Source organism: Propioniciclava tarda (assembly GCF_900182665.1).
In the GTDB taxonomy this organism is placed as follows: domain Bacteria; phylum Actinomycetota; class Actinomycetes; order Propionibacteriales; family Propionibacteriaceae; genus Propioniciclava; species Propioniciclava tarda.
The window spans coordinates 57,672-106,756 of the sequence record NZ_FXTL01000010.1; the positions used below are offsets into that span (position 1 = coordinate 57,672).

Consider the following 49,085-nt stretch of genomic DNA (forward strand, 5'->3'; position numbering starts at 1 on the left):
GCCTCCGCATGGTCACGCTGATCAAGCGGCTCGTGAATCTGCCGCTGTCCGACGGGCCCACCCAGCTGCTAACCACGGTCAAGGGCAACGTCCTCAAGCTGGACGCCTCCGCCCTCGACCGCATCCGCACCTCGGTCGCCGCGCACGGCAAGCTCAACGCGTCCCGGGACGCCGCCGAGCGCGCGGTGCTCGCTGCCTTGCGGCCGCAGGTCCCCGAGGAACTCGGGTTGGACGCCGACGCGATCGACGACCTGATCACGAGTTCGAGCGCCTACCGGACGTTCCTCAGCACCTGGTGGCCGCCGCTGGTCCCGACCGAGGTGCTGCGCCGCCTCGCGGACGCCGGCGTCGTCGACCGCATCGCCACCGACCTACTGACCGAGGCCGAACGCGCCGCGCTCACGGCGTCCTATGCCACCCACGACGACTGGTCGGTCGCCGACACCGCGCTGCTGGACGAGCTCGCCGCCATCCTCGGACCCCTCCCGCGCGACGCCGGCGACAGCGACCCCACGCTCTTCCTCACCTCCGGCGCCGAGGTGTCGGAGCTGGTCACCATGGCCGACCGCTACACGCGCTCCATCGAGGCCGACCCCGACGACGACAGCGTCGAGAACTACGCCCACCTGCTCATCGACGAGTCCCAGGACGTGACCCCCATGCAGTGGCGGATGCTCCGCCGCCGCGGGCCGCAGGCGTCCTGGACGATCGTCGGCGACCTGGCGCAGAGTTCGTGGCCAGATCTGGACGAGGTCGGACGCGCCGTGCGCGAACTGATCGGCTCCGCGCCGCACCGCGAGTTCCGGCTCTCGGTGAACTATCGCTCCCCCAAGGAGGTCTTCGACCTCGCCGCCGAGATCGTCAAGCGCGCCTACCCCAAGGCCGATCTGCCGACGGCCGTCCGGTCGACGGGCAACGAGCCCGAGCTGGCGCGGGTCTCCGAGGCCGCCCTGGTCAGCGATCTCGCCGCCCGGATCGACACCCTCACCGACCAAGTCCCAGGCACCGTGGGCGTCATCGTCCCGCCGTCCCGCATCGAAGCCCTGCAGGCGGCGGTGCTGCGCCGGCTGGCGTCCGAGATGAACTCGGTCGACATCGACCGGGTCTGGTTCGTCACGCCGCTGGAGGCGAAGGGCCTCGAGTACGACGCCGTGGTGGTCGTGTCGCCGGACGAGGTCGTGGCCGAGTCGCCCGGCGGCGTCCGCGTGCTCTACGTGGCGCTGACGCGTCCGACGCAGCTGCTCGTCACGCTCGATGTGGGGGAATCTGCCGGAGCCTGGCGACGATCTCGTTCGTAGCCGTCGAGCGGTTCAGCGTGAAGAACTGGAGCCCCGGCGCCCCGCCGGCCAGCAGTTGATCGCACAGGCGCGTGATCCGCTCGAGCCCGATCTCGCGGAACCGCGCCTTGTCGTCGGCGGCCGTCATCAGCTCGGCGACAAGGTCGTCGGGCATGACGTCCCCGGCCATCGCCTTGAACCGCGCGATCTGACCCAGGTTCGTGACCGGCATGATGCCGGCCACGATCGGGATCGTCCCGCCCAGCGCCCGGAAGCGCTCGACCAGCGCGAGGTAGGAGTCCGCCCGGAACACCATCTGCGTCACCGCGAAGGACGCCCCCGCCTCCTGCTTGTCGAGCAGGATGCGCGCGTCCAGGTCCAGATCGAACTGGGCAGGGTGCCCGTCGGCGAACGCCGCGACCCCGACCTCGAAGTCGCCGGACGCCTTGACCAGCCGCACCAGCTCGGTCGCGTTGCCGAGCCCGTCCGGATGCGCCTCGAACGGCGTCAGCGGACCCGCCGGCATGTCGCCCCGGATCGCCAGGATGTGCTTGACCCCCAGCTCCGCATAGGACGCCAGCGCCGCGGCCACTTCGTCGCGCGTCTGGCCCGACACCGTCAGGTGACCCATCGTCTGGACGCCGCCGTGCCGCTGGATCGCCCGCACGGCGTCGAACGTGCGCTCCCGCGTCGCACCGGTCGCGCCGTAGGTGACCGACACCCAGTCCGGACGCAGCTCGCGCAGGTTGACCACCGTGTCCAGCAGAACGAACGCGCCGGCGGCGTCCGAGGGAGGAAAGAACTCGAAGCTGAACGTGGGCCGGTCGGGCTCGCCCAGTCGCTGGGCGATCGTCTGGCTGGTCATGGGGCCCAACCCTACGGCGATCGGACGCCGCCGCTGCGGCTAGGCTCGCCTCGTGGTCACCCTGGACGCCTCGCATCCCGTCTCCCCCGGCTTCAAGTCGGCCGTGGGCGATGCCATCGACGCCTTCCTCGTGGGCCAGCGTTCGAAGCTGTCCGCGATCGGCCCCGAGGTGTCGACGCTCGTCGACCGCGGAGCGGCCTTCACCGCAGGCGGCAAGCGGCTGCGTCCGGCCTTCTGCGCGTGGGGCTGGGCGGCGGCCGCGGGCTCGCTGCACCTGCCGGACGCCGTCGTCGCGGCGGCGGCGTCCCTCGACGTGCTGCACGTCTCGGCCTTGATCCACGACGACGTGATGGACGCCTCCGAGGCGCGCCGCGGCGTCCCAGCGGCCCACCGGCAGTTCGAGGCCGATCATCGCGAGGCGTCCGGACGCGGCGACGCCGAGGCGTTCGGACGCGCCGGCGCGATCCTGCTCGGCGACCTGCTGCTGGTCTGGTCGGCCGAGATGCTCGACAACGCGGGGCTGGATTCCGACGCGCTCGCCCGCGTCCGGCCGTGGGTGCAGGCAGTCCGGACCGAGGTCACCGCCGGGCAATACCTGGACGTGCTGGCCCAGTCGGTCGACCCGTACGCCCGCACCCGGACGCCCGCGGGCGTCGCCGAACTCGAAACGCTCGTCTCGCGCGTCGTCACCTACAAGTCCGCGTGCTACACCGTCGAGCGACCCCTGCACATCGGCGGCGCGATCGCCGGGGCGTCCGACGCGCAGCAGGCGACGTTCAGCGCCTTCGGCCGCCCGCTCGGACGCGCCTTCCAGTACCGCGACGACCTCCTGGGCGTGTTCGGCGACGAGGCGCTGACCGGCAAGGACTCCGGCGAGGACTTGCGCGAGGGCAAGCTCACCCTGGTGGTCGTCCGCACGTTCGCTGGCGCCTCGGACGCCGCGGCCCGCCGCTTCGCCGACCTCTTCGGGCGTCCGGACCTGTCGGCCGACGACATCGAGACCGCCAAGACGATCATCGTCGACTCCGGCGCGCAGGCCTTCGTCGAGCAGGCCATCGAGCGCGAGTTCGCCGCCGCGATCAGTGCGCTGGACCACGCTCCGTGGCTCGGGGCGGCGTCCGACGGTCTGGCCAACCTGGCGCGGGCCGCGGTCCGCAGGACGTTCTAGGAGCCGGGCATGGGTGTGTACGCGGGCCCGACCCTGATCATCATCCCCGGACTCGTCACGATGCTCTGGGCGATCCTCGCCATCCGGAAGGTGACGGCGGCGAAGCGCTGGACGATCGTCGCGGGCACGATCATCGGACGCGACCGGGACGCCCACGGGCCGATCGACGTCGTCGAGTACCCCCTGCCCGAGGGCGGCACGCGACGCCTACACCCGGAGCCCCACGGCCAGTACGTATCGGGACGCCCCCTCGGCACGCAGGTCACGGTGTGGCGGGACCCCCAGGACGCGCTCGAGGCCGTCTTGGAGCTGCCGCGGCTGGAACGCTTCGCCGGCCAGTTCGTGGTCGGCGTCCTCGGAGCGTTCTTCTTCTTCGGCGGGCTGATCTGGGCGGGCCTGATCTGGGCCCTGGTCAGCCGCTAGTTCGAGATCGGGTCGTCGATCGTCGGCCCATCGGCCGGCGGTGGCGTCGACTTTGCCCTCGCGAACGGGTTCGACAGCGAGCCGAAGCCATCACCCGCGTCCGGGGCCTCCGGATGTTCCGTGCCGGACGCCTCCGCGCCGGCTGCCCGGGGGCGGCGTCCGAAGGCCGCGAAGACCACCTTCTCCATCGCCGGGTCGGCGTCCCAGGCGGCCTTCATCGCCGTCGAGAACTCGGACGCCTTCGCCTGGGGATCCTTGGCCTTGGTCAGGGCCCGACCCACGACGACGCGGCGGCAGCCCGCCTTGATCAGCAAGTCGAGGTAGTCGACCGTGATGCCGCCGGCCGCGAACCACGGCTTCGAGGCCGGGTCGCCCTGGGGGGCCTTCGCAGCGGCGTACTCGACCGAGGACAGGTCCGCGGTGACGATCAGGACGTCGATGCCGGGGTCGGCCAGGGCGGCGTCGATGTCGGCGCGCGAGTGGCACGACCGGCCGATCAGCGCGTACTCGTGGATCCGGCGCCGGGCGCGGGCAGCCGACACGCCGTCGTCGGGCAGGACGAGCATGTCGGCCAGGAACTCCCCGGCCAGGTCGGCGTCCGACCAGACGGACACGATCGCCTGCCGCGGCGCGGCGGCCTTGCGCAGGGTGGCCAGGGCCGCGAGGGCGTCCTTGGTGCTGAGCGACGGGTCGGCCAACTGGACGATGTCGACCCCGCCGCCGCAGAGTCCGTTGACGAATCCTGCGAGGTCTTTCGAGCGGACGCGGGCGTCGGTCACGCACAGGAGTCGGGCGGTCTTGAGGCGGGTGTCCAGACCCAGCAGCGCAGTCACGGAGCACAGCATATTGGCCCCCCGCGGCGGGTCGCGTTCGGTGATGAATGACCTCGTCACCTAGAGTTGCCGCCAGGTTCGACCATGCACCACTTCCCCGACCCATGGCCGAAAGATTGCTTTGAACGTGCGCCGCGGTGACCCCATCTTGGGCTCCACTCTCGACGATCGCTATCAGATCGTCCGTCGCATCGCGCGCGGAGGCATGGCGACCGTGTTCGAGGCCACCGACCTGCGCCTGTCCCGGACCGTGGCCGTCAAGATCATGCACCCCGGCCTGGACGAGGACGGGGACATCGCCTCGCGCTTCGACACCGAGGCGCGGGCCGCGGCGCTGCTCTCCCACCCCAACGTGGTCGCGGTCTTCGACCAGGGGCACGACGAGGGGCGTCCCTACATCGTGATGGAGTACGTCCGTGGCATCACGCTGCGGCAGCTCATCACGCTCGAGGCACCGTTCCCGACGGTGCAGGCACTCGAACTCTTCGAGCCGGTCGTGGCCGCGCTGGCGGCCGCCCACGCCGCCGGGATCATCCACCGTGACGTCAAGCCCGAGAACGTCCTGATCTCGACCGACGGCCACATCAAGGTCGCCGACTTCGGGCTGGCGCGAAACGTGACCGCCGCCTCCGTGGCCGAGGGTGGCGTCGTCATCGGCACGGTCAGTTACATCGCGCCCGAGTTGGTCTCGCGCGGACAGGCGAGCACGCGCTCCGACGTCTACTCGCTCGGCATCCTGCTCTACGAGCTGCTCACCGGCGTGAAGCCGCATCGGGGCGCCACGCCGCTCGAGATCGCGTACGCGCACGTCCACCGCCCGGTCCCCGTGCCGTCCGCGGCGCCGCGCACGGCCGAGCCGGTGCCGGACTACCTGGACGCCCTCGTCCGCACGACCACCATCCGGACGCCCGCGCGCCGCCAGACCGACGCCGGCGTCCTGCTGGATCAGGTCCGGGGAGCGCGGACGGCCGCTACCCACGGGGTGCCGGACTCCGGAGCGCTCCTCGCGCTGATGACGGCCTCGACGCGTCACGGTGTCGACCAGGCGAGGGAGTCCCTCCCTGAGCTCGTCACCGCCGCCCCCCGCTCGGCCGTCTCGGCGTCCTCGGTCGACTCCCGCGAGGCCGCGTCGATGCCGGAAGCCGCCCGCTGGCTGCCGCGTCTGCGTGAGCTGCGCCTCGCTCGCCTCGGGTCCCCGTCGTCGCCGGGCATTCCGGACGCCGACGCGTCCGCCAGGCCCGCGCCGATCTCCCCCTACTCGCCGCCGTCGCGCCCGCAGGTCATCACCCCGAGCCAGTGGGTCCAGAGCCCCATGCACCGGCGCCGTCGCCTCGTCGCCGCGGTGGCGTCCCTGATCGTGGTCGGGACGCTGCTGCTGGGCACCTGGTGGGCGACGGCCGGACGCCTCCCCGCCGTCCCCGCGGTGAAGGGCCTCGAACAGCCGGGCGCGAGGACGGCGCTCGCCGAGGCGGGCCTAGCCGCCACGTTCGTCCGGGAGTACTCCGAGACCGTGCCCCCGGGCATCGTGCTGCGGACGGATCCCGCGAGCGGCGCCCACCTCGCGCCGGACTCGGTCGTCATCGTCTACCTCTCCCAGGGCGCCCAGCTGTACGACGTCCCGCTGCTCAAGGGCAAGACCCGAGATCAGGCGCTCGGGGCCCTGGCGGACGCGAGCCTCGTCGCCGGGGCGATCACGGAGGCTTACGACCCCAAGGTCCCCGCGGGGACGGTCCTCAGCCAGGCCACCCCCGCTGGCACCGCCCTGCACCGCGGCTCGGGCGTCGACTTCGTGCTCTCCAAGGGCATCGAGCCCGTGGACCTCGCGGACTGGTCCGGCAAGCCCGCAGCGGACGCCAAGGCGGCCCTCATCGGAGCCGGGCTGAAGGTCAAGAGCACCGAGGCCATCTCGCCGACCGTGGCGAAGGGCGGTGTGGTCTCGCAGTCCCCCGCGCCCGGTCAGGTGCACAAGGGCGACACGGTGACGCTCGTGATCTCCAAGGGTCCGGCGCAGGTCGTGGTCCCGGACGTCCGCAAGCTCGACGCCGCCGCCGCGACCGCGAAGTTGGAGGCCGCCGGTTTCACGGTCACGACCGCCCCGTCCCCGACGAAGGCAGGCGTCCCGGGCACGGTCGTGTCCACGGACCCGGCCTCGGGACGCCGCGTCGACGCCGGCTCGCCGGTCACGATCTTCATCGGCTGAGCAGCACTTCGTCGCTACCCTGGGCCCCATGCGCCAGGACACCCCCTTCGGCTCCGCCTTCTCGCCCGTGGAGTTCTTCGTGGTGATCGCCGGCGTTGTGGCCGTCGTCGTGATCGGCATCTTCGTCGCCCGGGCGGTGATCCGCGCGATGTACCGGGCGAAGGTCGGCGCGTTCGGCTGGGACTACGAGCCGAGCCCCGGACTCGAGACCGTGTACGGCCTGAACTGCCCACCCTTCGGCCTCGGACGCCAGCGCAGGGTCGAGGACCGGATCACCGGACGGACGGCGTCCGGTGTGGACTTCGTCGCCGTCCGCTACCGCAGCGACGTCAGCGGCTGGCAGTTCGTCGCGGCACTGGACCTGGGCGCCGCCTACCCCGAGGCCCAGCTGGCGCCGGCCGGTCGGGAACGCAGGGGCGTCGCTGGCCAGCGTCTCGATGTCGACGGCTGGTCCGTCGTCGGCGCGGACGCCACCTGGACCCAGGCCGTCGCCGCGAGCGTGCCGCCCGCAGCCCACCTGCTGCGCAAGCTGCTGCCGAGCGCGACCCTCAGCGTCGACGGCCGCCGGCTCACCGTCGCGCCCGTTCCCAGCGACCCTGAGCTGTTGCTCCCGGTGCTGAACTGCGCGGCAGAGATCGTCGCGATCATCCGGTCGCTGCCCGCCGGAGCCCCGGGTCCGGTGCCGGCGGAGCTGAGCTTCTACGGCCGACCCACCTGGATCTACCGTCCCCAGGACGACGCCTGGCTGGCCAGCGTCCCCTTCTCCGGCGCGGGCCACGCCCACGAGGCCAAAGAGGTCATCATCGGACGCCGCGGCGCCCTGCAGTTGGTCGCCTTCACCCACCACTGGGACACGACCGAGACCCGCACCACCACCGACGCCAACGGCAACAGCCACACCGAGACGTACACCGCGCATCACACCGAGCCCGCCGCCGCGATCTTCCTCGACTTTCCGTTCCGCGACCTCAGCCTGAACTGGGGCATGTTCGGCGGACGCCTCGGGCGCAAGATCGCCTTCGAGAGCGAGGACTTCAACCGCCGCTATCGCGTGAACGCCGACGACGACCGCTTCGCGTACGACGTCATCCATCCGCAGCAGATGGAGTGGCTGCTGGCCATCGACGCGCCCGCCTTCTCGATCGACTCAGGGCGCATGGACCTGGTGGTCCCGGACACCGACTTCCCCACGCTGGACGACCGGCTCAATTTTGCGGCCGCCTTCTTCGGACGCCTCCGGCCCTACACCTGGGAGTCGCTGGGCCTGCGCACCCCGCCCGCCCTCAGTTAGCGAGCAGGTCGCCGACGATCGCCCCGGCCCGGGCGCAGTCCTCGACCGACACGTCCAGGTGCGTCACCGCGCGGATCATCTTCGGCCCGAGGGCCGAGATCCGGACGCCGCGGGCGGCGGCCGCCTCCACCACCGCAGCCGGCTTGGTGCGCTCGGTCGAGGCCACCACGATGTTCGTCTCGGGATACTTCACGGCGTGCGGCGCCCTCGCCTCCACAGCCTCCGCGAAGGCCTGAGCGGCGGCGTGGTCGTCGGCGAGGCGTCCGATGTTGTGCTCCAGGGCGTACAGGCCGGCGGCGGCCAGCAGCCCCGCTTGGCGCCAGCCGGCGCCCAGCCTCTTGCGCAGGACGCGGGCTCGCGCGATCTCGGACGCCGTCCCGACGAGCACCGAGCCGACGGGCGCGCCGAGCCCCTTGGACAGGCAGACCGAGACGGTGTCGAAGAGGCGTCCGTAGGTGTCGAGCGGGACGCCGGTCGCGACGTGCGCGTTCCACAGCCGGGCGCCGTCGAGGTGCACCTTGACGCCGAGGTCGTGGCAGATCCGCGTCACGCGCTGCAGCCCGGGCAGCGGCTGGATCGTGCCGCCACCGAAGTTGTGCGTGTTCTCCAGCGCGACGCAGCGCGTCGAGACCAGGTACGGGCCGGCGTCCGGCTCGAGCAGGTTCGTGATCTGGGCGGCGTCCGCGACGCCGTCGTTGGTCACCCAGGTGCGCATCGTCACGCCGTGCAGGGCTCCGTGCGCGCCCATTTCGGCGCGGGCGATGTGCGCGCGTGCGTCGCAGAGCACCTCCTCGCCCGGACCGACGTGGAGCGCGACCCCGAGCTGGTTGGCCAACGATCCCGTCGCGGTGAAGAGCCCCGCCTCGTGCCCCAGCAGGGCCGCGACACGCGCCTCCAGCTCGTGGACGGTCGGGTCCTCGTCGTAGACGTCGTCCCCCACGGACGCCGACGTCATGGCCGCGCGCATGCCCGCGCTGGGCTGGGTGAGGGTGTCGCTCCTCAGGTCGATGACGGACGCGACGCTCATGCCAGTTCGTGCGGCTCGAAGGCCTGCACCGGGTTCTCGCCGCGGGCGATCATGTCGTCGTTGAGCCGCTGGGCCAGGTAGAACGCCAGCTCCAGCGACTGGTTGCGGTTCAGCCGGGGGTCGCACGCCGACTCGTACGCCTGCGCGAGGTTCTCTTCCGACAGCTCCTGCGCGCCGCCGACGCATTCGGTGACGTCGTTGCCGGTGAGCTCGACGTGAACGCCGCCGGGCCAGGTGCCCAGCGCGGCATGCACGTCGAAGAAGCCGTCGACCTCGGCCCAGACCCGGTCGAACGAGCGCGTCTTGTAGCCGTTGGACGTGCTGAAGGTGTTGCCGTGCATCGGATCGCAGACCCAGGCGACCTTGCGGCCGGTGGCCTCGACCGCCTCCACGATGGGCGGCAGCACGTCGCGGACCTTGTCGGCCCCCATCCGCGAGATCAGCGTGAGGCGTCCGGGCTCGTGCTGGGCGTCCAGTCGCTCGACGAGCGCGACGGCGTCCGACGGCGAGACGGTGGGGCCCACCTTGACCCCGATCGGGTTGCGCAGGCGCGACAGCAACTCGACGTGCGCGCCGTCCAGCTGCCGCGTCCGCTCGCCGATCCACAGCATGTGGCCCGACGTGCCGTACGGCGTTCCGGTGCGCGAGTCGATGCGGGTCAGGGCGTGCTCGTACTCCATCAGCAGCGCCTCGTGCGAGGCGTAGTAGTGGATCGTGCGCAGCTCGTCGCCACCGATGCCACACGTGATCATGAAGGCCAGAGCGCGCTCGATCTCGGCCGCCAGCGCCTCGTAGCGGGCCTCGATCGCCGAGGAGCGGACGAACTCGGAGTTCCACGAGTGGACCGTCCGCAGGTCGGCGAAGCCGCCGTTGACGAACGCGCGCACCAGGTTGAGCGTCGCCGCCGAGGCGTTGTAGACCTCCACCAGCCGCTGCGGATCGTTGCGCCGGGACGCCTCGTCGAAGTCGAGGCCGTTGACGGCGTCCCCGCGGTACGACGGCAGCGTGACGCCCTCGCGGGTCTCCGAGTCGCTGCTGCGGGGCTTGGCGTACTGGCCCGCGATGCGTCCGACCTTGACCACCGGCACCTGGGCCGCGTACTGCAGGACCAGCGCCATCGACAGCTGGACGCGCAGCGAGTTCTTGATGTTGACGGCCGTCACGTTGTCGAACGTCTCGGCGCAGTCCCCCGCCTGCAGGATGAACGCGCGGCCCGCGGCGGCTTCGGCGATCCGCCCGCGGAGCTCATCCACCTCGCCCGCGAACACCAAGGGCGGACGCCGCCGCAGCGCCTCCACGACGCGCCCGACCTCGGACGCGTCCGGGTACTGGGGCTGCTGGGCAGCCCCGAGCGCGTGGAGGTCAGACAACGACGGGTAGGGCGAAGACACGCCGGTCATGGTAGCCCGCGGCCGGAGCCCGGGCGTCGCTGTCCGCTGCCCGCGAATCAGTCGGACGCCGTCGCGCACGGCTCAGGGACGGCCAGCCCCAGGCCGGGACGGGCCGCGACGCGGGCGTCCGCCTCCTCGACGGTCATGCCGCCGTACTTGATCGACGTGCCGTAGGCGTCCACGTAGGTCTGCCCGGACAGCTCCATGATCGCGTTCATGATCTCGTCGGTGACCCACCGGATGACGGCGCGGTCGTCCTGGCAGCCGGCGTAGCGGCTGAAGTCGAGGGGGCGTCCGAAGGTGACGACGGGGTGATCGGCCATCGGGATCGCGCCGAACAGCTTGCCCGTGATCTCGTTGTGGGTGATGGCGCACGGCACGACCGGCACGTTGGCCGCCAGCGCGAGGCGGGCGACGCCGGTCTTGCCCTTGTAGAGGCGTCCGTCGACCGAGCGGGTGCCCTCGGGATAGATGCCGGCGATTCCACCGTCCTTGAGCACCTGCAGCACCGGGCCCAGCCCGTCGAGCGCGGCGCGTCCGCCGGTGCGGTCCAGCGGAACCTGCCCCACGGCCTTGACCGCCCACGCGATCACGGTCTGGGGGATGCCCTTGAGGCCTTTGCCGGGGATGAACAGCTCACGCTTGGCGGGGTAGGTCACCGGACGCTTGATGAGCGCCGGCATCATGTAGGTCTCGGTCGCCGAGGTGTGATTGCAGGCGATGATGGCGCCCCCGGACGACGGGATGTTCTCGGTGCCGACCGCCTTGGCCTTGTAGGCGAGCTTCACGAACGGGCGGACGAGGGAGTACTTGAAGAACGAGTACCACGACATGGGCGACCTCCTTGGACCGCCATAGCGTAGCCAGTGCGGCTGGGAGCCTACGATGCGCTCATGGCACAGCGTCCCTCCACCGAGTCCTACGCCGCCGGCGACGGACGCATCGGCGTCCTCTTCGTCCACGGCTTCACCGGCAGCCCCGCGTCCCTGCGCACCTGGGCCGAGCGGACGGCCGCGGCGGGCTACCGAGTCTCGCTCCCCCGGCTGCCCGGCCACGGCACTCGCTGGGAGGACCTCGCCGTCACGTCCTGGCAGGACTGGTACGCCTGCGTCGAGCGGGCCTTCGCTGAACTCAAGGCGTCCTGCGATCAGGTCTTCGTGGCGTCCCTGTCGATGGGCGGGGCTCTGTCGCTGATGCTCGCCGAGAAGCGTCCGTCGGAGGTCGCAGGGCTGATGCTGGTGAACCCGGCCGTCACGGTCGCGAGCCCGCTCGTGCCGCTGTCCGGCGTTCTCAAGCACGTGGTCAAGTCGGTCAAGGGCATCGCCAACGACGCCGTCCTCGACATCGACGAGGGCGCCTACGAGCGGACGCCAATCGCGTCCGTCCACGCCATGTACAAGCTGTGGGGCGAGTTGCGTCCGTACCTGGATCTGGTGGAGTGCCCGCTGGTGATCTTCCGCTCCGCCGTCGACCACGTCGTGCCGCCGGCGTCCGTCGAGATCATCACCCGGCAGGTCTCCTCAGCCGAGGTGACCGAGCACGTGCTGGCCAACAGCTACCACGTGGCCACCATGGACAACGACGCCGACTTCATCATCGACACCAGCCTGGAGTTCCTGGCCGCGCACTCCTAGGGCAGGCTCGCCAGGTAGGTGGCGGTGAGTTCGGCCTCGGTCGGGCGTTCCGGCGCCGTCCAGTCGAGCAGCCAGTCCAGCACCGCCGGACGCCCCCAGCGCGCGGTTGCCGCGTCCACGGCATGGGCGCTCAAGGCGTAGGCGCGGGCTGCGTCCGGACCGTTCAGCTCCGCTGCCGTGGGCAGGGCGGTCGGCCGCGGCGAGGATCTGAAGAGGCCGTCGTTTCTCAGCTTCGTCGCCCGATCGGACGCCGCCGCGACCGACTCGGCGAGGCCCTCGCTGAGCCACAAGGGAGCCCGCAACGTCGGCGTGCGCAGCACGACATGGACGCCTTCGTGGACGAGCACGGTGGTGAGTTCGTCGGTGCTCAGTCCGGCGATCGCCAGCCGGTTGAGGACGATCCGCGGCGCGGAGTCGGCCGAGGCCATCACCGTGACGGCCTGCGTGCGTGCGGCCACGTCGGCGCCCAGACCGGTGACCGCAGCGAAGGCGTCCAGGGTGGACGGGACGCCGACGACCAGGCTGCCGTCCCAGGAGGTCACGGCGGCTCGCAGCTCTGACGTGGCCAGCAGGTGGACGGCTCGCTCCGCGGCGGTGAGCAAGCCCCGCGCGTCGCTGCCCGCGCTGGAGCCGCCCACGATGACTCCCACCTGATCGCCGGGCAGCATGGTGATGGGTTCAGCGAGCCACAACGGCCGGGCGGGGCCGCGGGGCGCGAGCCGGACGATGCGCCCGTCGACCAGCCACGGCACGACCTGCTCGACGGCGCCCAGGATCTCTCCGGGACCGCACCACTCGACGACCAGGGCGTCGCCCTGCGCGGTGAGGTCGATCACGCCGAGCGCGATCAGGTTGCGCCACAGCAGACCCGACAGCCTCAGGCCCTCGGCGTCCGGCGTGAAGATCCCGGCGAACCGGGCGGCATTGGCCGTGCGGAGCGCATTGCTCAGGTCGGACGCCAGCTCGGGGGTGCTGGAACGCTCACGTGGCCCGGCCGGTGGAGCGCAACCGGCCAGAGACGCGGAAGCCGCCGCAGCTAGGAGGAGGCTGCGGCGGCGGAGTCCGGGCTGTGTCGCGATAGGCGTCAGCTTACGCGGCGTGCTCCGGCGAAGTAGATCCCGTAGCCGAGCCACTGGCTGACGGGCGTGATCACCACGCCGACTCGCGGGTTCTGCGCGTGGATCATCATGCCGTCGCCGACGTAGAGCGCGACGTGGTGGATCGGGCTGTACCAGAACAGGAGATCGCCCGGCTGCAGGTCGGAGCGGGACACCGAGCGTCCGATCCCCGACTGAGCGGACGACGAGTGGGGCAGCGAGATGCCGGCCGCGCGGTAGGCGGACAACGTGAACCCCGAGCAGTCGAACGCGTTGGGACCCTCCGCCGCCCACACGTACCGGTCGCCGAGGTGGGCTCGGGCGAACGCGACGGCCTTGGCGGCAGCCGATGACGGCGCCCCCGCATCGGCCACCGGAGTCGCAGCCGGGGCCGGGGCGACGGCCTTCGCGGCCGGGGCCGAGGGAGCGGCCGCGGCCGGTGCAGCCGCGGCCGCAGGAGCTGCAGCTGCGGGGGCTGCAGCCTGGGCTGCAGCGGCAGCTGCGGCCTGAGCAGACTGAATCTGGTCGAGGGCGGCGCGCTGCTCGGCAGACAAGCTGGACACCAAGTCCTGGGCCTCGGCGAGGCTGCGCTCGGCTTCGGCTTCGGCCTGGGCCATCTGCGTGGCCGCCGCCGTGGTCCGGGCAGCCTCGGCGTCCGCAGCGCGCTTGAGGTCGCCGAGGTTGGCCTGCTCGGCCTGGTACCGCTGCAGGACGTCGTTCATGTTCTCGTCGACCTTGGACGCCGTCGAGATCTGCTGCAGGAACGATTCGGGATCGCCCGACACGAACAGCTGGGCCGTCTGATCGACGCCGGCGTTCTGGAAGGCGGCGCGGGCGAAGCCGGCCGCCTGCTTGTGCAGCGCCTCGACCTTGGCCGCCTGGGCTGTCACGTCGGCCTGCAGAGCCGCGGCCCGCTGCGCGGAGGCCTCCTGCTCGATCTTGGCCTGGCCGTACTTCTCCTCGAGATCGCCGACGAGAGCATCGAGGCGATCGAGCTCGGCCTGGGCCGAAGCCAGAGAGCGGTTCGCGGCGGCGGCAGCCGATCGCGCCTGCGCCAAGTCAGAGGCCGGATCCGCGTTGGCCATGCTCGCCCCCCCAGTGAGCACCAACGACGTCGCCAGCAAGCCGGACAAGGCGGCTAGGACGGGCTTGCGAAACATCATGATGGCTGAAGGCTCCTTCTGGTCCAGGACAGCCTTGGCTTGCCAGGGGAAGCGAAGCGGCCAAAGTTCCTGAACGAAACCTTAACTCACCTGAGAGAATCTGCCAAGCTCTCAGGAAATATTCAGCCGGTGACGCGCACCGCGCCCGAGTACGGGGCGCCGTAGGAGTCCAGCGACTGCATGACGACGCCGACGCGCGGGTTGCGCGCGTGGACGACCATGCCGTTGCCCACGTACATGCCAACGTGGTGGATCGGGCGGTACCAGAAGACCAGGTCGCCGGTCTGCAGGTCGCCCCGAGCGACGGGACGGTAGCTGCGCGAGAGGCCGATCGCCGAGTGCTCGATGGAGATTCCCGCGGTGGCGTACGCGGCCAGCATCAGACCGGAGCAGTCGAAGGCGCTCGGCCCGGCCGCGCCCCACACGTAGCGAGAGCCGACGTGAGCGATCGCGTAGGCGGCCGCCTTCTGCCCGGCCGCCGTGCCGCCCGACATGGTCGAGGTGGACGCCGCACCGGCGGGCGCCGCGGCCGCTGCGGCGGCGGCATTGGTGGTCACGGCAGTGTCCGCCTCAACGGCGGCGCGTTGCTCGGCGCTCAGTTGGCTCAGCAGGGCCTGCTGGTCCGCCAACTTCGCCTTGGCCTGCTCGGTCGCCTTCGCCATGGCCTGGACGGCCTCGGTCGCCTTCGCGGCTTCGGCGTCCGCCGCACGCTTGAGGTCGACCAGGTTGGCCTGCTCGGACTGGTAGCGCACGAGGAGGTCGTTCATGTTCTCGTCGACCTTGGACGCCGTCGAGATCTGCTTCATGAAGGATTCGGGATCGCCCGACACGAACAGCTGGGTGGTCTGGTCGACGCCGGCGCTCTGGAAGGCGGCCCGGGCGAAGCCGGCGGCCTGCTTGTGCAGCGCGTCCACGCGAGCCGTCTGGGCGGTCACGTCCGCCTGCAGCGCCGCAGCGCGCTTCGCGGACGCCTCCTGGACGACCTGAGCCTGCTTGTACTGCTCTTCGAGCTGGCCGACCTGCTCGTCCAGGGCATCGAGGGTGGCGCGGGCCGAGGCAACCGTCTGGCCGGCAGCGGCACCGGCCGCAGCGGTCACGGGATCGGCGCTGGCGATCGCGGAGTTGCCGACGAGGGCCAGCGAGGTCGCCAACGTGCACGCAGCAGCGGACAACAAGAACTTACGACCACGTGACAGCACGGATTGATTCTCCTCAGAAGGCAAGTTTCAGGTCCTCGCCAGCCGGGGAAGGGTCATGCAGCCAGGTTCCTGAGAAGTAGCTTAAGCGAACTGGGCCGGAATTGACGAATCCCTCAGGAAACCTGTGGAAAGCGCCCGGCTCTGAGACCTCCGAGGTTCAGCCCAGCGCCTCCCACGCGGGGGGCGCCAACGGCGCCACCAGCCTGAGCGGCGGCAGCAGGCCGGAGTCGGCGAACAGGCCCAGGACCCGTTGCTCCTCGTCGCTCAAGATGGGCGGCGCCGTCGCGTCCGGCACCCCCAACAGCGCAGAGATCACGCAGTCTCCGCACGACCGCCCACGCACCTCGCAGGTGTCGCAATCAACGATCATCATGTCCATGACCCCATGGTGGCCACCCCCTCCGACAGTTTCTGAAAGGCGGTGGTCAGACGGGTCGGGAGCGGCCTCTTCCATCCGCTAGATCTGACGGACGAAAGAATCGCGGAGCGCCTGAGCGGCCGCGACCGTCGACTGGTGATGTCCCCCACGAAATCACGGCCCAGATCGGAAGCCGCAGTCCGCCAGACCTACCAAGACGGAAGCCCGAGCCCCGAGCCCACCGAGAAGCGCGCGCGGAAACTGTCGGTGGCCCCTCCTAGGTTGCGGGACGTGAGCCTCTTCGCCCAGCCGCAGATCTTCGACACCGGTCGCGCGCTGGTTGACGTGCAGTTCTGCGTGGTCGACCTGGAGACCACGGGCAGCACCGCGTCCGACGCCATCACCGAGATCGGCGCGGTGCGCGTCCGCGGAGGCGACGTGACCGGCGAGTTCCAGACCTTGGTGAACCCCCGCGTCGGCATCCCGCCCCTGATCTCAGTGCTCACCGGCATCACGAACTCCATGGTCGCCGGAGCGCCCGGCTTGGCCGAGGCGCTCCCCTCGTTCCTGGAGTTCGCCCGCGGCTGCGTCCTCGTAGCCCACAACGCGCGCTTCGACGTCGGCTTTCTCAAGCGGGCCTGCGAGCAACACGGCTACCCCTGGCCACACCACGAAGTGATCGACACCGTCGGCCTAGCGCGCGGAGCCCTCCTGCGGGACGAGGTGCCCAACGTGAAGCTCTCCACCCTCGCGCGCCACTTCAAGGTGTCGGTCGAGCCCAACCACCGCGCGCTGACCGATGCACGAGCGACGGTGGAAGTGCTTCATCATCTGCTCGAGCGGGTCGGCAACCTGAGGGTCGAAACGCTCGACGACCTCGCCGAGTTCCTGCGCGGAGTCTCCCCTGAGCGTCGGGCCAAGCGCGGGTGGGCGTCCGATCTGCCGGACGCGCCGGGCGTCTACCGCTTCTATGCCGATCTACCGGACGCCGCGGGCATGGTGCGTAGGCAGGTGCTCTATGTCGGCAAGAGCGTGAACATCCGGAACCGAGTACGCACCTACTTCACGGCTGCCGAGAAGCGCCCCCGCATGGCGGAGATGGTCCGGGTCGCTTCAGGCGTGGAAGCCGACGTCTGCCGCACGCCCCTTGAGGCCGAGGTCCTCGAGCTGCGGCTGATCGACGCCCATCGGCCCCGCTACAACCGCAAGTCGAAGTACCCGGAGCGCCAGGTCTGGCTGAAGCTGACCAACGAGGCATTCCCGCGCCTGTCCGTCGTGCGACGCGTCGCGGACGACGGCGCGGACTACTTCGGCCCCCTGGGTGGGCGGCTGGCTGCCGAACAGGTGGTGTTGGCCGTGTACGACGCGTTTCCGATCCGGCAGTGCACCGACCGGCTGTCGTTGGCCAAGCCAACGGCGTCCTGCGCTCTGGGCGAGATGGGCCGCTGCGCCTCCCCCTGCGACCGCCGGGTTTCGAGGGACGACTATGGCCAGATCGCCGACGGCGTGCGGGCCGCATTGGGCCGCGACGTCCGGCCGATCTTGGACGCGGGCGGCAGCCGCCTCCGCGTCCTCGTCGATCAGCGACGCTTCGAAGAGGCGGGGCTCGTGCGAGATCGCGTCCGGGCTACGCTGCGGGCGGCGCTCCGCTACCAGCGGCTGCGGGCCATCGCGGCCTGTCCCCAGATCGTCGCCGCGCTTCAGGTCGCCGGAGCCTGGGAGATCCATGTGATTCGTCATGGACGCCTCGCGGCGGCCGCGCTGGCACGGCCCGGCGAGGTGCCTCAGGCCGTTGCCAGGGCTGCCGTGGCCGCCGCTGAGGCGGTCCGGCCCGCCGTCGGGCCGCAGCCTGCCGCCCTCGTCGAAGAGAGCGAACGGATCGCCGCCTGGCTCGAACGCCCCGGCGTCCGTCTGATCGATATCCAAGGCGAGTGGGCCTGGCCCATCTTCAGCGGCATCAACGACACGGCTCTCGCCTCCCACCTCCTAGGATGAGCGCGTCGACCGTCCAGCAGCAGGGAGCACCATGATCACCGCCCTCGTCTTCATCGACGCCGATGTCGCGCTGATTCCCGAGGTCGCCGAGCAGATCGCCGCGCTCGACGGCGTGACCGAGGTGTACTCGGTTACCGGACGCATCGATCTGATCGCGGTGGTCCGCGTCCGCGATCATGACGCGGTCGCCGAGGTCGTCACCTTACGCCTCAACAAAGTCCCCGGCGTCAAGAGCACCGAGACCCACATCGCCTTCCGCGCCTACTCGAGTCACGACCTCGAGGCGGCCTTCTCGCTGGGCGGCTAACCCCGACGCCGCCGCCAGCGAACGCGCGCGTCGGCGTCCGATCTGCCATGGCGTCCACGGTCAAGCGCTGGCTGCGTTCGTCGAAGCAGCATCACAAGAGGCTTCGACAAGCTCAGCCAGCGAAGCCATTCATCCGACGGCTACCGATTGAGCAGCGCTCGCTTAACACGAACGGCGCCCCGACCCGCCTGGGTCGGAGCGCCGCGGCTCGCGGGAGGGTTACGCCTCGCTGACCTCGACCGACGTGATGACGACGGGCTCGACCGGACGGTCCATGCGGCCGGTCGGCACCTTCGCGATCGTCGACACGACGTCGCGGCTGGCCTGATCAGCCACCTCGCCGAAGATCGTGTGGCGGAAGTTGAGGTGCGGCGTGGGCGTCACGGTGATGAAGAACTGGGAGCCGTTCGTCGCCGGGCCGGCGTTCGCCATGGCGAGCAGGAACGGCCGGTTGAACGACAGGTCGGGGTGGAACTCGTCGCCGAACTTGTAGCCCGGGCCGCCGGTCCCGTTACCGACCGGGTCGCCGCCCTGGATCATGAAGCCGTCGATGATGCGGTGAAAGACGAGTCCGTCGTAGAACTTGCCGGTCTTCTGCTCACCGGAGACCGGGTCGCGGTACTCCTTGGTGCCCGTGGCGAGACCCACGAAGTTGGCCACGGTGGTGGGGGCCTGGTCACCGAACAGATTGATCACGATGTCGCCGTGATTGGTGTGCAGGGTTGCTGTCTGAGCCACGCGGGCGTCCTTTCTGCAAACGTACTTGAGTGCTGACACCCACCATCTTGGCAGACGTCCCCCAGTCGTCCCTCTGCCCCCTTCCCGCGGGACGGGCGACGGGTACGGTGGGGGCACGCGATCACGCGTAGCCCATTCGCGATCACGCGACGAACCCGGGAGGACCCCGTGAAGAAGAAGGACATCGCAGCCGTCGGCGACACCGCCCACGACCTGGCCCAAGACATCAAGGCCGATCTGGCCAACCTCGGAGCTGACGCCCTCAAGGTGGTGGACGAGTACATCGCCCCCCGCGCCCGGGATCTGGCCGATTACCTCGCCCCCCGCGCCCAAGACCTCGGACGCCGCGGCGTCCAGTTCGCCTCGGAGGCTCGCGACACCGTGCAGCCCAAGGTGGTCCAGTTCGCGACCGACGCCCGCGACGCGCTCCAGCCGAAGGTCGCACAGTTCGCGTCCGATGCCCGTGACACCCTGCAGCCCAAGCTGGCGTATCTGGCCTCCGAGGCGCGCGACAACCTGCAGCCGAAGGTCGTGCAGTTCGCGTCCGACGCCCGCGACACCCTGCAGCCCAAGCTCTCCCGTTTCGCGGACGACACGCGCGACAACCTGCAGCCCTACGTCGACGAGGCGATGGAGCGACTGCAGCCGCACCTGGACGACGCCTACGCGCGCGTCCAGCCGTTGGTGGACGCCGGCCGCGACCGGTTCAACGCCGACGTGCTTCCGCGCATCAACGAGGTTGTCGACTCGGTGGCAGCGATGCCCCAGACCCAGGACGCCAAAGACCGCCTCGTGGCGGCTCGCGCGGCCCTGGCCGGGGAGCTCAAACTGCCGGAGCCCGAGCCCACGCGTTCGATCGGCAAGACGTTCCTCCAACTGATCCTCGCCACCGGCTTGCTGGCCGGCATCGCCTACGCCATCAAGCGCTTCCTGGCCCCCGAGGACAGCGGCTGGCAGGCGCACGAGCCCAGCGAGGCCTACCGTCGCGACGCCGCGTTCGCCACCGAGGATGCCCTTGCTGACGTCGCCCCCGACGCCACTGCAGAACTCGTCACCGAGGAGGCGCCCATGGTGGCCGACGAGGCCGTGGCGTCCGCTGGGCGCACCTACGGGGCAGGCTCCTACGTGGGCGAGAACCCGCCCGAGGAGTTCTTCATCAAGGGCAACGAGCGGTCCATGAAGTACCACCTGCCCGGTTCGGGCGGCCACACCCGCACGATCGCCGACGTGTGGTTCAACTCCGAGGCTGCCGCGGAGGCGGCCGGCTTCACCAAGGCGCAGCGCTGAACTGACGCTCACCCGACAGGGGGCACGGTCTCGGACCGTGCCCCCTGTTTCGTCCTCAGAGGCGGGATGAACCCGACCCGGCTACGCGTGACACGCCGCAGCCGGACGCCAAAGTGCCCGACCGCGTCGGGTTCGGCCCGCACGGTCCGAACCACGCTGGGTCGGAACTGGGGGAATCGACGACGTGAACCGCATGGGGAGTTCTCCCCATTCCGCTCGGCGCGTGATCCCGCTTTGCTGGTGCCCACGAAGTCGAGCCCCAGGAGAAACAGCATGGATGCACCGAGCCGGGTGGTAGCCGCCCCCTTCCGAGCCCACCTGAACCACATCAGCGCGTCCACCGCCTTGCACTGGTCAGTCATCGCCCTGCACGCGGGCCTGCCGCTGGGTCTGGCCCGTGCCTTGCTGGATGTCAGGCCCGGACGCCGCGTGCAGAGCATCGCCCCCACGCTCGCGCGCCAGGTCCTCGCCATCACCCCCGAGTCACTGGACGCCGCCCGGCGCCAGCTGGTGCCCGCCCGCGCCAGCCGTCAGGTCCTGCGGCGGCTCGCCAGCCTCGGGTGGTCGAGTCGTTCTGTCGCCTCCCGGCTCCACGTCGCCCAGGGCATGCTGGACGCCCTCGCGACGGGGCTCACGACCGAGGTCCCCCAGCTGGTCGAGCTCCAACTCTGTTCGCTGCTGGCGGCCACTGAGGCAACCCCGCGGGCCCGCTCTGGACGCCTCGTCGCCGCTGCGTGACGTTAGGCTGCGAGCGTGACGACGCCGGGGTTGATCCTCACCGCGGGGCTGGCGCTGGTCATCGCCATCGCCACCCGCCCCATCCTCGGGCACCTGCCCGAGCCGCTGGACGACCCCGACATCGCCGACAAGCGTCCCTACGCCTCGCTTGGCAGCCCTGGCTTCCTGGCTGCGGTCTTCGTCATTGCGGTTGTCGCCAGCGGTCTCGTCGCCTGGATCGTCCCGCCTACCGGCTGGCTGGCCTGGGCGGCGCTGATCGTGCCCGGCGCCCTGGCGATCGCGATCGACGGGGCCACCACCTGGCTCCCGCGCGTGCTGACGACCGCAATGGCCCTCATCGCCGGCGTCGGTATCGCGCTGTGGGCGATCCTGGACGCCGACGCGTCGATCGCCCTCCGCGGCCTGCTCGGCGCGCTGGCTGTGGGCGGCTTCTTCTACCTGTTTTGGCGGTTCACCGGCGGGATCGGCTTCGGCGACGTCCGGCTGATGGCCGTCGTGGGGGCTGTGGCAGCCGCCCATTCGGCGCAGACCGCCAGCTGGGGCGTCCTGATCGGGACCCTTCTCGGCGCGATCTGGGGGGTCACCACGCGCCTCGTTCGAGGGCCGGGCCCCTTCCCGTATGGCCCCGCGCTGTGGTCAGGGCCGTTCGTGGCCCTGGCGATCAGCGCCCTCACGCAGGCCTGACCGCCACGTTCTGGCTTAGGCCCGAGCGGCCGCGTTTCTCGTCGCCTCGACCCAGCGGTCGAGCGTCTCGGACGCCGCGCCCGAGTCGATGGCGGCGGCGGCTCGGCCGACCGCCGCGTCGAGTTGGTCCGTGATGGGCCGGTCGAGATTCGGTCCGTCAAAAGCCAACAGCGCGGCCCCGGCGTTCAGCGTGACGATGTCGCGGACCGGGCCTAGCCGCCCCGCGAAGGTCTCGCGGACCACCCCCGCGTTGTGCTGCGGGTCGCCACCGACCAGGGCCGTCCGGTCCGCCGGCGCGATGCCGAGATCGGCGGGGTTGAATCGCGTGGCCTGGACGCGCCCCGCGTCGATCACCCAGACGTCGCTGCACGTCGTCGTCGTCAGCTCGTCAAGCCCGTCGTCGCCGTGGAAAACCAGCCCCCGGTTGCCGCGATCAGCCAGCACCCCCGCCATCAGGGCAGCCATGCGCGCGTCGGCGACGCCAACGGCCTGGGCCCGTGGCCGGGCCGGGTTGGCCAGCGGTCCGAGGAAGTTGAACGTCGTCGAGATCCCCAGCTCACGTCGGGGCACCGCGGCGTGGCGCAGCGAAGGGTGGTAGTACGAGGCGAACAGAAAGACGATACCGGCGCGCTCGAAGACGGCGCCCTGCCGATCCGGCGGGAGGTCGAGCACCAGGCCGAGCGCCTCGAGCACGTCGGCCGTGCCGCACGCCGAGGACGCGGCGCGGTTGCCGTGTTTGACCACCTTGGCGCCAGCGGCCGCGGCGACGATCGCGGCCATCGTTGAGACGTTCACCGTGTTGGCCCGATCACCTCCAGTGCCCACGATGTCCACCGCCTCGCGGGTCAAGTCGATCGGGCGGGCGTTGTCCAGCATGGCGCTGGCCAGGCCGGTGAGCTCCTCGACCGTTTCACCCTTGGCGCGCAGGGCCACCATGAGGCCAGCGATCTGAACGGCGGTCACGTTGCCGGACAGGATCTCGTTCATCGCCCAGGCTGTTGCCCCCCGGTCGAGGTCGCGTCCGGCTACCAGGCCGGTCAGCAGATCGGGCCAGGTCAGGCTCACGAAACGGTGGCGGCCCGTGACCGCAGCAGGTCGGCGGCCGCTGCTGGCAGACGCTGCGGGTCGATCGGGTACGCGACAACGGCGTCCGCCCTGGACCAGGTGGCGAGCCAGGCATCGGCGACGCGCGCGACGATCAACAGGATCGGCGGGGCATCCGCGATCTCGTCCTTGATCTGCCGGGCGAGGCCCATGCCGCCGAGCGGCACCGCTTCCCCGTCGAGGACGATCAGGTCGATGCCCCCAACGTCAAGCGTGCGGAGCACCGCCTGGTAGGTGGCGCACTCGACGACGTCGATGTCGGGAAGATCAGCGGCGATCCGGAGTCCGAGGGTCAGGCGGACCTGCTGACGCACCGAGCGGTCGTCGGAATAGACCAGCACCCGTGTCGTGCCCGCCGTCGCTTCGCCCATGGTCTCGTCCCCGATCTGCTGAGTCGCTTGTCGGCATCGTAGCGACTCCCGGCTCACCCCACGCACGGCCTCGCCAGTCAGTGATCACCCTGACGAGACCCCCGGAGGCCGCCACGTTCCGCCTGAGGGAACGGTTCACAAATCGCCGTACCGGGGGGTGGACGCCAGTAATGGTCAGGCGCCGTCTGACAAGACATAATGACGCCGTGGCACAGATCGAGAAGTTGACCGCGGTCCCCGCGACCCCTAGTGGCGCCCTGCACCCGATCGCTCCGAGTCGCTTGCACGCGACCAAGGGTCGCCCGGACATGGTGGCCGTCGGAACCTGGGTGTGGCTCGCCAGCGAGCTCATGTTCTTCGCGGCACTGTTCGCGGCGTACTTCTCGCTGCGCAACGTCACCAACGCCATGGCCAAGCCGGGCGAGCAGACGATGTGGCAGTGGGGCTCCGGCCACTTCATCAACGACTGGTTCGGCAACCCGCAGCCTTGGTTCTCGATCTTCAACACGTTGATCCTCGTGCTCTCCTCGGTCACCTGTCAGATCGGCGTCATGCGCGCCGAGAAGGGCCAGGTCGGACGCACCGGCTCCGTGCTGAACGTTGCCAAGTGGGGCCTGCGCGAGTGGTACACCCTGACGTTCCTGATGGGCGCCGTCTTCCTGGGCGGACAGGCGTTCGAGTACGCCAACCTCGCGGCCGAGGGCTTCATCCCGGCCACCAACGCGTACACCTCGGCGTTCTTCATCGCGACCGGCTTCCACGGCCTGCACGTGCTCGGCGGCCTGATCGCCTTCCTGCTGATGCTCGGCCGCACCTACCTGGCGCGCACCTTCACCCACGAGCAGGCCGTCCACGCGATCGTCACCTCGTACTACTGGCACTTCGTCGACGTCGTCTGGATCATCCTGTTCTCGGTGATCTACCTCATTCGCTAACCGCCCGCCCCACCCGAAGGGAACCGTTCATGAGATTCCTCTCATCCCACAGGCGCAGGCGGGCGGCAAAGCCGCTCATGCTCGCTTTCGCCCTGTTGCTGATGGGCACGCTGTACGCCGTCGTGGCGCCGGCGCCGCAGGTCGCGGCCGACACGGGCACGTCCGCCCAGGTCGCCGCCGGTAAGGGACTGTTCGCGGTCAGCTGCTCGTCCTGCCACGGCCTCAATGGCGAGGGCACCTCCCAAGGGCCCTCCCTGGTGGGCGTGGGCGCTGCAGCCGTCGACTTCCAGGTGACGACCGGCCGCATGCCGATGGCCGCCCCGGGCGCGCAGGCCCCCCGCAAGCACAACACCATGACGCGTGAAGAGACGGACGCCCTGGCGGCCTGGGTGGCCACCCTCGGCCCCGGCCCCGCCATTCCGCAGAAGTCGCAGTACGCGCCCGGCGACCAGGACGCCGCGACGATCGCCCGCGGTGGCGAACTGTTCCGCACCAACTGCTCCGCGTGCCACAACTTCGAGGGCGGCGGCGGCGCCCTGCCCGAGGGCAAGTACGCGCCCACCCTCAAGGGCGTCGAGCCGATCCACATCTACGAGGCCATGCGGACGGGTCCGCAGCAGATGCCGGTCTTCTCCCCCGGCGCCATCCCGGACGCCGATGTCGCCTCGATCATCACCTACCTGGAGTCGCTGCACGCGCAGCCCGGCCCCGGGTTCAACCTCGGCGGCCTCGGACCCGTGTCCGAAGGCCTGTTCGGCTGGATCGTCGGTATCGGCGGCCTGTGCCTGTTCGCCACCTGGATCGCATCGCGAGGAGCGCGCGCCCGATGAGCCACGACATCGTCCCCACCGACCACCCCTCGGCGCCGGCCCGCCAGTTCCCCGTTGACGACCCCGGCATCGAGCACCACGTCCCTCGCTACACGGACGTGGACGTCGCCGCCGGCAACCGCGCCTACCGCAACATCCTGGCGATGTTCGGCCTCGTGCCCGTGCTGGCGATCGCCTTCGTGGTCATCTACTTCGCCGTCCCGAAGACCGCCGGCTTTGACGTGCTGGGCAACAACTTCCACGCACAGACGCTCTTCCTCGGCCTGACCGCCGGCCTGGCCGTGCTGTTGATCGGCACGGGCATGGTGGCCTGGGCGCGCGACATCATGAGCGACCAGGAAATCGCCGAAGAGCGCCACGAAGCCGGCAGCGACGAGGAGACTCGGGCGGCCGCGCTCGTCAAGGTCAACGCGGGCATCACCGATTCCGGCGTCGGACGCCGCAAGCTCATCCTGGGCGCCCTGGGCGGCGGCATGGGCATGCTCGCCGTCCCGGCGGTCGTCCTGCTGGCCGACATGGGCCCCTACCCCCTGGCCGCGAAGCGCGCTGAGACCATCGAGAAGACCATCTGGGCCGAGGGCGTCCGGCTGGTCAACGACGTCAACGAACTGCCGCTTAAGGCGTCCGATCTGGAGATCGGCCAGCTGGTCAACGCGGAGCCGGAGACGCTGTTCAAGCTGCACGGCCACGAGTACCAGACCGAGAAGGCCAAGTCGGCGATCATCATCGTCCGGATGGACCCGGCGTCCATCAAGATCCCGGCCTCCCGCAAGGACTGGCAGGTCGACGGCATTCTGGCCTACAGCAAGATCTGCACCCACGTCGGCTGCCCGATCTCGTTGTGGGAGCAGCAGACGCACCACCTGCTCTGCCCCTGCCACCAGTCGACGTTCGACCTCGGCAACTCAGGCGTCGTCGTCTTCGGCCCCGCCGCGCGCTCCCTGCCGCAGCTTCCGATCAAGGTCAACGCCGAGGGCTACCTGGTGGCCCAGGGCGACTTCCCGGTGCCGGTCGGACCGAGCTACTTCGAGCGCGACTCGAGCAAGGACTTCAAGGAAGGTGACCAGTAATGGCCAAGCCCACGACCATCACCTCCTCGGCGCCCGTGCTGGAGAGCAAGCGTCCTGAAGGTAAGGACGCCGGCCCGCAGCAGTTCTCCGGCCCGGCAGCCTGGCTCGACGAGCGCGTCGGACTGGCCAAGATCGCCAAGGGCGGTCTCCGCAAGGTCTTCCCGGATCACTGGTCCTTCCTGCTCGGCGAGATCGCGCTCTACAGCTTCATCATCCTGCTGATGTCAGGTGTCTTCCTGACCATCTGGTTCAAGCCGTCGATGATGGAGCTCGAGTACAACGGCAGCTACCAGCTGATGAAGGGCCTGCCGATGTCCGAGGCGTTCGCCTCGACGCTGGCGCTCTCGTTCGACGTGCGCGGCGGCCTCCTGGTTCGCCAGGTGCATCACTGGGCCGCGATCCTGTTCATCGCCGCGCTGACCGCGCACATGCTGCGCGTGTTCTTCACGGGCGCCTTCCGCAAGCCGCGCGAGCTCAACTGGCTCATCGGCGTCGGCCTGATGTCGCTGTCGCTGATCGCCGGCTTCTCCGGCTACTCGCTGCCCGACGATCTCCTCTCCGGCACCGGCCTGCGCTTCGTGGACGGCTTGATCCGCTCGATCCCGCTGATCGGCACCTGGGCCGAGTTCTTCGTGTTCGCCGGCGAGTTCCCCGGGGACGCCCTCATCGCGCGTCTGTACATGGTGCACATCCTGCTGATCCCCGGCATCCTGCTGGCGCTCATCGGGGCCCACATGACGATGGTCGTCTACCACAAGCACACCCAGTTCCCCGGCCCGGGACGGACCGAGAAGAACGTGGTCGGCTACCCGCTCTTCCCCGTCTACATGGCGAAGGCCGGCGGCTTCTTCTTCATCGTCTTCGGCGTGCTGATCCTGATGGGCGCGCTCATGCAGATCAACCCGGTGTGGATGTACGGCCCGTACAACCCGGCCCAGGTGACCGCTGGCAGCCAGCCCGACTGGTACATGGGCTGGGTTGAAGGCGCGATCCGCATCATCCCCAACTGGGAGTGGCACCTCTTCGGCACCACCTGGTCGTGGAACATCTTCCTGCCGGGCGTCGGCCTGATGGGGCTGCTCTTCACGGGCCTGGGCCTCTACCCGTTCATCGAGGCGTGGGTCACCGGCGACAAGGCCGAACACCACCTGCTGGATCGCCCGCGCAACGCCCCGACCCGCACCGCCCTCGGTGTGGCTGGCATGACCTGCTACGCGATGTTCTGGTTGGCCGGCGGCAACGACATCCTGTCAACCCAGTTCCACGTGTCGCTGAACGCCGTGACCTACTTCATGCGGGTCGCCGTCTTCGTCGCCCCGGTGATCGCGTTCATCGTGACCAAGCGCATCTGCCTCTCGCTGCAGCGTGCCGATCGGGAGCGCATCCTGCACGGTTCTGAGTCGGGCATCATCGACCGCTCCCCCGCCGGCGGCTACTCCGAGGACCACGTCCCGGTGTCGCACGACGAGGCCTGGACGCTCACCCAGCACGAGCAGTACGAGCCGCTCGAGGCGTCCGACGGCGTCGACGTCAACGGCATCCCGCAGGCCGAGCGCGGCATCAGCAAGCTCCGTGCTCGCGCGTCCCGCTGGTTCTTCTCCGACGACATCCCGGTGCCCAGCCGGGACGAGATCGAAGAGGCCCATGCGCACGACCACCACGAACTCGACCACGAGGTCGAGGACGCCAAGGCCCTCGGCCACTGACACACCGACAAGGCCCGGTTCGCCCACCAGCGAGCCGGGCCTTGCTGCGTCCGCAGCCACTACGATGACCGGGTGCGCTTCACGACCTCCAAGCCCGACTACGACCTGACCTACGATGACGTCTTCATGTCGCCGACCCGCAGTTCGATCCGTTCGAGGCTGGAGGTCGACCTGACCAGCACCGACTCCCTAGCCCTCCCGCTGCCGCTGGTCGTGGCCAACATGACGGCCATCTCCGGACGCCGCATGGCCGAGACCGTCGCGCGCCGCGGGGGCATCGCCATCTTCCCCCAGGATGTGCCTGCGGCCATCGTGGTGAAGGCGATCGAGCGCGTGAAGGCGGCCCCCGTCGTGTTCGAGTCCGCCATCCACGTCGCGCCCGACACCACGGCCGGCGAGGCTCTGGCGCTGATCCCGAAGCGCTCGCACGGTGCGGCGGTCGTGGTCGAGGGTGGGGTTCCGCTCGGTGTGGTCTCGTCCGGCGACCTCGACGGCCTGGATCGGTTCGTCCAGGTGCGCGAGGCCATGGTCCCCATCGCCGAACTCACGACCGTGCCCGCGTCCGCGTCGCCCACCGAGATCTTCGACGCCCTCTCCGAGCGGCGCCACAAGCTGGCCATCGCCCTGGACCCGGACGGCCGCCTCGTGGGCGTCCTGACGCCCAAGGGCGCCATGCGCGCGGCCCTGTACTCCCCCGCCGTCGATCATGCCGGAAGCCTCCGCGTCGGCACGGCCGTCGGCATCAGCGGGGACGCCGCCGCGCGCGCCGCCACCCTGCTGGACGCCGGTGCTGACGTCCTCGTCATGGACACCGCCCACGGCCACCAGGAGCGGATGATCGCGGGCGTCGAGCGGGTGCGCTCCGTGCGCGACGAGTACGCGGCCCGCACCGGACGCCGCGTCCCGATCGTCGCCGGCAACATCGTGACGCGTGAAGGGACGACCGACCTCATCGAGGCGGGCGCCGACGTCGTGAAGGTCGGTGTAGGCCCCGGCGCCATGTGCACGACCCGCATGCAGACCGGCGTGGGGCGTCCGCAGTTCTCGGCCGTGCTCGACTGCGCCGAGGCCGCCCGCGACATGGGCAAGTCGATTTGGGCCGACGGAGGCGTCCGGCACCCGCGCGACGTCGCCTTGGCCCTCGCGGCGGGCGCTGGCGCGGTCATGATCGGCTCGTGGTTCGCGGGCACGTACGAGTCCACCGGACCGCTCATGAGCGACGCGAACGGCCGCGTGTACAAGGAGTCGTTCGGAATGGCGTCCTCGCGCGCCGTGCGCGCGCGCACGCGCGACCAGTCGCTGCTCGAGCGGGCGCGGGCGTCCCTGTTCGAGGAGGGCATCTCCAACTCCCGGATGTACCTCGATCCGCAGCGTCCGGGCGTCGAGGACCTGATCGACTTCATCGTCAGCGGCGTGCGGTCGTCCTGCACCTACGCCGGGGCGCGCACGCTCGATGACTTCCACGCCCGGGCCAGCATCGGCGTCCAGTCGCGCTCGGGCTACGAAGAGGGTCGTCCGCTGCACGTCAGCTGGTAGCCGCACCACGACAGGACGCCCCCGGCACGCTGGCCGGGGGCGTCCTGTTGTGTGGAACTCAGTGGCGGTAGTCGCCCACGTAGTACTCGTAGCACCAGCCGCAGACGGCCCAGACGCCGATGAGGGCGCCCATGATGGTCAGCCACCAGCCGAACACCGGGCCGAGCACGAGGATCGAGCACACGATCGAGCAGACGAACGGCCACATGCTCTTGGGCGGGAAGAATCCCAGCGCGCCCGCACCCTGGGCGACCTCGCCGCCCTTGTTGTCCTCGGGCCGGGAGTTCATCTTGCGTCCGATGACCCACAGGTAGAACCAGATCATCAGCGTCATGGCGAAGCAGAGGATGAACACCGTCTGCCCGATCGGCTCTACGGCGTGGTAGACCGCCAGCGACGCCCACAGGTAGATGCCGGTGACGATCAGGAAGAACACCCACAGGAACAGGAACAGCCTGGCTTCGACCTTCATCGCGTGGACTCCTTCGAACCGGTCAGGACGGGCGCTTCGGTGCGGGTCAGAGCCGCGTGGTAGTCGTCATGGGACGCCTCAGGGTGGTTCAGGTCGAAGGCCGGGGACTCCGAGCGCACGCGGGGGAGCGACACGAAGTTGTGCCGCGGCGGCGGGCAGGAGGTAGCCCATTCCAGCGACCGGCCCCAGCCCCACGGATCGTCCACGGTGACCTTGGGCGCGTTCCTGGTGATCCAGACGTTCCAGATGAACGGCAGCATGGACGCCGCGAGCAGGAACGCTCCGACCGTCGAGACCTGGTTGAGGAACGTGAAGCCCTCGGTCGGCAGGTAGTCGGCGATTCGGCGCTGCATCCCTTCGACACCCAGCCAGTGCTGCACGAGGAAGGTGGTGTGGAAGCCGATGAACAGCATCCAGAAGTGGACCTTGCCCCACGTCTCGTCCAGCATGCGGCCGTAGAACTTGGGCCACCAGAAGTAGAAGCCTGCGAACATCGCGAACACGACGGTGCCGAACAGCACGTAGTGGAAGTGCGCGACGACGAAGTAGGTGTCGGACACCTGGAAGTCGAGCGGCGGCGAGGCGAGGATGATGCCCGTCAGGCCACCGAACAGGAAGGTCGTGAGGAAGCCCACGGACCACAGCAGCGGGGTGTCCATCCGCAACGAGCCGCCCCACAAGGTGCCGATCCAGTTGAAGAACTTCACGCCCGTGGGCACCGCGATCATGAACGTCATGAACGAGAAGTAGGGCAGGTTGACCGCACCGGTCACGAACATGTGGTGAGCCCACACGGCGATCGACAGGCCGCCGATCGCGAGCGTGGCGCCGACCAGGCCGACGTAGCCGAACACGGGCTTGCGGGCGAACACCGGAAGGATCTCGGTGATCAGCCCGAAGAACGGCAGGGCGATGATGTAGACCTCAGGGTGCCCGAAGAACCAGAAGAGGTGCTGCCACAGCAGGGGCCCGCCCGTGGCCGCGTCGAACAGGTGGGTGCCGATCCGACGATCGGCCTCGAGGCCCAGCAGGCCGGCGGCGAGCACCGGGAACGCGATCAGGATCATCATCGAGGTGACCAGGATGTTCCAGGTGAAGATCGGCATCCGGAACATCGTCATGCCAGGCATGCGCATCGTCGTGATGGTCGTGATGAAGTTCACGCCGCCGAGGATCGAGCTCAGGCCGAGGAGGTACAGGCCCATCAGCCAGAGGTCGCCGCCCACGCCGGGGCTGTGGATCGCGTTCGACAGCGGAACGTAGGCGAACCAGCCGAAGGACGCCGCACCGCCGGGCGTCAGGAAGCCCGCGCAAGCCATGAGGGAGCCCATGAAATACAGCCAGAACGAGAACGCGTTCAGACGCGGGAAGGCGACGTCGGGCGCGCCGATCTGCAGCGGCATGAGCGCGTTCGCGAAGGCCGAGAACATCGGCGTCGCGAACATCAGCAGCATCAAGGTGCCGTGCATCGTGAAGAACTGGTTGAACGTCTCGTACGACAGGTACTGCAGCGACGGGAAGGCCAGCTCTGCGCGGATGACCAGGGCCATCAGGCCGGCGAAGCCGAAGTAGAACAGGGCCGTCCAGAGGTACATCTGGCCGAGGACCTTGTGGTCGGTGGTGGTCAGCAGCTTCATGACCATGGTGCCGGCGCGGGTGTTACCCCGGACCTGGGTCTGCGTGCCAGCGGTGGCCCGGAACACGGTGGAGCTCATGGGATCAGCCCTCCTTCTTCGAGTCGTAGAGCGGGCCGGTCGCCGAGAAGGACGGCGGCTTGATCTCGCCGGTCTGGCCCTTGCTGGCCAGTTCCTTGATCTTGGCGTTGTACTCGTCGACGCTCACGATGTGCACGTTGAAGAGCATGGCTGAGTGGTAGGTGCCGCAGAGCTCGGCGCACTTGCCGAGGTACGTGCCGACGCGGGTGGGGGTCACGTCGAAGCTGTTCGGGTGGCCGGGCAGCACGTCGAGCTTGTAGTAGAACTCCGGGATCCAGAACGAGTGGTCGACATCGGCCGAGTACAAGTTGAACCGCACCGGCTCGCCGACCGGGAGGTACAGATCCGGGATCTTCTCCAGGGTGCCCACCTCATGGACCGTGGCGCCGATGCTCGAGTTGGCGTCCTCCATGTAGTTGAACGTCCAGGACCACTTCTGCCCGATGACGTTCACCGTGTGAACGGGGCCGTCGGCCTTCTTGCCCACGGCGTCCTGCGCCTGCACGGTGAAGAAGAACAGCACCGAGATGATGAGCACCGGAACGATCGTGTACAGGATCTCCAGCGGCAGGTTGTACCGGTTCTGGCGCGGGGTCTCGCCCTCGTGCTTGCGCCGATAGCGGAAGATCACCCAGCCGATAAGGCCCCAGACGAAGACGCCGATCACCATCGAGGCGATCCAGGCGCCGTTCCAGAGGTTGCCGATATGGGGGGCTCGGTCACTGGCCGCCACCGGCATGCCCCAGCGGGCCCACTGGTCCGCAGTGTCCTTTGAGCATCCGGAAAGCAGCAGGGTCGCCGAGGCGGCGATGCTCGCCGCCGCGATGCGGCCTGGTGTCCGTAGTGATCTACCCACGTTGCGCCTTTCGATCGTCCCCGCGTCCGCGCCGCCGCGCGCCGCGTTCGCCAGGGGGATTCACGCCTGGTAATGCTGCGGTCACCCTAACAAAACACGCCCACCGGCGCCTCCCCCGTTCCGCGGGAATGGACAGACAGTTTCCTGGCCGGAAGCGCTAGTGGGCGTGTGGTTGTGGGTCAGTTGAAGCTGTCGCCGCAGGCGCAGGATCCGGACGCGTTCGGGTTGTCGATCGTGAAGCCCTGCTGCTCGATCGTATCGGCGAAGTCGATGGTCGCACCCTGCAGATACGGCGCGCTCATGCGGTCGGTGACGACCTTCACGCCGTACCACTCGAAGGCGACGTCGCCGTCCAGGTCGCTGTCGTCCAGCGTCAGCTGGTAGCGCAGCCCCGAGCAGCCGCCGGCGGCGACTCCGATGCGGAGGTGCAGGTTCTCGTCGGGCTCGGACGCCGCGAGTGCGGCGACCTTGTTGGCGGCAGCTTCCGTCAGGATGATGCCCTGGGTCTGCTGGTCAACGCTCATATCGGTTCCTCACAGTGAGTATGTCGTGGTGTGGGTGAAACCCCGCCGGCGAGGCGGCTTATTCCGCGCCAGTGTACGTCGAGTCGGCGCGATGTCGAGACAGGGTGTCGCTCAGGCCAGCCAGGTCCGGGCGACCCGGGCGGACGCCTCGCGGATGGCATCGGCGTCCAGGGTGCCGCCCCCCGCCAGCGACTGGACGGCCTCGATGCCGTGTCGTCGGACCTCCCGCACGGAGATGTCGACCGATCCGGCCAGGGCCAAGCACGGGATGCCCCGTTCGGACGCCAGCGGCGCCAGTCCCAGCACGGCCGGCCCGCCGAAGTTGCCGATCGTGAAGGTATCCGTGCCGACGACCACCAGGTCGCAGCGGGAGAGAGTCTCCGTCAACCGTGCGGCCGCCACGCACGCGGCGAAACCGGAGAGGAGGCGTCCGCCCAGAGCCGCGAAGACCAGCGGCAGGCCACCGGCCGCTCCCAGCCCGGGCGCGTCCTCGACGCCCCAATCGGACGCCCGCCGCGCGAGTTCGGCGTCCTCGGCAAGAACGTCGGCCACCGGACGACCAGCCGCGTAGCCGAGCCGCGCGGCCACTCCCTCGAGGCCGAGCAACCGGTGGGCAGACTGGTCACCGGGCAGGATCACGAGAAGGTCGACCGCCGCGCCGAGGCCGCGCAGGCGTCCGGGGTCGTCGGTCGCGGCGTCGATCCCCAGCCCGGCCAGGAGCCCGACGATGTCGTCCGGGGTGGCTTCGGCCAGGGGCGTGAGGTCGACCAGGAGCCTGCCCGGACCCGCGTCCATAGCGGCTCGCGTGCGGCGTCCGAGGTCGACCGGATCACCGGACGTCACCAGCGTGGTCTCCTGCCCGAGGGCAGACAGGGCGGCACCGAGGTCCGGCCCGGAGGACGCGAGCGGGACCACCGCGAACTGGTGGCCTCCCGGTGCGACCGAGGCGAAGCCTGAGGCAATCGCCCGGCTGGCGATCACCGGGTCCGCGAGACCGATCCGATCGCTGCAGACGAGAACACGGCTCACGCCGAAGGTGCCTCGCTCTGGCTCGCGGCGCCGGACTCGCCCGCGGCCGGGGAGTTCTTCGGCTGCTGCCACTGGCCCGCAGGCAGCTGCGGCGTGGCTTGCGTGGGCGCCCCGGGTTCGAGCTGCCCGAGCGAACGCTTCAGCTGTTCGAGCTCGTTGTCGACCTGCGCGGTGGACGCCAGGGCGTTCAGCTCGCGAGTGATGTCGTCCGAGCCGGTGCTCAGGGGATCGGCGAGGGCGCCGGACGACAGCAGCTCGTCCACCGCGCCCGCACGTGCCTGGAGCTGCTGCGTCTTGTCCTCGGCCCGCTCGATCGCGAGGCCGATGTCGCCCATCTCCCGACCGAGGCCCGCGTAGGCGTCCCCGATCTTCGCCTGCGCCTCGGCCGCCGAATAGGTCGCCTTGATCGTCTCCTTCTTGGTGCGGAAGGCGTCGACCCGGGACTGCAGCTGCTGGCTCGCGCGGATCAGCTTCTCCTCTTCGGCCTGCAGCTGCGCGTACTGGCCCTGCAGGTCGCCGAGCTGCGCCTGCAGGCCCGCCTTGCGGGTGAGAGCCTCGCGGGCCAGGTCCTCCCGGTTCATGGCGAGCGCCTGGCGTGCGGCGTCGGTGTACTTGTCGATCTGCTGGTTCAGGGCGCCGACCTGCAACTCGAGGCGCTTGCGGCTCGTCGCCACCTCGGCCACGCCCTTGCGCACTTGCTGCAACAGTTCGAGCTGCCGCTGGTAGGAGTAGTCGAGCGTCTCGCGCGGATCCTCGAGCCGATCGAGCGCGGCGTCCGCCTTGGCGCCGAAGATCATCTTGAGACGGTCGAAAATGCCGGGCATGAGGGTCCTTCCAGGGGGCCGACGAACGCCACCAGAGTAGGCGGTCCGGCAACGTCCGGTCCGCTCGGCGCGGAATCACACGCGGGCCGTCCGCTCGCCTAGACTGACGATCCGTCGTCCCCCGTCGCGCGAAGGATCACCGTGGGCCTGTTCAAGTCGTCCAAGAACTCGACTCCGGTCACGCCGGAACCGCCCGCGTCCCCCGGCCAGGCCGCTCGCAAGGACCGGCCGACGCCGTCCCGGCGCGAGGCCGAGGCGGCGCGCATGGCGCGCCTGCACCCCGAGCTGGACCCGAAAAAGGCCAAGCAGATCAACCGGGAGGCGACCGATCAGCGCCGCCGGGCCCAGATGACGGCCGTCGACAACCTGCCCGAACGGGCCCTGATGCGCGACGTCGTCGACTCGCGCTTCAACGTCGGCGAGATCGCGCTGCCGCTCATGCTGGTCGTCCTGCTGCTCGTGATGATTCCGGCGCTGCGCACGATCGCCGACATGTCGCTCTACTTCATGTGGGGCATCCTCGCGCTGATCATCACCGACATCATGCTGATGTGGACGCGCTACAAGCGCCTCGCCGCCGAGCGCATCCCCGGACGCCCCCTCAAGGGCATGATGTTCTACGGCTGGAACCGGCAGATGTCGATCCGCCGCTGGCGCATCCCGGCACCGCGCGTCAAGCGCGGGGACAAGATCTGACGTGAGCTTCCACTGGGAGGCCGCCGACTACCGCAGCCAGGACTTCCCCACCCGCGCCGAAGCCGAAGCGTGGCTGACCGAGTGCTACCTGGACCTCGTGGATGACGGCGTCGAGGCCGTCACGTTGTACGACGAGACCCACGTCGTCTACGGCCCGATGAGCCTGCTCACCTGAGCTGCTACCCGACGGACGCCGCGGCATCCGTCCGACGCGTCCGGGCGTCCTGGACGACCAGCACGCCCCCGAACACCACCAGGGCCAGACCCACGGCCCCCACGACGGGGCGAGCACCCTGCCAGGTGCTGGCCCGCTGCTCGTAGGTCTGGGTCTGCGACCCGTCGGCGCTGGCGCACGAGTCCCCCGGACGCATCACCGCGTCGCGGCACATGAGCGCGGGCGAGGCGCCGAGCACGAGCGCCCAGAGGATCGCCGCCGACCCGACCACGACCAGGGACAGGTGGGCGACGATCGACTTCACGAACGAACCTGGGGCGTCACCAACGGCGCCTTCTCGACCGTGAACGGCTCGGTGCGCGCGCGGACCTGCACAGACACCGCGTCACCGAACGTCACCGCCGGGTCGAGCAGCGCGAGCGCGATGCCCGTGCCGAGCGTCGGGCTGAACGTGCCGGACGTCACCACGCCGAGGTGCTTGCCGTCGGCGTCCACGACCTCCATGCCCGGGCGCGGAATGCCCTTGCCGGACGCCTTGAGCGCGCGCATGCGGCGGGCGGGTCCGGCGGCCTTGACGGTCTTGAGCGCCTCGGCTCCCCAGAAGGTGTCCTTCGCCCAGCCGACGGCCCAGCCCGCGCCGGCCTCGACCGGGTTGATGTCCAGGCTCAGTTCGTGGCCGTGCAGCGGGTAGCCCATTTCGGTGCGCAGCGTGTCCCGCGCGCCGAGCCCGCAGGCGAGCAGTCCGAGCGGCTGGCCGGCGTCCATGATGGCGTCCCACACGGCGCCCGCGTCCGAGCAAGCGGTGACGATCTCGTAGCCCTTCTCGCCCGTGTACCCCGTGCGGCACACGCGCACCGGCACCCCGGCCGCGGTGCCGTCGACGAACGCCATGTAGGGCAGCTCCCACGGGGCGCCGATGGCCCGCATCACCTGGTCGCTCGCGTCACCCTGGACGGCGATCACCGCGTAGTCGTCGTGCTGGCTGGTCACGGTGATGCCCTCCGGCGCGGCGGCCTGGAGCATGGCGACGACGGCGGCGGTGTTGGAGGCGTTCGGCACCAGGAACAACTCATCGTCAGCGACGTAGTAGGCGATCAGGTCGTCGACGACCCCGCCCGACTCCGTGCAGCACAGCGTGTACTGCGCCTGCCCCGGACCAATCTTGCGCAGGTCGTTGGCGAGGCACGCGTTCACGAACTCAGCCGCCCCCGGCCCGCTGACGAGCGCCTTCCCCAGGTGGCTCACGTCGAATACCCCGACGGCGTTTCGGGTGGCGTTGTGCTCGGCGACGATCGAGGTGTACTGCAGCGGCATCGACCAGCCGCCGAACTCGGCGAACTTGGCGCCGAGAGCCACGTGACGATCGTGCAGAGGAGAGGTCTTCAGTTCGGACATGACCTTGAAATTACTACGCCTGACGGCGCGACGAGCGCGCCCCCACCAGGTCGCACGCATGGCTATCGTGGGACACCTACGAACGCCTTGGAGGAGCCCATGAAGCCACCGATCATGAGTTTGGTCACCGCCCTTACCCCAGGTCTGGACGTCACCGTGCTGGGCCTCGCGGATTCGGCCGGCAGCCCCGTGACCGTCGGCGCTCCCGAGGCCTTGGCGGCCGAGGTGGCCAAGCGCTACGGGGCTCCCCTCGAGGTGCTGGCGACCCGCGTCGGGGCCTCGACCAAGCCGGGCTCGACGGCGGTCCTGCCCGGACCGTCCGGCCTGCTGGTACTGACCGCCCTAGGGGACGCCGACGTCACGCCCGACCGCGTCCGCCGGGCCGCGGCGCTCGGCGTCCGGCGCGCCCTGGAGGCGTCCGGTGACAAGTCCGTGACGATCGGGGTCAGCCTCGACACCAACGATCCCGAGGTGCTGAGCGCGGCGGCCGAGGGTGCCCTGCTCGGCGCGTACCGCTACTCCAAGCCCGGCCTCGGCAAGGCCGCGGCGTCGGCGTCCAGCATCGACATCGTCGGTCCGCGGACCGCGGCCGACGCGCTGGCGACGGCCAAGGCAACGGCCGAGGCCGTCTGGCTGGCTCGCGACTGGGTCAACACGCCGCCGAACGTCCTCTACCCGGAGACGTTCGCCGAGTCCGCGCGCAACGAGCTCAAGGGCCTGCGGGTCGACGTCGAGGTGCTCGACGAGAAAGCGCTGGCGAAGGGCGGCTTCGGCGGCATCCTGACCGTCGGTGGCGGCTCGGCCCGACCCCCGCGCCTGGTCAAGGCCTCCTGGGCGCCGCGCGGGGCGAAGGCGCACCTCGTCCTGGTCGGGAAGGGGCTGACCTTCGACAGCGGCGGCCTCAACCTGAAGCCCGCCGAGGGCATGATCAACATGAAGTGCGACATGGGCGGGGCGGCCGCCGTCCTCGCGGCCATCAAGGCCATCGCGCAGCTGGGGCTCAGGGTGAAGGTCACGGTGCTGGCGGGGATGGCGGAGAACATGCCCTCGTCGACGGCCTTCCGGCCCTCCGACGTCCTCACGATGCACTCGGGCAAGACCGTCGAGAACACCAACAGCGACGCCGAGGGACGCCTCGTCCTGGCCGACGCGCTGTCGTTGGCCGGCCAGCTCGCGCCCGACCTCATCATCGACATCGCGACCCTGACGGGCGCCTGCCAGATCGCGCTGGGCGACCGGACAGCCGGGCTGATGGCCAGCGACGACGACGTGGCCGACACCGTCCTGGACGCCGCCGAGATGGCCGGTGAGGCCTTCTGGCAGCTGCCGATCCCCGAGGAGATGGCCGAGCATCTCAAGTCGGACGTGGCCGACCTCAAGTCGACCGGCCCGCGTCCGGGCGGGGCCCTGACGGCGGCCGCCTTCCTGCGCGAGTTCGTGCCGGAGGGGACGCCGTGGGCGCACCTCGACATCGCCGGTCCCGCTTGGGCGGACAAGCCGTACGACTACGTGTCGAAGGGTGGCACGGGCGTCGGCGTCCGGACGCTGGTCGCGCTGGCCCGGTCGCTGGCCCGCTGACGCCGTGGAGACGCTCGAGACCGATGTCCTGATCGTCGGCGCCGGGGCGGCCGGGCTGTACGCCGCCGCCCAGGCGGCCGCGGTCGGACTCGGCGTGGTCGTCGTCGAGGCGAGCGAGCTGCTCGGCGGCTCCACGGCCGCCGACACCGGGCAACTGTGGCTGCCGGGCACCGAGCACGGCGCCAAGTTCGGCGGACCCGACCGTCCGGCAGACATCCGGGCTCATCTGGACGCCATCCTCGGCGCTCCGAGTGCCGCGTCGTCCGCGGCGCGACGGGACGCCTTCGCCGAGACCAGCGCCGCCGTCGGCGCCTGGCTGGATGCCCACCAGGTCGGGCTGGGGGTGGTCCGCGGCAAGCCGGACTTCCATCCGGAGGCGCCTCAGGCCCGGCGCAGCGGCCGCGTCGTCGCGGCGGCGCCCTTCGACAAGAAGCTGCTCGGGCCACTCGCCGATCGGCTGCGCGGCAGCGACTACGCCCTCGAGATCATGCCGCGGTCCCCGCGCGGGCTCGTCGCGGCGGCGTCCGCGCTCGGCCACCGACTGCTGAACCCGACCAAGGACGTCGTGCTCGGGGGCGCGGCCCTCTCCGGACGCCTCCTGCTGGAGGCCACCCGGCTCGGCGCCAAGGTGTGGCCGTCGACCCAGCTGACCGGTCTGGTCAGCAGGGACGGACGCGTCACGGGGGCCGAGGTCCTGCGCGAGGGGCGTCCGCTTCAGGTGCAGGCCCACGGGGGCGTGATCCTCGCCTGTGGCGGCTTCGAGGGCAACGCCGACTGGCGGCGCGAGCACCTTCCGCTGCCGACGGACGCGTCCTGGACGACCGGCCTGGCCACCAACACGGGCGCGGGCATGAGAGCGGCCGTGGCGGTCGGCGGGCGCCTGGTCGAGATGGGCGAGGCGTGGTGGACCGTCGTGGCCCGCTTCGACGACGTCACCTACCGCATGACGTCAGAGCGGTCGCTCCCCCACGGCATCATCGTCGACCGGGCGGGCGACCGGTTCTTCGACGAGGCCGGCCCGGCGCCCGAGGCCGGACGCGCGCTGTACGCGCGCAACCGCAGGGTGCGGGCCATCCCGGCCTACCTGATCCTCGACCACCGGCATCGGCAGCGCTATCGCCTCGGACCCTGGCTGCCAGGGTCCACGCCGCGCGCCGACGCAGACGGCGTCGTGAAGGCCACGTCGTTGGCCGAGTTGGCCACCGAGTTGAAGATCGACCAGGCCGGACTGCTCGGCACCGTGGTCCGGTTCAACGGGCTGGCGGCCAAGGGCCGCGACAGCGACTTCGGCCGCGGGGCGTCCATCGTCGACCGCTCCCAGGGCGACCCGACCTCCCGGCGTAACCCCTGCCTCGGCACCCTGGAGAAGTCGCCCTACTGGGCCGTCCCGGTCTACCCCGGCGACTCCGGCACCAAGGGCGGGTTGTTGACGGACGCCGACGCGCGCGTCCTGGACGCCGAGGGCCGACCGCTCCCGGGGCTCTATGCCGTCGCCGGCACGGCGGCCTCGCTCTTCGTCGGCACATCCCCCGGCGTAGGTGCGGCGCTGGCGTCCGCGTTGGTGGACGCCCACCGCGCGGTGGCCCAGCTCGCGGCGTCCGACGAGCACGCGGACGCAGGCCAGAGACGGAACCCGGGTGGGCGTGGGGGAAGCATCGGGCTAGGCTGACGGCAGATCCCGGCAGACAGCGAAGCACCCGGCAGACAGCGCAGAAGGAGTCCGATCCATGTCGACACACGTAACCCTTCCCGCCCTCGGCGAAAGCGTCACCGAAGGCACGATCTCGCGCTGGCTGAAGCAGGTCGGCGACCGGGTGGAGGCGGACGAGGCGATCGTCGAGGTCTCCACCGACAAGGTCGACACCGAGCTGCCGGCGCCCGTCGCCGGGGTGCTCTTGGAGATTTTGGTCGCCGAGGACGATGTCGCCCAGGTCGGCGCCGTCCTGGCCATCATCGGCGAGGAGGGCGAGTCCACCGCGGGTGGCGCAGCCCCGGCCGCCGCCGACACCGTCGCCAACCCGGCCGTCCCGTCCACCGAACAGCCCGCGCCCGTGGCGGCCCCGGCCGTCGAAGAGGCCGAGGCTCAGCCGCGTCGCGCGGCCGCTTCCGCACCCGCCCAGGGCGTGGAGGTCACACTGCCCGCGCTCGGTGAGTCGGTCACCGAGGGCACCATCTCGCGCTGGCTGAAGCAGGTCGGCGACCATGTCGAGGCCGACGAGGCCATCGTCGAGGTCTCCACCGACAAGGTCGACACCGAGATCCCGTCCCCCGCCGCCGGCACGTTGCTCGAGATCCGCGTCGCCGAAGACGAGACCGCCGCCGTCGGCAGCGTCCTCGCGATCATCGGGGACGCCGCAGGTGCAGCCCAGGCCGCCCCCGCCGCGTCCGCTCCCCCCGTCGCCGAGGCCCCTGCGCCTGCCCCCGTGGCCTCGCCCGAGCCCGTCGCGGCTGCGCCGGTCGCGGCTCCCCCGGCCGCTGTCCCGAAGCCCAAGGCGCCAGCCACGGGCATCGACGTGCCGCTACCGGCGCTGGGCGAGTCGGTCACCGAGGGCACCATCTCGCGGTGGATCAAGCAGGTCGGCGACGAAGTCGACATCGACGAGCCGATCGTCGAGGTCTCCACCGACAAGGTGGACACCGAGATCCTCGCGCCCACGTCCGGCGTCCTGCTGGAGATCCGCGTCCCCGAGGATGGCGTCGCCAAGGTCGGCGAGGTGCTCGCGGTGATCGGCGAGGCCGGCGCCGCGGAGTACGAGGCCGAGGCCCCCGACGAGGACGACGTCCAGACCGCCGAGGCCGTCGGCCAGCCGGTCCCGGCCGCGCCGGCTGCGGCGCCCGCCGCCGTCCTTGCTCCCGCGCCCTCGGCACCCACGCCGGCGCCCGTCCCGGCCGGCCCCGCCGGGTACGTGACCCCGTTGGTCCGAAAGCTGGCGGCTGACAAGGGCGTCGATCTCGCCTCGGTCAAGGGCAGTGGCGTCGGCGGACGCATCCGCAAGGAGGACGTCCTCGCCGCCGCGTCCGGCGCCGCCCCCGCGGCAGCGGCACCTGCGGCAGCCGCTCCCGCCCCCGTGGCAGCCGCCCCGCTCGCGGCACCGGCCGCTCCGGCTGCAACGGTCGCCCCCGCTGCTGCCGCCCCGGCTCCTGCCGCCCCGGCGGCTGCAGCGAAGCCGGCCGCAGCGGCGGCCGCACCCGCGGCGTCCGTTCGCGGAACGACCGAGAAGATGAGCCGCCTCCGCGCGACCGTCGCCAAGCGGATGAAGGAGTCGCTCGCCGTCTCCGCGCAGCTCACGGCCACCGTCGAGGTCGACCTCACGACCATCTCGCAGCTGCGCAACAAGGCCAAGGACGCCTTCAAGGCGCGCGAGGGCGCAGGGCTGTCGTACCTGCCGTTCATCGCGAAAGCGGCGATCGAGGGGCTGAAGCAGTTCCCGAAGGTCAACGCCACCATCGACGAGGACGCCGGGATCATCACCTACGCCTCGACCCAGGACCTGGGCGTGGCGGTAGACACCGAGAAGGGCCTGCTCGTCCCGGTCATCAAGGACGCGGGCGACCTCAACGTCACCGGCCTCGCCAAGAAGATCGCCGACCTGGCCGCCAGGACGCGCGCCAGCAAGGTCAACCCGGACGAGCTGTCCGGCGGCACGTTCACGATCACGAACTACGGCTCGGCCGGCACCCTCATGGACACGCCGATCATCAACCAGCCGCAGGTCGCGATCCTGGGCACGGGTGCGTTGGTGAAGCGTCCGGTCGTGATCTCCGATCCGGCCATGGGCGACATCATCGCGGTGCGCGACATGATGTACCTCAACCTCACCTACGACCACCGCCTGGTCGACGGTGCCGACGCGGCCCGCTACCTCAGCTTCGTCAAGGCCCGCCTCGAGGAGGGCGACTTCGGAGCGGAGTTCGGGCTCTGACCAGTCACGACGCACCGCAGCCCGGGATCACCTTTCGTGTTCTCGGGCTGCGGTCCGTTCCGGCGGAGTTGGCCGACTACGAGCCGACGTGGGCGCTGCAGCGCGAGGTCCATGCGCGAGTGGCGTCCGGTGAGATCGGTCCGCAGGTGCTGTTCGTCCAGCACGCGCCGGTCTACACCGCCGGACGCCGCACCGCCGCCGAGCAGCGTCCGGTCGACGGGACGCCGGTCGTCGAGGTCGACCGCGGCGGGCTGATCACCTACCACGGTCCGGGCCAGCTGGTCGGCTATCCGATCCTGCCGCTGCCCGACCGGGTCGGTCCCCTGGCCTACGTCCGGCGTCTCGAAGAGGCCATCATCCGCACCCTGCGCGGCTACGGCGTCGAGTCCGGACGCGTCGAGGGCCGGACCGGAGTCTGGCTCGATCCCGACGCCGGACGCCCCGAGCGCAAGATCGCCGCCATCGGCGTCCGGGTCAGTCGGCGGACGACGCTGCACGGCTTCGCCCTGAACGTCACCGCGGCCAGCCTGGGCCCGTTCGCGAGCATCATCCCTTGTGGCATCGCGGACGCCGGCGTCACGTGCATCGAGCACGAGGTCATGGGCACCCCCCCGACCCTGGTCGAGACCATGGACGCCATCACCCCACACCTCGCCGAGCTGCTCACCTGGGAGCCCTACGAGACGTCCGGATTCAGCCGCTGAGGCGTCCGGGCCGACCGCAGGTACGATGCAGGCGTGACCCAGACCCAGCCGCGCCGCCTCCTGAGAATCGAAGCGAAGAACGCCCAGACGCCCATCGAGAAGAAGCCCGCCTGGATCAAGACGCGCGCCGTCATGGGGCCCGAGTACCGCGAGTTGCACAGCTTGGTGAAGTCCGAGGGCCTGCACACCGTGTGCCAGGAGGCCGGCTGCCCCAACATCTTCGAGTGCTGGGAGGACCGCGAGGCGACCTTCCTCATCGGCGGGGACGCCTGCACGCGCCGGTGTGACTTCTGCCAGATCGAGTCGGCCAAGCCGACGGTCTACGACACCGAGGAGCCGGCGCGCGTGGCGGCGTCCGTCAAGACCATGGGCCTGCGCTACGCGACGGTCACCGGCGTCTGCCGCGACGACCTCGACGACCTGGGCGCCTGGCTGTACGCCGAGACCATCCGGCAGATCCACGAGGTCAACCCCGGCGTCGGCGTCGAGATGCTCGCCCCCGACTTCTCCGGACGCCCCGAGCTGCTGGCTCAGCTGTTCGAGACGCGTCCGGAGGTGTTCGCGCACAACGTCGAGACGGTGCCGCGGCTGTTCCGCGAGATCCGTCCGGGCTTCGACTACGAGCGCTCGCTGGGTGTCATGACCGCGGCCCGAAACGACGGCCTGGTGACGAAGTCGAACCTGATTCTGGGCATGGGCGAGACGCGCGAGGAGGTCTCCGGCGCGCTGCGCGACCTGCACGACGCCGGCTGCGACCTGATCACCATCACCCAGTACCTGCGGCCGACCGTCCACCTGCGTCCGATCGACCGCTGGGTGACGCCCGAGGAGTTCGCCGACCTTGAAGCCGAGGCGAAGGCATTAGGCTATGCGGGCGTGCTCAGCGGGCCGCTCGTACGCTCGTCGTACCGGGCGGGCCGCCTGTACCGGCAGGCCATCGAAGCCCGTCGCACGCACTGACCGACACAGTAGAACGAGATAGCCATGGCGAAGAGCGAGAAGGCGAAAGCCCTAGAAGCGCAGCAGAAGGCCGCGCTGAAGGCCGAGAAGCTGCGCAAGAAGACCAGCGACAATCCCGCCGACTGGGGACGCTGGCGCCAGTACAAAGAGGTCTACAAGCGCACGGCCGAGGTCGACCCGAAGCTCAACCTGTACCTGGGCCTGGCCGCGCTGGCCGGCATCGTCATCGCCGTCTTGCTCGGCATCCTCCTGCAGGCGCACTGGGCGGTCATCGCCGTCCTGGCGATCCTGATGGCGCTGCTCGGACTGCTGCTCGTCCTCACGCGCCGCGCCAAGGCTGGCACCATCGCTCGCTACCAAGGCCAGGCGGGGTCCGCCGAGGTTGCGATGTCGATGCTCAACAACAAGAAGTACACCTACACCTCAGCGATCGCCTTCACGCGCGACATGGACATGGTCCACCGCGTCATCGGCCCCTCCGGCGTCGTGCTCATCGGTGAGGGCCAGCCGGCCCGCGTCCGGACGCTGCTCGGCCAGGAGCAGAAGCGGCACCAGCAGGTCTTGTTCGGCATCCCCGTCCAGACGATGGTGATGGGCGACGGCACCGGACAGGTCAAGCTCGCCGACCTGCAGAAGACCATCGAGAAGTTGCCCAAGGCCATCCAGCCCGCGCAGCAGACCGCCGCGCAGACCAAGCTCAAGAGCTTGGACGCCGTCCGGCCGAAGGCTCCCCTGCCGAAGGGGCCGCTGCCGGCGGCCAAGGGCATGAACCGCGCGATGCGCGGCCGTTAGTTGGCCGCGATCGTCTCTGCCGAACACGTATCGATCGCGTTCGGCACCCGCATCCTTCTCGATGACGTCTCCCTCGGGCTCTCCGCGGGGGACGTCATCGGCGTGGTGGGCCGCAACGGCGACGGCAAGACCACGCTGCTGTCGCTGTTGACCGGACGCCTGACGCCCGACTCCGGCTCGATCGTGGCGGCGTCCGGTGCCTCGATCGGCTTCCTGTCCCAGACCGACGACTTCGCGCCGGAGGCGTCCGTGCGTGACGTCATCGTCGACGGCGAAGCCGACCACGTCTGGGCGGCGAACGCCGTCAGCCGCGGGATCGTCGAGCACCTGCTGGCCGACATTTCCTTGGACGCCGACGTCGCGGCCTTGTCCGGCGGCGAGCGGCGCAGGGTCGGCCTCGTGGCCCTGATGCTCGGCGGCCACGACCTGATCGTCTTGGACGAGCCCACGAACCACCTCGACGTCGAGGCGGTCGCGTGGCTCGCCGCGCACCTCAACGACCTGCAGTCCACGGGCACCGCGATGCTGATCGTCTCGCACGACCGCTGGTTCCTGGACGCCGTCTGCACGCGCATCTGGGAGGTCCACGACGCCGTCGTGGACGCCTACGACGGCGGCTACGCGGCCTACGTCCTGGCCCGGGCGGAGCGGTCGCGGCAGGCCGCGGCCAACGAGGCCCGCCGCCAAAACCTGGCCCGAAAGGAGCTCGCCTGGCTCCGCCGCGGCGCCCCGGCCCGCACCTCGAAGCCGCGGTTCCGCATCGAGGCGGCGAACGCCCTCATCGCCGACGTGCCGGACCCCCGCGACAAGCTCGCGCTCAAGCAGTTCTCGGTGACCCGCCTCGGCAAGGACGTCTTCGACGCCGAGCACGTCGACCTCACGCTGCCGAACGGACGCGTCCTGCTGAAGGACCTCACCTGGTCCATCGGCCCCGGCGACCGGATCGGGCTGGTCGGCGTCAACGGCGCCGGCAAGTCAACGCTGCTGCGCCTGCTGGCCCACGAGCAGAAGCCGACCCACGGACGCGTCAAGCAGGGCAAGACGCTGCGGCTAGCGCACCTGTCGCAGGCCGTCACCGAGCTGGACGACTCCGAGCGCGTCCTCGACTCGGTGAACCGGCTCAAGCGCGAGACGAAGCTGGCGACCGGCGAGGAGGCGTCCGCAGCCCAGCTCCTCGAAGACTTCGGCTTTGTCGGCGACCGGCTCGTGACCCGCATCGGGGAACTCTCCGGCGGTGAACGCCGACGCCTGCAGTTCCTGCGCCTGCTCATGCACGAGCCGAACGTGCTGCTGCTGGACGAGCCCACCAACGACCTCGACATCGACACCCTCACCGTCGTCGAGGACTACCTGGACACCTGGCCCGGCACCCTGCTCGTGGTGAGCCACGACCGCTACTTTCTCGAGCGCGTCTGCGACGTCGTCTACGCGCTCATGGGCGACGGCACCTGCGTGCTGCTGCCCGGCGGCATCGATGCCTACCTCGACCACCGGCGCGCCGTCGGCGAGCTGGCCCGACAGGCGGCCAAGGCCGCGCCGTCGGCGTCCAAGACGGCCAGCCAGTCCGCGGAGCAGCGGCAGGCGAAGAAGGACGCCGCGCGCCTGGAATCCCAGCTGGGCAAGCTCAACCAGCGCATCCAGAAGGTGCACCACGACATGGCCTCGGCGGCGTCCGACTACGGACGCCTCGCCGCCCTGCAGGCCAGCCTGACCGGGCTCGAAGACGAGCGTGACGAGCTCGAGCTCGCCTGGCTGGAAGCCGCCGAGCTCGCCGAAGGCTGAGCTGCGCCGACGGCGTCCGGGCTAGGCCTCGCGCTCCTCGGGACGGACGGACACAGCCTCCACGATCGGACGCAGGCCCAGCCACCACTGCTTCTTCGGACGCCGGAACGTCGGATCCATCTCGGCCATCATGTGCGCCATCGGCCGCGCCTGGAGCGTCGACTCGACGATGCCCAGGTAGTAGCCCTCCGTGCCACCGGACGCGAACTCGTCGTCGATTCGGTTCAACGCTCGGGACGCCAGCCGCGTCGCCAGCAGCCGATCGAACGGCGACGGGGCGCCGCCCTGCTGCTGATGGCCGACCACGGTCTGCCGGACGTCGTAGCGGTGGCAGCTCTCCTGCTCGAAGATCCGGGTGACGACGTCGGTGGTGTAGAGCGGGTTGGCGTTCTCGTTGCGGACGACCAGCGCCAGCTTGCGTCCGGTGGCGAACGAGCGGGCGAGCCAGTCCGTGTCGGCGTTGAGCCGAGCGAGCGTGATGCCGTCCTCGTGCAGGTAGACGCGCTCGGCGCCTCCCGCCAGGCCGCTCATCAGGGCCAGGTAGCCGCAGTAGCGGCCCATCGTCTCGACCACGAAGCAGCGGTTCACGGCCTCAGCCGACATCTTGACCCGGTCGATCACGTCGACCAGCGCCTGCAGGGCCGTGTCGGCGCCGACCGCGAGCTCGCTGCCGGGCAAGTTGTTGTCGATGCTCGCCGGGACGCACACAATCGGGATGCGGAAGGCCGGGTAGCGGTCCCGCTCGCTGTAGAGCAGCTGCGCCGCGCGGTACGCGTTCCACCCGCCGGCGACGATCAGGGCGTCGACCTGCTGATCCTCGAGCGCGCGGCTGATCCGGTAGAGGTCGGACACCTCGGGGACATCGCGACGAAGGCCAAGCCGGGCACCGGCCTCCCCCGTCCAGCCCTCCACGTCGGACCAGCCCAGCTGGACGACGTGGCCGTCGCGGAGCCCCGTGAAGCCGCCCTGGACGCCCAGCATGGTGTGCCCTCGCGCGATCCCGAGCCGCACCGCGACCTTCGCGATCGTGTTCATGCCTGGCGCCAGGCCGCCGGCGTGGATGAGGGCGACGCGCTTGCTGGTCGCATCGGCATGCACCCGACCCGGCTCGGCCAGTTCGCCGAAGATGCCGAACATCTCGACGAAGGACGCCCCGCGCGCGGCCATGGCGGCGTCGTAGTCGCCAGCCTCGATGAACGCCGGCACCTCGCGCGTGCGCCGCACGGCCTCCATGAGCGGGAGCCGAGCCACCCGGTTGCCCTTGAAGCCGATCACCGGGCCGTCGGATTCGTGATCGCCCAGCACCTCCAGGGCGGCCTCGTGACCGAGCAGGGTCGAGCACCACCGGTCGAACGCGCTGGGCGTCCCGCCGCGCTGGACGTGGCCCAGGATCGTGACCCGGGTGTCCTCGTGCAGACGCTCCTCGATGACCTGCTTCACGTAGTCGGCCGAGATGGGGCGTCCGGAGCGGTCAGTCGCACCCTCGGCGACGATGACGATCGAGTCGCGGCGTCCGGCCTCGCGACCGCGCGCCAGCTCGGCGCACATCCGCTCCTCCCAGCCGTCCGCCGGCGGGTTCTCGGGGACGAGCACGTAGTCACAGCCACCGGCGACCGCTGCCATCAGCGCCAGATAGCCGCAGTGCCGACCCATCACCTCGACGACGAAGCTGCGCTGGTGGGACGCCGCCGTCGACGCCAGCGCGTCGATAGCGTCCACGATGCGCCGCAGGGCGGAGTCGGCCCCGATCGTCATATCGGTGCCGACCAGGTCGTTGTCGATCGAGCCGACGAGTCCGGCGAAACGCAGGTCCGGGTGGGCGGCCGCCTGGTCGTCCGTGATCTCACCGGACGCCGCCAGCTCGGACACCAGCTCCGGCCATTCGGCGCTGAAGGCGTTCAGCCCGGACAGTGACCCGTCGCCGCCGATGACGACCAGGCGGTCGATGCCCCTCTCGACCAGGTTGCGGGCCGCGCGGAGGCGTCCGGCGCGTTCGCGAAAGTCCATGCTGCGGAAGGTGCCGATGACCGTGCCACCCAGATGCAGGATGCTGCCGACGTCCGACCAGTCGAGGCGGCGGATGCCGTCGCCGCCGTCGATCATGCCCTGGTAGCCCTCGTAGATCGCGAAGACCTCGGCGCCGTGGCTGAGGGCCGTGCGGACTACCGCCCGGACGGCGGCGTTCATGCCCTGAGCGTCCCCGCCGCTGGTGAGGACGCCGAGGCGCTTTCCGGTTCCGATCAGGTTCGTCGTCACAACGTCCGAGTCCACGTCAGCCTCCTCGTCAACACCACGAACCATCTTGGCCGATGACGCGGGCGCCTGGGGCGGATCACGGCTAGGAGCCTGCTGAACAATCCGTCCGCGAGTCCGCCGCGTTGATCGGTTCTGGGCTGGAATTGTTGGGTTGTGCAGGGTGAGTCGAGTCCGCAG

At 70.3% G+C, this 49,085-nt stretch carries 46 protein-coding genes and 1 pseudogene (1 of these 47 only partly in view); 26 read left to right on the forward strand and 21 right to left on the reverse strand.

Annotated features, from left to right (window positions below):
* On the forward strand, positions 1 to 1,298 hold the 3' portion of the coding sequence (locus tag FN821_RS08835; RefSeq protein ID WP_131172238.1) for a HelD family protein. The gene continues 928 nt to the left of window position 1, outside the view; 1,298 of the gene's 2,226 nt are visible here — the last part of the coding sequence; the start codon falls outside the window, past its left edge; its stop codon occupies positions 1,296 to 1,298.
* Here FN821_RS08835 and FN821_RS08840 read toward each other — a convergent pair.
* Positions 1,246 to 2,142 carry a methylenetetrahydrofolate reductase gene (locus FN821_RS08840; RefSeq protein ID WP_131172237.1) on the reverse strand — a complete coding sequence of 299 codons (897 nt, stop codon included), beginning with the start codon at positions 2,140 to 2,142 and terminating at the stop codon, positions 1,246 to 1,248. The two genes, FN821_RS08835 and FN821_RS08840, sit on opposite strands and share 53 nt — an antisense overlap.
* A gap of 52 nt (positions 2,143 to 2,194) precedes the next feature.
* On the opposite strand from FN821_RS08840, the gene FN821_RS08845 reads away from it, so the two are divergent.
* Both FN821_RS08845 and FN821_RS08850 read left to right on the forward strand, forming a co-directional pair.
* Entirely contained in the window at positions 2,195 to 3,310 is a 1,116-nt protein-coding gene (locus tag FN821_RS08845) for a polyprenyl synthetase family protein (RefSeq protein ID WP_241660177.1), read from the forward strand.
* Between the two features lie 9 nt (positions 3,311 to 3,319).
* Positions 3,320 to 3,733, forward strand: coding sequence for a DUF3592 domain-containing protein (locus FN821_RS08850; protein WP_131172236.1), 414 nt, complete (start codon positions 3,320 to 3,322; stop codon positions 3,731 to 3,733).
* Here FN821_RS08850 and FN821_RS08855 read toward each other — a convergent pair.
* A complete protein-coding gene (locus FN821_RS08855) occupies positions 3,730 to 4,566 on the reverse strand; it encodes a thiamine phosphate synthase (protein ID WP_165489312.1) in 837 nt (278 codons plus the stop codon). The two genes, FN821_RS08850 and FN821_RS08855, sit on opposite strands and share 4 nt — an antisense overlap.
* A gap of 127 nt (positions 4,567 to 4,693) precedes the next feature.
* On the opposite strand from FN821_RS08855, the pseudogene pknB reads away from it, so the two are divergent.
* The 3 genes and pseudogenes from pknB to FN821_RS08865 all read left to right on the forward strand — a co-directional run.
* Positions 4,694 to 6,553: pseudogene (pknB, locus tag FN821_RS08860) on the forward strand (Stk1 family PASTA domain-containing Ser/Thr kinase); the annotation flags it as partial.
* Positions 6,554 to 6,580: 27 nt separating this feature from the next.
* Positions 6,581 to 6,766: a PASTA domain-containing protein gene (locus tag FN821_RS15115; protein ID WP_483407046.1), complete on the forward strand. Its 186-nt coding sequence runs from the start codon at positions 6,581 to 6,583 to the stop codon at positions 6,764 to 6,766.
* A gap of 28 nt (positions 6,767 to 6,794) precedes the next feature.
* Positions 6,795 to 8,057 (forward strand): hypothetical protein, encoded by a 1,263-nt coding sequence (locus FN821_RS08865; protein WP_131172233.1) that lies wholly within the window; start codon positions 6,795 to 6,797, stop codon positions 8,055 to 8,057.
* On the opposite strand, the gene FN821_RS08870 is transcribed toward FN821_RS08865, so the two are convergent.
* The 3 genes from FN821_RS08870 to FN821_RS08880 are packed head-to-tail and all read right to left on the reverse strand — an operon-like array spanning position 8,050 to position 11,308.
* Positions 8,050 to 9,084, reverse strand: a complete 1,035-nt coding sequence (locus FN821_RS08870; protein ID WP_131172232.1) for a threonine aldolase family protein — start codon at positions 9,082 to 9,084, stop codon at positions 8,050 to 8,052. The genes FN821_RS08865 and FN821_RS08870 overlap by 8 nt on opposite strands.
* The gene (locus tag FN821_RS08875; protein WP_131172231.1) at positions 9,081 to 10,484 is read right to left on the reverse strand and encodes a class II 3-deoxy-7-phosphoheptulonate synthase; all 1,404 of its coding nucleotides are present in this window, start codon (positions 10,482 to 10,484) and stop codon (positions 9,081 to 9,083) included. The genes FN821_RS08870 and FN821_RS08875 overlap by 4 nt, the downstream gene beginning before the upstream one ends.
* Positions 10,485 to 10,531: 47 nt before the next feature.
* Positions 10,532 to 11,308, reverse strand: a complete 777-nt coding sequence (locus FN821_RS08880) for a lysophospholipid acyltransferase family protein (protein WP_131172230.1) — start codon at positions 11,306 to 11,308, stop codon at positions 10,532 to 10,534.
* 60 nt (positions 11,309 to 11,368) lie between these two features.
* On the opposite strand from FN821_RS08880, the gene FN821_RS08885 reads away from it, so the two are divergent.
* Positions 11,369 to 12,109 (forward strand): alpha/beta hydrolase, encoded by a 741-nt coding sequence (locus tag FN821_RS08885; protein WP_206662059.1) that lies wholly within the window; start codon positions 11,369 to 11,371, stop codon positions 12,107 to 12,109.
* Here the strand turns inward: FN821_RS08885 and FN821_RS08890 are convergent.
* The 4 genes from FN821_RS08890 to FN821_RS08905 form a co-directional block, all read right to left on the reverse strand.
* Entirely contained in the window at positions 12,106 to 13,242 is a 1,137-nt protein-coding gene (locus FN821_RS08890) for a hypothetical protein (RefSeq protein WP_131172229.1), read from the reverse strand. The two genes, FN821_RS08885 and FN821_RS08890, sit on opposite strands and share 4 nt — an antisense overlap.
* On the reverse strand, positions 13,194 to 14,369 hold the full coding sequence (locus FN821_RS08895; protein WP_131172228.1) for a C40 family peptidase: 1,176 nt from the start codon (positions 14,367 to 14,369) through the stop codon (positions 13,194 to 13,196). Before FN821_RS08895 ends, FN821_RS08890 begins: the two co-directional genes overlap by 49 nt.
* 122 nt (positions 14,370 to 14,491) lie before the next feature.
* The gene (locus FN821_RS08900; RefSeq protein WP_131172227.1) at positions 14,492 to 15,568 is read right to left on the reverse strand and encodes a C40 family peptidase; all 1,077 of its coding nucleotides are present in this window, start codon (positions 15,566 to 15,568) and stop codon (positions 14,492 to 14,494) included.
* Between the two features lie 157 nt (positions 15,569 to 15,725).
* Positions 15,726 to 15,947: a hypothetical protein gene (locus FN821_RS08905; RefSeq protein WP_131172226.1), complete on the reverse strand. Its 222-nt coding sequence runs from the start codon at positions 15,945 to 15,947 to the stop codon at positions 15,726 to 15,728.
* A gap of 270 nt (positions 15,948 to 16,217) precedes the next feature.
* Between FN821_RS08905 and FN821_RS08910 the strand changes: the two genes are divergently transcribed.
* Together FN821_RS08910 and FN821_RS08915 are read left to right on the forward strand one after the other, a co-directional pair.
* On the forward strand, positions 16,218 to 17,921 hold the full coding sequence (locus FN821_RS08910) for a DEDD exonuclease domain-containing protein (protein ID WP_241660175.1): 1,704 nt from the start codon (positions 16,218 to 16,220) through the stop codon (positions 17,919 to 17,921).
* 31 nt (positions 17,922 to 17,952) lie between these two features.
* Positions 17,953 to 18,228 (forward strand): Lrp/AsnC family transcriptional regulator, encoded by a 276-nt coding sequence (locus tag FN821_RS08915; protein ID WP_131172225.1) that lies wholly within the window; start codon positions 17,953 to 17,955, stop codon positions 18,226 to 18,228.
* A gap of 219 nt (positions 18,229 to 18,447) precedes the next feature.
* Here FN821_RS08915 and FN821_RS08920 read toward each other — a convergent pair whose 3' ends face one another.
* Positions 18,448 to 18,966, reverse strand: a complete 519-nt coding sequence (locus FN821_RS08920) for a peptidylprolyl isomerase (protein WP_131172224.1) — start codon at positions 18,964 to 18,966, stop codon at positions 18,448 to 18,450.
* Positions 18,967 to 19,134: 168 nt separating this feature from the next.
* Here FN821_RS08920 and FN821_RS08925 point away from each other — a divergent pair, with 168 nt between their 5' ends.
* The 3 genes from FN821_RS08925 to FN821_RS08935 all read left to right on the forward strand — a co-directional run bounded on the left by FN821_RS08925 (position 19,135) and on the right by FN821_RS08935 (position 21,675).
* The gene (locus FN821_RS08925; protein WP_131172223.1) at positions 19,135 to 20,253 is read left to right on the forward strand and encodes a sunset domain-containing protein; all 1,119 of its coding nucleotides are present in this window, start codon (positions 19,135 to 19,137) and stop codon (positions 20,251 to 20,253) included.
* A gap of 273 nt (positions 20,254 to 20,526) precedes the next feature.
* Entirely contained in the window at positions 20,527 to 20,991 is a 465-nt protein-coding gene (locus tag FN821_RS08930; RefSeq protein ID WP_131172222.1) for a hypothetical protein, read from the forward strand.
* A gap of 15 nt (positions 20,992 to 21,006) precedes the next feature.
* A complete protein-coding gene (locus FN821_RS08935) occupies positions 21,007 to 21,675 on the forward strand; it encodes an A24 family peptidase (protein ID WP_131172221.1) in 669 nt (222 codons plus the stop codon).
* Between the two features lie 15 nt (positions 21,676 to 21,690).
* Here FN821_RS08935 and trpD read toward each other — a convergent pair whose 3' ends face one another.
* Both trpD and FN821_RS08945 read right to left on the reverse strand, forming a co-directional pair.
* Positions 21,691 to 22,740 (reverse strand): anthranilate phosphoribosyltransferase, encoded by a 1,050-nt coding sequence (gene trpD, locus FN821_RS08940; RefSeq protein WP_131172220.1) that lies wholly within the window; start codon positions 22,738 to 22,740, stop codon positions 21,691 to 21,693.
* The gene (locus FN821_RS08945) at positions 22,737 to 23,150 is read right to left on the reverse strand and encodes a DNA-binding transcriptional response regulator (RefSeq protein WP_131172219.1); all 414 of its coding nucleotides are present in this window, start codon (positions 23,148 to 23,150) and stop codon (positions 22,737 to 22,739) included. Before FN821_RS08945 ends, trpD begins: the two co-directional genes overlap by 4 nt.
* Before the next feature lie 206 nt (positions 23,151 to 23,356).
* Here FN821_RS08945 and ctaE point away from each other — a divergent pair, with 206 nt between their 5' ends.
* From ctaE to FN821_RS08970, 5 genes are all read left to right on the forward strand, one after another.
* A complete protein-coding gene (gene ctaE / locus FN821_RS08950) occupies positions 23,357 to 24,085 on the forward strand; it encodes an aa3-type cytochrome oxidase subunit III (RefSeq protein ID WP_479681056.1) in 729 nt (242 codons plus the stop codon).
* A 29-nt stretch (positions 24,086 to 24,114) separates the two neighbouring features.
* Positions 24,115 to 24,915 carry a cytochrome bc1 complex diheme cytochrome c subunit gene (gene qcrC, locus FN821_RS08955; protein WP_131172217.1) on the forward strand — a complete coding sequence of 267 codons (801 nt, stop codon included), beginning with the start codon at positions 24,115 to 24,117 and terminating at the stop codon, positions 24,913 to 24,915.
* Positions 24,912 to 25,985: a cytochrome bc1 complex Rieske iron-sulfur subunit gene (gene qcrA, locus FN821_RS08960; RefSeq protein WP_131172216.1), complete on the forward strand. Its 1,074-nt coding sequence runs from the start codon at positions 24,912 to 24,914 to the stop codon at positions 25,983 to 25,985. The genes qcrC and qcrA overlap by 4 nt, the downstream gene beginning before the upstream one ends.
* Positions 25,985 to 27,691, forward strand: a complete 1,707-nt coding sequence (qcrB, locus tag FN821_RS08965) for a cytochrome bc1 complex cytochrome b subunit (RefSeq protein WP_131172215.1) — start codon at positions 25,985 to 25,987, stop codon at positions 27,689 to 27,691. The genes qcrA and qcrB overlap by 1 nt, the downstream gene beginning before the upstream one ends.
* Positions 27,692 to 27,763: 72 nt before the next feature.
* On the forward strand, positions 27,764 to 29,227 hold the full coding sequence (locus tag FN821_RS08970) for a GuaB1 family IMP dehydrogenase-related protein (RefSeq protein WP_131172214.1): 1,464 nt from the start codon (positions 27,764 to 27,766) through the stop codon (positions 29,225 to 29,227).
* Between the two features lie 58 nt (positions 29,228 to 29,285).
* Here the strand turns inward: FN821_RS08970 and FN821_RS08975 are convergent, their stop codons facing one another.
* From FN821_RS08975 to FN821_RS09000, 6 genes are all read right to left on the reverse strand, one after another.
* Positions 29,286 to 29,699 carry a cytochrome c oxidase subunit 4 gene (locus tag FN821_RS08975; protein ID WP_131172213.1) on the reverse strand — a complete coding sequence of 138 codons (414 nt, stop codon included), beginning with the start codon at positions 29,697 to 29,699 and terminating at the stop codon, positions 29,286 to 29,288.
* Complete coding sequence (ctaD, locus tag FN821_RS08980; protein WP_241660183.1) at positions 29,696 to 31,342, reverse strand: aa3-type cytochrome oxidase subunit I; 1,647 nt, start codon at positions 31,340 to 31,342, stop codon at positions 29,696 to 29,698. The genes FN821_RS08975 and ctaD overlap by 4 nt, the downstream gene beginning before the upstream one ends.
* A gap of 76 nt (positions 31,343 to 31,418) precedes the next feature.
* Complete coding sequence (ctaC, locus tag FN821_RS08985; protein WP_277751020.1) at positions 31,419 to 32,270, reverse strand: aa3-type cytochrome oxidase subunit II; 852 nt, start codon at positions 32,268 to 32,270, stop codon at positions 31,419 to 31,421.
* Positions 32,271 to 32,449: 179 nt separating this feature from the next.
* Positions 32,450 to 32,794 (reverse strand): HesB/IscA family protein, encoded by a 345-nt coding sequence (locus FN821_RS08990; protein ID WP_131172210.1) that lies wholly within the window; start codon positions 32,792 to 32,794, stop codon positions 32,450 to 32,452.
* Positions 32,795 to 32,905: 111 nt separating this feature from the next.
* Positions 32,906 to 33,823 carry a glycerate kinase gene (locus FN821_RS08995; RefSeq protein ID WP_131172209.1) on the reverse strand — a complete coding sequence of 306 codons (918 nt, stop codon included), beginning with the start codon at positions 33,821 to 33,823 and terminating at the stop codon, positions 32,906 to 32,908.
* The gene (locus FN821_RS09000) at positions 33,820 to 34,647 is read right to left on the reverse strand and encodes a PspA/IM30 family protein (RefSeq protein WP_131172208.1); all 828 of its coding nucleotides are present in this window, start codon (positions 34,645 to 34,647) and stop codon (positions 33,820 to 33,822) included. The genes FN821_RS08995 and FN821_RS09000 overlap by 4 nt, the downstream gene beginning before the upstream one ends.
* A 141-nt stretch (positions 34,648 to 34,788) precedes the next feature.
* On the opposite strand from FN821_RS09000, the gene FN821_RS09005 reads away from it, so the two are divergent.
* Both FN821_RS09005 and FN821_RS14265 read left to right on the forward strand, forming a co-directional pair.
* On the forward strand, positions 34,789 to 35,343 hold the full coding sequence (locus FN821_RS09005; protein ID WP_131172207.1) for a DUF3043 domain-containing protein: 555 nt from the start codon (positions 34,789 to 34,791) through the stop codon (positions 35,341 to 35,343).
* A 1-nt stretch (position 35,344) separates the two neighbouring features.
* The gene (locus FN821_RS14265; RefSeq protein WP_165489311.1) at positions 35,345 to 35,518 is read left to right on the forward strand and encodes a hypothetical protein; all 174 of its coding nucleotides are present in this window, start codon (positions 35,345 to 35,347) and stop codon (positions 35,516 to 35,518) included.
* 4 nt (positions 35,519 to 35,522) lie between these two features.
* On the opposite strand, the gene FN821_RS09010 is transcribed toward FN821_RS14265, so the two are convergent.
* Entirely contained in the window at positions 35,523 to 35,822 is a 300-nt protein-coding gene (locus FN821_RS09010) for a hypothetical protein (RefSeq protein ID WP_131172206.1), read from the reverse strand.
* Positions 35,819 to 36,913, reverse strand: coding sequence for a glycine cleavage system aminomethyltransferase GcvT (gene gcvT, locus FN821_RS09015; RefSeq protein WP_131172205.1), 1,095 nt, complete (start codon positions 36,911 to 36,913; stop codon positions 35,819 to 35,821). Before gcvT ends, FN821_RS09010 begins: the two co-directional genes overlap by 4 nt.
* 99 nt (positions 36,914 to 37,012) lie before the next feature.
* On the opposite strand from gcvT, the gene FN821_RS09020 reads away from it, so the two are divergent.
* The 7 genes from FN821_RS09020 (at position 37,013) to FN821_RS09050 (ending at position 46,652) form a co-directional block, all read left to right on the forward strand.
* Positions 37,013 to 38,491, forward strand: a complete 1,479-nt coding sequence (locus tag FN821_RS09020) for a leucyl aminopeptidase (protein WP_131172204.1) — start codon at positions 37,013 to 37,015, stop codon at positions 38,489 to 38,491.
* Positions 38,433 to 40,160: an FAD-dependent oxidoreductase gene (locus FN821_RS09025; RefSeq protein ID WP_131172203.1), complete on the forward strand. Its 1,728-nt coding sequence runs from the start codon at positions 38,433 to 38,435 to the stop codon at positions 40,158 to 40,160. The genes FN821_RS09020 and FN821_RS09025 overlap by 59 nt, the downstream gene beginning before the upstream one ends.
* A gap of 58 nt (positions 40,161 to 40,218) precedes the next feature.
* Positions 40,219 to 42,414: a 2-oxo acid dehydrogenase subunit E2 gene (locus FN821_RS09030; protein WP_131172202.1), complete on the forward strand. Its 2,196-nt coding sequence runs from the start codon at positions 40,219 to 40,221 to the stop codon at positions 42,412 to 42,414.
* Positions 42,415 to 42,482: 68 nt separating this feature from the next.
* Positions 42,483 to 43,118, forward strand: a complete 636-nt coding sequence (gene lipB, locus FN821_RS09035; protein WP_241660174.1) for a lipoyl(octanoyl) transferase LipB — start codon at positions 42,483 to 42,485, stop codon at positions 43,116 to 43,118.
* Between the two features lie 33 nt (positions 43,119 to 43,151).
* Complete coding sequence (lipA, locus tag FN821_RS09040; RefSeq protein WP_131172200.1) at positions 43,152 to 44,078, forward strand: lipoyl synthase; 927 nt, start codon at positions 43,152 to 43,154, stop codon at positions 44,076 to 44,078.
* Between the two features lie 24 nt (positions 44,079 to 44,102).
* The gene (locus tag FN821_RS09045) at positions 44,103 to 44,870 is read left to right on the forward strand and encodes a DUF4191 domain-containing protein (RefSeq protein WP_131172199.1); all 768 of its coding nucleotides are present in this window, start codon (positions 44,103 to 44,105) and stop codon (positions 44,868 to 44,870) included.
* Positions 44,871 to 46,652, forward strand: a complete 1,782-nt coding sequence (locus FN821_RS09050; RefSeq protein ID WP_131172198.1) for an ABC-F family ATP-binding cassette domain-containing protein — start codon at positions 44,871 to 44,873, stop codon at positions 46,650 to 46,652. It begins immediately after the preceding gene.
* 21 nt (positions 46,653 to 46,673) lie between these two features.
* On the opposite strand, the gene FN821_RS09055 is transcribed toward FN821_RS09050, so the two are convergent.
* Positions 46,674 to 48,953, reverse strand: a complete 2,280-nt coding sequence (locus FN821_RS09055) for a 6-phosphofructokinase (RefSeq protein WP_131172197.1) — start codon at positions 48,951 to 48,953, stop codon at positions 46,674 to 46,676.
* Positions 48,954 to 49,085: the final 132 nt, after the last annotated feature.

Coding starts and splice junctions, on each gene's coding strand:
- FN821_RS08885 (WP_206662059.1), top strand. CDS start 11,369: ATGGCACAGCGTCCCTCCACCGAGTCCTACGCCGCCGGCGACGGACGC.
- qcrB (WP_131172215.1), top strand. CDS start 25,985: ATGGCCAAGCCCACGACCATCACCTCCTCGGCGCCCGTGCTGGAGAGC.
- FN821_RS08990 (WP_131172210.1), bottom strand. CDS start 32,794: ATGAGCGTTGACCAGCAGACCCAGGGCATCATCCTGACGGAAGCTGCC.
- ctaD (WP_241660183.1), bottom strand. CDS start 31,342: ATGGTCATGAAGCTGCTGACCACCACCGACCACAAGGTCCTCGGCCAG.
- FN821_RS08865 (WP_131172233.1), top strand. CDS start 6,795: ATGCGCCAGGACACCCCCTTCGGCTCCGCCTTCTCGCCCGTGGAGTTC.
- FN821_RS09020 (WP_131172204.1), top strand. CDS start 37,013: ATGAAGCCACCGATCATGAGTTTGGTCACCGCCCTTACCCCAGGTCTG.
- FN821_RS08840 (WP_131172237.1), bottom strand. CDS start 2,142: ATGACCAGCCAGACGATCGCCCAGCGACTGGGCGAGCCCGACCGGCCC.
- FN821_RS09030 (WP_131172202.1), top strand. CDS start 40,219: ATGTCGACACACGTAACCCTTCCCGCCCTCGGCGAAAGCGTCACCGAA.
- FN821_RS09000 (WP_131172208.1), bottom strand. CDS start 34,647: ATGCCCGGCATTTTCGACCGTCTCAAGATGATCTTCGGCGCCAAGGCG.
- FN821_RS08875 (WP_131172231.1), bottom strand. CDS start 10,484: ATGACCGGCGTGTCTTCGCCCTACCCGTCGTTGTCTGACCTCCACGCG.
- qcrA (WP_131172216.1), top strand. CDS start 24,912: ATGAGCCACGACATCGTCCCCACCGACCACCCCTCGGCGCCGGCCCGC.
- FN821_RS08945 (WP_131172219.1), bottom strand. CDS start 23,150: ATGGGCGAAGCGACGGCGGGCACGACACGGGTGCTGGTCTATTCCGAC.
- FN821_RS09045 (WP_131172199.1), top strand. CDS start 44,103: ATGGCGAAGAGCGAGAAGGCGAAAGCCCTAGAAGCGCAGCAGAAGGCC.
- FN821_RS09055 (WP_131172197.1), bottom strand. CDS start 48,953: ATGGTTCGTGGTGTTGACGAGGAGGCTGACGTGGACTCGGACGTTGTG.
- FN821_RS08915 (WP_131172225.1), top strand. CDS start 17,953: ATGATCACCGCCCTCGTCTTCATCGACGCCGATGTCGCGCTGATTCCC.
- gcvT (WP_131172205.1), bottom strand. CDS start 36,913: ATGTCCGAACTGAAGACCTCTCCTCTGCACGATCGTCACGTGGCTCTC.
- FN821_RS08930 (WP_131172222.1), top strand. CDS start 20,527: ATGGATGCACCGAGCCGGGTGGTAGCCGCCCCCTTCCGAGCCCACCTG.
- FN821_RS08895 (WP_131172228.1), bottom strand. CDS start 14,369: ATGATGTTTCGCAAGCCCGTCCTAGCCGCCTTGTCCGGCTTGCTGGCG.
- FN821_RS08975 (WP_131172213.1), bottom strand. CDS start 29,699: ATGAAGGTCGAAGCCAGGCTGTTCCTGTTCCTGTGGGTGTTCTTCCTG.
- FN821_RS08880 (WP_131172230.1), bottom strand. CDS start 11,308: ATGTCGTGGTACTCGTTCTTCAAGTACTCCCTCGTCCGCCCGTTCGTG.
- FN821_RS08870 (WP_131172232.1), bottom strand. CDS start 9,084: ATGAGCGTCGCGTCCGTCATCGACCTGAGGAGCGACACCCTCACCCAG.
- FN821_RS08905 (WP_131172226.1), bottom strand. CDS start 15,947: ATGGACATGATGATCGTTGATTGCGACACCTGCGAGGTGCGTGGGCGG.
- FN821_RS08850 (WP_131172236.1), top strand. CDS start 3,320: ATGGGTGTGTACGCGGGCCCGACCCTGATCATCATCCCCGGACTCGTC.
- qcrC (WP_131172217.1), top strand. CDS start 24,115: ATGAGATTCCTCTCATCCCACAGGCGCAGGCGGGCGGCAAAGCCGCTC.